The 56,361-nt window shown below is 73.4% G+C and carries 49 protein-coding genes and 4 pseudogenes (2 of these 53 only partly in view); 29 read left to right on the top strand and 24 right to left on the bottom strand.

Going from position 1 to position 56,361, the window contains the following annotated elements; all coding sequences use genetic code 11:
- Positions 1–347 carry the beginning of a dihydrodipicolinate synthase family protein gene (locus IH80_RS0111075; protein WP_078906431.1) on the bottom strand. Its footprint begins 637 nt before the window's first position, so 347 of the gene's 984 nt are visible here — the first part of the coding sequence; it begins with the start codon at positions 345–347; the stop codon falls past the left edge of the window.
- Between the two features lie 71 nt (positions 348–418).
- Here IH80_RS0111075 and IH80_RS0111070 point away from each other — a divergent pair, with 71 nt between their 5' ends.
- A complete protein-coding gene (locus tag IH80_RS0111070; RefSeq protein ID WP_030959667.1) occupies positions 419–1,384 on the top strand; it encodes a LysR substrate-binding domain-containing protein in 966 nt (321 codons plus the stop codon).
- 72 nt (positions 1,385–1,456) lie between these two features.
- Positions 1,457–2,542: an S-(hydroxymethyl)mycothiol dehydrogenase gene (locus IH80_RS0111065; protein WP_030959665.1), complete on the top strand. Its 1,086-nt coding sequence runs from the start codon at positions 1,457–1,459 to the stop codon at positions 2,540–2,542.
- A gap of 58 nt (positions 2,543–2,600) precedes the next feature.
- Here IH80_RS0111065 and IH80_RS0111060 read toward each other — a convergent pair whose 3' ends face one another.
- Both IH80_RS0111060 and IH80_RS0111055 read right to left on the bottom strand, forming a co-directional pair.
- On the bottom strand, positions 2,601–3,461 hold the full coding sequence (locus IH80_RS0111060; protein WP_199819240.1) for a carbohydrate-binding protein: 861 nt from the start codon (positions 3,459–3,461) through the stop codon (positions 2,601–2,603).
- A 39-nt stretch (positions 3,462–3,500) separates the two neighbouring features.
- The gene (locus IH80_RS0111055) at positions 3,501–4,466 is read right to left on the bottom strand and encodes a helix-turn-helix transcriptional regulator (RefSeq protein WP_030959661.1); all 966 of its coding nucleotides are present in this window, start codon (positions 4,464–4,466) and stop codon (positions 3,501–3,503) included.
- A gap of 242 nt (positions 4,467–4,708) precedes the next feature.
- Here IH80_RS0111055 and IH80_RS0111050 point away from each other — a divergent pair, with 242 nt between their 5' ends.
- The 4 genes from IH80_RS0111050 to IH80_RS0111035 all read left to right on the top strand — a co-directional run bounded on the left by IH80_RS0111050 (position 4,709) and on the right by IH80_RS0111035 (position 9,724).
- A complete protein-coding gene (locus IH80_RS0111050) occupies positions 4,709–6,019 on the top strand; it encodes an alpha/beta fold hydrolase (protein WP_030959660.1) in 1,311 nt (436 codons plus the stop codon).
- 120 nt (positions 6,020–6,139) lie between these two features.
- Entirely contained in the window at positions 6,140–7,894 is a 1,755-nt protein-coding gene (locus tag IH80_RS44665) for a DNRLRE domain-containing protein (RefSeq protein WP_158943393.1), read from the top strand.
- 133 nt (positions 7,895–8,027) lie between these two features.
- Positions 8,028–8,792 (top strand): PIG-L deacetylase family protein, encoded by a 765-nt coding sequence (locus IH80_RS0111040; protein ID WP_030959658.1) that lies wholly within the window; start codon positions 8,028–8,030, stop codon positions 8,790–8,792.
- Between the two features lie 98 nt (positions 8,793–8,890).
- On the top strand, positions 8,891–9,724 hold the full coding sequence (locus tag IH80_RS0111035) for an enoyl-CoA hydratase/isomerase family protein (RefSeq protein ID WP_030959656.1): 834 nt from the start codon (positions 8,891–8,893) through the stop codon (positions 9,722–9,724).
- A gap of 19 nt (positions 9,725–9,743) precedes the next feature.
- Here the strand turns inward: IH80_RS0111035 and IH80_RS0111030 are convergent, their stop codons facing one another.
- On the bottom strand, positions 9,744–10,655 hold the full coding sequence (locus IH80_RS0111030; protein ID WP_037879480.1) for an SDR family oxidoreductase: 912 nt from the start codon (positions 10,653–10,655) through the stop codon (positions 9,744–9,746).
- Positions 10,656–10,708: 53 nt separating this feature from the next.
- Positions 10,709–11,836 carry a hypothetical protein gene (locus tag IH80_RS0111025; protein ID WP_158943391.1) on the bottom strand — a complete coding sequence of 376 codons (1,128 nt, stop codon included), beginning with the start codon at positions 11,834–11,836 and terminating at the stop codon, positions 10,709–10,711.
- A gap of 212 nt (positions 11,837–12,048) precedes the next feature.
- On the opposite strand from IH80_RS0111025, the gene IH80_RS0111020 reads away from it, so the two are divergent.
- The 6 genes from IH80_RS0111020 (at position 12,049) to IH80_RS0110995 (ending at position 17,658) form a co-directional block, all read left to right on the top strand.
- Positions 12,049–13,023, top strand: coding sequence for an NADPH:quinone oxidoreductase family protein (locus IH80_RS0111020; protein ID WP_030959650.1), 975 nt, complete (start codon positions 12,049–12,051; stop codon positions 13,021–13,023).
- Positions 13,020–14,225, top strand: coding sequence for an acyl-CoA dehydrogenase family protein (locus tag IH80_RS0111015; RefSeq protein WP_030959649.1), 1,206 nt, complete (start codon positions 13,020–13,022; stop codon positions 14,223–14,225). The genes IH80_RS0111020 and IH80_RS0111015 overlap by 4 nt, the downstream gene beginning before the upstream one ends.
- Entirely contained in the window at positions 14,222–15,346 is a 1,125-nt protein-coding gene (locus IH80_RS0111010) for an acyl-CoA dehydrogenase family protein (RefSeq protein ID WP_030959648.1), read from the top strand. Before IH80_RS0111015 ends, IH80_RS0111010 begins: the two co-directional genes overlap by 4 nt.
- A gap of 450 nt (positions 15,347–15,796) precedes the next feature.
- Complete coding sequence (locus IH80_RS0111005; RefSeq protein WP_051809079.1) at positions 15,797–16,336, top strand: GNAT family N-acetyltransferase; 540 nt, start codon at positions 15,797–15,799, stop codon at positions 16,334–16,336.
- A 59-nt stretch (positions 16,337–16,395) separates the two neighbouring features.
- Positions 16,396–16,764 (top strand): tyrosinase family oxidase copper chaperone, encoded by a 369-nt coding sequence (locus tag IH80_RS0111000; RefSeq protein ID WP_030959645.1) that lies wholly within the window; start codon positions 16,396–16,398, stop codon positions 16,762–16,764.
- A 30-nt stretch (positions 16,765–16,794) separates the two neighbouring features.
- Entirely contained in the window at positions 16,795–17,658 is an 864-nt protein-coding gene (locus IH80_RS0110995) for a tyrosinase family protein (RefSeq protein WP_030959643.1), read from the top strand.
- A gap of 75 nt (positions 17,659–17,733) precedes the next feature.
- Here IH80_RS0110995 and IH80_RS45910 read toward each other — a convergent pair.
- From IH80_RS45910 to IH80_RS39150, 5 genes and pseudogenes are all read right to left on the bottom strand, one after another.
- Positions 17,734–18,660: pseudogene (locus IH80_RS45910) on the bottom strand (DUF6192 family protein); the annotation flags it as partial.
- 236 nt (positions 18,661–18,896) lie between these two features.
- Positions 18,897–20,699 carry a hypothetical protein gene (locus IH80_RS0110985; protein ID WP_030959641.1) on the bottom strand — a complete coding sequence of 601 codons (1,803 nt, stop codon included), beginning with the start codon at positions 20,697–20,699 and terminating at the stop codon, positions 18,897–18,899.
- 209 nt (positions 20,700–20,908) lie between these two features.
- Positions 20,909–21,319: pseudogene (locus IH80_RS42135) on the bottom strand (helix-turn-helix domain-containing protein); the annotation flags it as partial.
- A pseudogene (locus IH80_RS45905) lies at positions 21,316–21,827 on the bottom strand (hypothetical protein). The pseudogenes IH80_RS42135 and IH80_RS45905, both read right to left, overlap by 4 nt.
- Before the next feature lie 22 nt (positions 21,828–21,849).
- Positions 21,850–22,921: pseudogene (locus IH80_RS39150) on the bottom strand (MerR family transcriptional regulator).
- Between the two features lie 220 nt (positions 22,922–23,141).
- Between IH80_RS39150 and IH80_RS39145 the strand changes: the two are divergent.
- Positions 23,142–23,729, top strand: coding sequence for an NUDIX domain-containing protein (locus tag IH80_RS39145; RefSeq protein WP_078906429.1), 588 nt, complete (start codon positions 23,142–23,144; stop codon positions 23,727–23,729).
- Positions 23,730–23,736: 7 nt separating this feature from the next.
- Here IH80_RS39145 and IH80_RS0110965 read toward each other — a convergent pair whose 3' ends face one another.
- Entirely contained in the window at positions 23,737–25,056 is a 1,320-nt protein-coding gene (locus IH80_RS0110965) for a hypothetical protein (protein WP_030959638.1), read from the bottom strand.
- 375 nt (positions 25,057–25,431) lie between these two features.
- Here IH80_RS0110965 and IH80_RS0110960 point away from each other — a divergent pair, with 375 nt between their 5' ends.
- Both IH80_RS0110960 and IH80_RS0110955 read left to right on the top strand, forming a co-directional pair.
- Entirely contained in the window at positions 25,432–26,646 is a 1,215-nt protein-coding gene (locus IH80_RS0110960) for a hypothetical protein (protein ID WP_158943385.1), read from the top strand.
- Between the two features lie 170 nt (positions 26,647–26,816).
- Positions 26,817–27,080 (top strand): HIT family protein, encoded by a 264-nt coding sequence (locus tag IH80_RS0110955; RefSeq protein WP_037879477.1) that lies wholly within the window; start codon positions 26,817–26,819, stop codon positions 27,078–27,080.
- A gap of 183 nt (positions 27,081–27,263) precedes the next feature.
- Here the strand turns inward: IH80_RS0110955 and IH80_RS0110950 are convergent, their stop codons facing one another.
- The 3 genes from IH80_RS0110950 to IH80_RS0110940 all read right to left on the bottom strand — a co-directional run bounded on the left by IH80_RS0110950 (position 27,264) and on the right by IH80_RS0110940 (position 28,205).
- Positions 27,264–27,446 (bottom strand): hypothetical protein, encoded by a 183-nt coding sequence (locus tag IH80_RS0110950; RefSeq protein WP_051809077.1) that lies wholly within the window; start codon positions 27,444–27,446, stop codon positions 27,264–27,266.
- A gap of 59 nt (positions 27,447–27,505) precedes the next feature.
- Positions 27,506–27,790: a chaplin gene (locus IH80_RS0110945; RefSeq protein ID WP_030959631.1), complete on the bottom strand. Its 285-nt coding sequence runs from the start codon at positions 27,788–27,790 to the stop codon at positions 27,506–27,508.
- Positions 27,791–27,884: 94 nt separating this feature from the next.
- The gene (locus IH80_RS0110940) at positions 27,885–28,205 is read right to left on the bottom strand and encodes a hypothetical protein (protein WP_030959630.1); all 321 of its coding nucleotides are present in this window, start codon (positions 28,203–28,205) and stop codon (positions 27,885–27,887) included.
- A gap of 96 nt (positions 28,206–28,301) precedes the next feature.
- Between IH80_RS0110940 and IH80_RS0110935 the strand changes: the two genes are divergently transcribed.
- On the top strand, positions 28,302–29,783 hold the full coding sequence (locus IH80_RS0110935) for a carboxylesterase/lipase family protein (protein ID WP_051809075.1): 1,482 nt from the start codon (positions 28,302–28,304) through the stop codon (positions 29,781–29,783).
- Here the strand turns inward: IH80_RS0110935 and IH80_RS0110930 are convergent.
- Positions 29,761–31,026 (bottom strand): alpha/beta hydrolase, encoded by a 1,266-nt coding sequence (locus IH80_RS0110930; RefSeq protein WP_078906428.1) that lies wholly within the window; start codon positions 31,024–31,026, stop codon positions 29,761–29,763. The genes IH80_RS0110935 and IH80_RS0110930 overlap by 23 nt on opposite strands.
- A 265-nt stretch (positions 31,027–31,291) precedes the next feature.
- Between IH80_RS0110930 and IH80_RS0110925 the strand changes: the two genes are divergently transcribed.
- A complete protein-coding gene (locus tag IH80_RS0110925; protein ID WP_030959625.1) occupies positions 31,292–32,320 on the top strand; it encodes a TolB family protein in 1,029 nt (342 codons plus the stop codon).
- Positions 32,321–32,391: 71 nt separating this feature from the next.
- Here IH80_RS0110925 and IH80_RS0110920 read toward each other — a convergent pair whose 3' ends face one another.
- On the bottom strand, positions 32,392–33,078 hold the full coding sequence (locus IH80_RS0110920; protein ID WP_030820224.1) for a GNAT family N-acetyltransferase: 687 nt from the start codon (positions 33,076–33,078) through the stop codon (positions 32,392–32,394).
- A 515-nt stretch (positions 33,079–33,593) separates the two neighbouring features.
- Between IH80_RS0110920 and IH80_RS0110915 the strand changes: the two genes are divergently transcribed.
- A complete protein-coding gene (locus IH80_RS0110915) occupies positions 33,594–34,004 on the top strand; it encodes a VOC family protein (protein ID WP_030959623.1) in 411 nt (136 codons plus the stop codon).
- Between the two features lie 60 nt (positions 34,005–34,064).
- Complete coding sequence (locus IH80_RS0110910) at positions 34,065–34,739, top strand: (2Fe-2S)-binding protein (RefSeq protein WP_030959622.1); 675 nt, start codon at positions 34,065–34,067, stop codon at positions 34,737–34,739.
- Between the two features lie 1,320 nt (positions 34,740–36,059).
- Here the strand turns inward: IH80_RS0110910 and IH80_RS0110900 are convergent.
- Together IH80_RS0110900 and IH80_RS0110895 are read right to left on the bottom strand one after the other, a co-directional pair.
- On the bottom strand, positions 36,060–37,853 hold the full coding sequence (locus tag IH80_RS0110900) for a S8 family peptidase (protein ID WP_051809073.1): 1,794 nt from the start codon (positions 37,851–37,853) through the stop codon (positions 36,060–36,062).
- Between the two features lie 278 nt (positions 37,854–38,131).
- A complete protein-coding gene (locus tag IH80_RS0110895; RefSeq protein ID WP_078906427.1) occupies positions 38,132–39,538 on the bottom strand; it encodes a cation:dicarboxylate symporter family transporter in 1,407 nt (468 codons plus the stop codon).
- 105 nt (positions 39,539–39,643) lie between these two features.
- On the opposite strand from IH80_RS0110895, the gene IH80_RS46860 reads away from it, so the two are divergent.
- Together IH80_RS46860 and IH80_RS0110885 are read left to right on the top strand one after the other, a co-directional pair.
- Positions 39,644–41,272 (top strand): sensor histidine kinase, encoded by a 1,629-nt coding sequence (locus tag IH80_RS46860; RefSeq protein WP_030959616.1) that lies wholly within the window; start codon positions 39,644–39,646, stop codon positions 41,270–41,272.
- Positions 41,269–41,973, top strand: a complete 705-nt coding sequence (locus IH80_RS0110885; protein WP_030959614.1) for a response regulator — start codon at positions 41,269–41,271, stop codon at positions 41,971–41,973. Before IH80_RS46860 ends, IH80_RS0110885 begins: the two co-directional genes overlap by 4 nt.
- On the opposite strand, the gene melC2 is transcribed toward IH80_RS0110885, so the two are convergent.
- From melC2 to IH80_RS0110870, 3 genes are all read right to left on the bottom strand, one after another.
- The gene (gene melC2 / locus IH80_RS0110880) at positions 41,928–42,776 is read right to left on the bottom strand and encodes a tyrosinase MelC2 (protein ID WP_030959613.1); all 849 of its coding nucleotides are present in this window, start codon (positions 42,774–42,776) and stop codon (positions 41,928–41,930) included. The genes IH80_RS0110885 and melC2 overlap by 46 nt on opposite strands.
- The gene (melC1, locus tag IH80_RS0110875) at positions 42,773–43,162 is read right to left on the bottom strand and encodes an apotyrosinase chaperone MelC1 (RefSeq protein WP_030959612.1); all 390 of its coding nucleotides are present in this window, start codon (positions 43,160–43,162) and stop codon (positions 42,773–42,775) included. The genes melC2 and melC1 overlap by 4 nt, the downstream gene beginning before the upstream one ends.
- 220 nt (positions 43,163–43,382) lie before the next feature.
- A complete protein-coding gene (locus IH80_RS0110870) occupies positions 43,383–44,612 on the bottom strand; it encodes an erythromycin esterase family protein (protein ID WP_030959610.1) in 1,230 nt (409 codons plus the stop codon).
- Between the two features lie 58 nt (positions 44,613–44,670).
- On the opposite strand from IH80_RS0110870, the gene IH80_RS0110865 reads away from it, so the two are divergent.
- The 6 genes from IH80_RS0110865 to IH80_RS0110840 all read left to right on the top strand — a co-directional run bounded on the left by IH80_RS0110865 (position 44,671) and on the right by IH80_RS0110840 (position 50,754).
- Positions 44,671–45,399: a TioE family transcriptional regulator gene (locus IH80_RS0110865; protein ID WP_030959609.1), complete on the top strand. Its 729-nt coding sequence runs from the start codon at positions 44,671–44,673 to the stop codon at positions 45,397–45,399.
- A 95-nt stretch (positions 45,400–45,494) separates the two neighbouring features.
- Positions 45,495–46,187 carry an ArsR/SmtB family transcription factor gene (locus tag IH80_RS0110860; RefSeq protein WP_030959608.1) on the top strand — a complete coding sequence of 231 codons (693 nt, stop codon included), beginning with the start codon at positions 45,495–45,497 and terminating at the stop codon, positions 46,185–46,187.
- Between the two features lie 5 nt (positions 46,188–46,192).
- On the top strand, positions 46,193–47,533 hold the full coding sequence (locus IH80_RS0110855) for a hypothetical protein (RefSeq protein WP_051809104.1): 1,341 nt from the start codon (positions 46,193–46,195) through the stop codon (positions 47,531–47,533).
- Between the two features lie 26 nt (positions 47,534–47,559).
- Entirely contained in the window at positions 47,560–48,951 is a 1,392-nt protein-coding gene (locus IH80_RS0110850; RefSeq protein WP_030959605.1) for a glutamate decarboxylase, read from the top strand.
- Positions 48,952–48,960: 9 nt separating this feature from the next.
- Positions 48,961–49,758 (top strand): class I SAM-dependent methyltransferase, encoded by a 798-nt coding sequence (locus tag IH80_RS0110845; protein ID WP_030959603.1) that lies wholly within the window; start codon positions 48,961–48,963, stop codon positions 49,756–49,758.
- An 87-nt stretch (positions 49,759–49,845) separates the two neighbouring features.
- Entirely contained in the window at positions 49,846–50,754 is a 909-nt protein-coding gene (locus IH80_RS0110840; protein ID WP_030959602.1) for an NAD-dependent epimerase/dehydratase family protein, read from the top strand.
- 40 nt (positions 50,755–50,794) lie between these two features.
- Here IH80_RS0110840 and IH80_RS0110835 read toward each other — a convergent pair whose 3' ends face one another.
- Both IH80_RS0110835 and IH80_RS0110830 read right to left on the bottom strand, forming a co-directional pair.
- Positions 50,795–52,528, bottom strand: coding sequence for a sigma-70 family RNA polymerase sigma factor (locus IH80_RS0110835; protein ID WP_030959601.1), 1,734 nt, complete (start codon positions 52,526–52,528; stop codon positions 50,795–50,797).
- Between the two features lie 134 nt (positions 52,529–52,662).
- Complete coding sequence (locus IH80_RS0110830) at positions 52,663–53,451, bottom strand: IclR family transcriptional regulator (protein WP_158943383.1); 789 nt, start codon at positions 53,449–53,451, stop codon at positions 52,663–52,665.
- A gap of 107 nt (positions 53,452–53,558) precedes the next feature.
- On the opposite strand from IH80_RS0110830, the gene IH80_RS0110825 reads away from it, so the two are divergent.
- Positions 53,559–54,326 carry a bifunctional 4-hydroxy-2-oxoglutarate aldolase/2-dehydro-3-deoxy-phosphogluconate aldolase gene (locus IH80_RS0110825; protein WP_078906440.1) on the top strand — a complete coding sequence of 256 codons (768 nt, stop codon included), beginning with the start codon at positions 53,559–53,561 and terminating at the stop codon, positions 54,324–54,326.
- Positions 54,323–55,357 (top strand): PfkB family carbohydrate kinase, encoded by a 1,035-nt coding sequence (locus tag IH80_RS0110820; RefSeq protein ID WP_063757274.1) that lies wholly within the window; start codon positions 54,323–54,325, stop codon positions 55,355–55,357. Before IH80_RS0110825 ends, IH80_RS0110820 begins: the two co-directional genes overlap by 4 nt.
- Here IH80_RS0110820 and IH80_RS0110815 read toward each other — a convergent pair.
- On the bottom strand, positions 55,254–56,361 hold the 3' portion of the coding sequence (locus IH80_RS0110815; protein ID WP_063757273.1) for a serpin family protein. 227 nt of this gene lie beyond the right edge of the window; 1,108 of the gene's 1,335 nt are visible here — the last part of the coding sequence; its start codon lies beyond the right edge, outside the window — the gene reads right to left on this strand; the stop codon is at positions 55,254–55,256. The genes IH80_RS0110820 and IH80_RS0110815 overlap by 104 nt on opposite strands.

The raw sequence follows: 56,361 nt of genomic DNA, 5'->3' as shown, positions 1-56,361 counted from the left end.
TCCGCGGCCCGGGTGCCGGACGCCCCCGCGCCGACGGTCAGGACGGCGCCCCGCTCCTCGCAGACCCGGGCGCACACGTCGGTGACGAGGGCGCGCTCCGCCTCGTCGAGGCAGGCCGTCTCTGCGGTCGTGCCGAGGGCGACGATCCCGGTGGCGCCCGCGTCGAGCACCTCGTGGGCGAGCGCCTCCAGGGCCCCGGAGGCGATCTCCCCGGTGCGTGCGTACGGGGTGACGAGCGGTACGTGGATCCCGTGGAGCGGGAGCGCCCCCGCGGGGTCCTCCGCGGAGTTCCCCGCCGTGTCCTGTGCCGTCAAGGGTGCGATGTCCTGTGCCGTGTCCTGTGCCATGACGACGAGCCTCACGCACCCCGAGCACCGAATCCAGTTCACGTTTCTTACCCAACCCGTAAGCTGAGCCGATGCTCGATGTCCGACGCCTGCGCCTGCTGCGCGAACTCGCCCGCCGCGGCACGATCGCTGCCGTGGCCGAAGCCCTCTCCTTCAGCCCTTCGGCGGTGTCCCAGCAGCTCGGCGTGCTGGAGCGGGAGGCCGGTCTGCCCCTGCTGGAGCGCACCGGGCGGCGCGTCCGGCTCACCCCGGCCGGGGAGAACCTGGTCCGCCACGCGGAGGCTGTGCTGGAGCGGCTGGAGCAGGCGGACGCCGACCTCGCAGAGGCCCGGGGAGGCCTCTCCGGGGCCCTGCGGATCGGCGCCTTCCCCACCGCCACCCGCACGATCGTCCCGGCCGCGCTGGCGGCCCTGGCCCGGCGCCACCCGGGCCTGGAGCCGATGGTCTGCGAGACCGATCCGGCGGCGGTCGCCCACGCCCTGCGGGCCGGGGACCTCGACGTCGCACTCGTCCACGCCTACGACTTCGTACCCGCCGAGCGCGAGCCCGGACTGACCACCGAGCCCCTGTACGGCGAGGCGATGTACCTGGCCGAGCCCGCGCGGGGAGCGACCGCGACGGCCGGAACGTCCGGGGCGCCGGGCGCGGAGGCCTGCCCGCCGCCCGACCAGGGCGCGGCCCTGCGCGCGCACGCCGCATCGCCGTGGATCACCGCCACGCCCGGCACCCTCTGCCACACCATGACGGTGCGGGCCTGCCAGGCCGCCGGCTTCACGCCCCGGGTGCGCCACCGGATGGACGACTTCGCGGCCGTGCTCGCGCTGGTCGCGGCGGGCCAGGGCGTGGCCGTCGTGCCCCAGCTCGGTGCCACGGGGCCCGCCGACCCCGCCGTGCACCTCACCCGGCTCGTGATGCAGCGGCGCACCGGCCTGGCCTTCCGCAGCGGGGCCGGGGCCCACCCGGCCGTGGCCGCCTTCGGCGCGGCACTTCGCGCCGCCGTACCGCCGGATCTGGCCGGGTCGCGCGCCGAAGCGTGACACAACTCCCTTACCGGGCGCCGTCCGTGTACGTTCGTTGATCCAGACCGATCGAACAGAACGGGGTACGACGTGACGCATCGCGTACGAGGGGTCATCGCCCGGAGCAAGGGCGCACCGGTGGAGACGACGACGATCCTCGTGCCCGACCCGGGACCGGGCGAGGCTCTCGTCCGGGTGCAGGCCTGCGGGGTCTGCCACACCGACCTCCACTACCGCGAAGGCGGGATCAACGACGAGTTCCCCTTCCTGCTCGGCCACGAGGCGGCCGGAATCGTCGAGTCCGTCGGCCCGGACGTCACCTCCGTGGCCCCGGGCGATTTCGTCGTCCTCAACTGGCGTGCGGTGTGCGGGAACTGCCGGGCCTGCAAGCGCGGACGCCCCTGGTACTGCTTCGCCACGCACAACGCCACCCAGCCCATGACGCTGGAGGACGGTACTGCGCTCTCCCCGGCCCTCGGTATCGGCGCCTTCGCCGAGAAGACCCTGGTCGCTGCCGGTCAGTGCACCAAGGTGGACCCGGCCGCGGCTCCCGCCGCCGCCGGACTCCTCGGCTGCGGAGTGATGGCCGGCCTCGGTGCGGCCCTGAACACTGGCAATGTCGGACGGGGCGACTCCGTCGCCGTGATCGGCTGCGGAGGAGTGGGCAACGCGGCCGTGGCCGGAGCCAGGCTCGCGGGCGCCTCGAAGGTCATCGCGGTGGACCTGGACGACCGGAAGCTGGAATGGGCGCGCGGTCTCGGTGCCACGCACACCGTCAACGGCCGCACGGACGACGTGGTCAAGGCGATCCAGGGCCTCACCGGCGGCAACGGTGCCGATGTCGTCATCGACGCCGTGGGCCGCCCCGAGACCTACCAGCAGGCCTTCTACGCGCGCGACCTCGCCGGGACGGTGGTCCTGGTCGGAGTGCCGACCCCGGAGATGAAGCTCGAACTCCCCCTCCTGGACGTCTTCGGACGCGGCGGGGCCCTGAAGTCGTCCTGGTACGGCGACTGCCTGCCCGAACGGGACTTCCCCCTGCTGATCGACCTCTACCTGCAGGGCCGGCTCGACCTGGACGCCTTCGTCTCCGAGACCATCCCCCTCGACGGCGTCGAGGAGGCCTTCGCCCGGATGGAGCGCGGCGAGGTGCTCCGCTCGGTCGTCGCGTTCTGACGCGGCCCCGAAGGCCCCGGACCGGTCCGCCCGGTCCGGGGCCCCTACGGCCCGAGGGTCAGGCCGCCCGCCACAGCGCCGGTACGGACGGGGGCTCCCAGCCCCGCTGCGCCGTGTGCGGCTGGAGGCAGACGTAGCCGCGGCCGCCGTGCGCGACCCGCTCGCCCGCCCGGTAGGCGGTCCCCACCGACCAGGAGCCGCCCGACGGCGGCGTGCCGGTCGGGGTGGGGCCGGGGCCGGGATCCTGGGGGAGGTCCAGGACGAAGTCGAAGGCCGCCTCGCGCGCGCCACCGGCGTCCCGCACGCTCATCAGCAGCCGGGGGTCGAAGACCGCGTCGGTGTTGTTGCGCGGCTCGTTCGGGAAGTACAGCTGTGTCGTCAGCACAGGACGGCCCGGGGCCTGCACCTTGACGTGGATGTGCCGGGTGCGGCCGGGATAGAGCCCCGGGACGATCGTGGTGAGGGCGAAGGAGCCGCGCGAGTCGGTGTACTGGTGGCCCCGCAGCCGGTACCGGACGTTGTCGTAGGCCCCGTTCGCATCGGCCTGCCAGAAGTCCAGCAGGGCACCCGCGACCGGCAGGCAGGCCCGGCCGAAGACGTAGCCCGTCACCGTCAGCCGGATGCCGGGCATGCCGGGCTCCAGGAGGCTGGTGCGTTCGGGGGAGGCGGGCTTGAAGTAGGGGCCCTCGGTCTGCTCGGGGGTCGGGTGGTCACCGTCGTCGCACGCCGGGGTCAGCGGTACGGGTCCGGCGTCCGGGGTGAAGGTGCGGGCCAGGGCCGGGCCGCCGATGAGGGCGACGGGGACCGCCGCGGTGGCCGCGAGGGCCGCGCGCAGCACGGACTTGCGGGTGATGCGGCGGGGCCGCTCGGGGTCTGCGGGGCGTAACGCGTTGTCGCCGTCCCTGTCCGGGTCGCGCATGACTGCCTCCTTGATGGGCTGTTGGATCCGGCATCGAACCTAGGTGGACGCCCCGCCCGGATCGATGGACGGGAGACGGCTGCTGTGGTGCTTTCGGAACTCGCCCGGGGTGGTGCCCGTCTCCCGCCGGAAGAACCGGCAGAAGTAGGCGGGGTCGGTGAACCCGATGCGGGCGGCGACCTGTCGTACCGGCAGTTCGGTGTGCGCGAGCAGGCGCTGGGCCTGGTACGCACGGGCCTCGTTCAACAGCCGGCCGGGGCTGCGGCCGGTGGCCGCGCGGACGGTCCGGGTGAGGTGGCCCGGCGTCACCCCGAGCTGCTCGGCGCACTCGCGCACCGACCAGGCGACGGGTCGGGCGGCCAGCCGCACGAACGCCTCCGCCACGGTCGGGGCAGTGCGGGGAGCCGCGGGGCCGCGGAACCGGTCCGGTTCGCAGGGCCCGTCGGGGCGGCCGCTGCCGGCGGCCGGGAGCCGTGCCATGCGGACGACGAGTACGTGCAGCAGGGCGCGCAGCACGCTCTCGTGGCCGGGGGCCCGCTGCCGGCACTCGGCGGCCAGGTCGGCCATCAGCCGTCCCGTGCGCTCGTGTTCGGCCTCGCTCAGATCGAACCAGCAGGTCTTCCCGATCCGCCGCAGGAGCGCACGGTCGCCGGGATGGTCCACCAGGAAGTCCTCGGTGAACAGTGCGAGGGTGCCCTCGAGCCCGCGCTGGTCCTGCCAGTAGTGGACCTGCCCGGGCAGCACCACGGCCAGCTGGCGCGGCCGCACGGGGTGCCCGGCGAGATCGACGACGTGGGTGCCGGATCCCGCGACGATGTGGACGATCTCGTAGAAGGTGTGGCGGTGCGGGCGGTCGGACCGCGACAGCGGCCCCAGCGCGTCGAACGGCCCGGCGGCGAACGGCACGGTGCCCGGTCCGGCCAGCTCCAGGCGGTGAAGGGGCGGCTCCCCGGGGCGCGGCGGCGCCGGGCAGGGCGTCCCCGGTGCGACGGTGGTGTTCCGCATCGTTCCCCCAAGCAGGTCCAGACCAATCGGGCGATGTCACGATCCCTCGCCGGAGGCACTGCGAAACCCGGCCGGCGCAATTCGCCGGGTCCCGGCGGATCCTGCTGCCCGGAAGGCCCCCGGGCCCGGCAGCCGGGGCGCCCCGGTCCACCTCCTAGACTCGGGCGGACCGCCACGTCCGCCCGCGCCCCGCCCGGCCGCGGCGCGGGCCTTCCGTACCTCGCACCCCTGGGGGCCGTTCCGTGACCGTCGTCCACAGCTACCGTCAGCCCGGCACGGTCCTCACCGACCACCGGTTCTCCGTCCCCCTGGACCACGCCCACCCGGACGGCGAGCGGATCGAGCTGTACGGCCGCGAGGTCGTCGCCACCGGCAAGGACCCGGAGACCTTGCCCTGGCTGCTGTACCTGGAGGGCGGCCCCGGCTTCGGCGCCCGCCGCTTCGTCGGCCGGCAGGCCTGGCTGGAGCGCGCCCTCCAGGACTACCGGGTGCTGCTGCTGGACCAGCGCGGCACCGGCCGGTCCACCCCGGCGAACCGGCAGACGCTGCCCCTGCGCGGCACCCCCGCCCAGCAGGCCGCGTACCTCGCCCACTTCCGCGCCGACTCCATCGTGCGCGACGCGGAGGCGATCCGGCCCGGACTGACCGGCGGCGCGCCCTGGACCGTGCTCGGCCAGAGCTTCGGCGGTTTCTGCACGGTCCGGTACCTCTCCAGCGCGCCCGAGGGACTCACCGCCGCCCTCATCACCGGCGGACTCCCGTCGCTGACCGCCACCGCGGACGAGGTGTACCGGGCCGCCTATCCCCGCATCGAGCGCAAGAACCTGGCCCACTACGCCCGTTACCCCATGGACGTCGAGCGGGCCCGCCGGATCGCCGCCCGTCTCGCGGAGCGGCCGGCCGAACTCCCCGGCGGGCACGTCCTGACCGTCGAGGCCTTCCAGTCCCTCGGCCTCCTCCTCGGCGGCGGCGACGGCAGCCACCAGCTCCACTACCTGCTGGAGGACGCCTTCGTGCCGGCCCCCGGCGGACCGGCCCTCTCGGACGCCTTCCTGGAGGGCGCCCGCTCCCTCCTCTCCTTTGCCGGACACCCCCTCTACGCGCTGCTCCACGAGGCGATCTACGCCCAGGACCCGGCCGCGCCCACCGCATGGGCGGCCGACCGCGTCCGGGCGGAACACCCCCGCTTCGACGCAGGCAAGGGCCTCGCGGGCGACGAGCCCCTGTTCTTCACCGGCGAGACCATCCACCCCTGGCACTTCACCACCGACCCGGCCCTCGCCCCACTGCGCGAGACCGCCGGCCTCCTGGCCGCCCGCACCGGATGGCAGCAGCTCTACGACCCGGAGCGGCTGGCGGCCAACGAGGTGCCGGTGGCGGCCGCGGTCTACCACGACGACATGTACGTGGACGTGGCGGACTCCCTGCGCACGGCCCGTGCCATCCGCGGCCTGCGCACCTGGGTGACGGACGAGTTCGAGCACGACGGCCTGCGCGCGGGCGGTCCCCGCGTCCTGGACCGGCTGCTGGCCCTGGTGCGCGACGCGGCATGACTGACGTCCCCGCAGGTCACAGAGGCGATGACGGCCCCGAATAATCGTTCTCGCAGAAGTTGATCACGCGGTTAGGGTGGGCCCTCGACCCCGAGGAACCAACCCATGTGTGGAGCGTGCATGTCGAGAAGGATGTCGAGCGCCGTCTCGCTGGCCCTGGCCGGCGCACTGGCCGTGACCGGCGTGGCGGCGGTAGCGGCACCGGCCGCCGTCGCCGCGCCGGCCGTCAGCGCCGCGGGGACGGGGGAGACCCCCGTCGGCGCACAGGCCTGGACGCGCGTGGCCCAGAAGAACCCGAACCGGTCCTACTGGAACACCGCCGACGACCTCCGCGTCGGCAACGAGGGCGGCGCCCAGGGCCTCTCCCGCGCCTACCTGACCCTGGACACCACCGCGCTCAAGGGCGCCACCGTCTCCAGGGCGACCTTCCGGATCACCAACACGGGGTCCGCGTCCTGCACGGGCCGTCCGGTGGAGCTGTGGAGCGTGGGCGCCGTCTCGGCGCGGACCACGTGGAAGCTCCAGCCGGCCAAGGGCGTCCGGCTGGCGACGGTGACCGACGCCAAGGGCAGTGCGGGCTGCGCGGCGGGCGACCTCGAGTTCGACGCGACCGCGCTGGTGAAGGAGGCGGCGGCCGCGTCCCGGACCTCCGTCACCGTCGGTCTGTTCGCCTCCGACGAGTCCGACGCCTCGGCCTGGAAGCGCTTCGCCCCGGCGAGCGCGAAGCTGGAGACCACCGTCGGCCGCCCCGCCCCGCCGGTGATCAGCTCCCCGGAGTTCCCCGACGCCTCGAACGGGGTTCCCGCCGTGACCGGGAAGGCCCGTACTCCGGGCACGTTCACCTTCGGCACCGGCGGTGCCGAAAACATCGAGAAGATCGTGTACTGGTCGGTGTCCGACCCGCGGGAGGTCACCGTGGCGCCGGGTGCGGGCGTCGTGATCACGCCCACGGCATCCGGCCCCCACATGCTCTACGCGTACAGCGTCGACCGGGCCGGGCGGCGCTCGGACCAGGCCGTGTACCGCTTCTGGGCCCTCGGTAACGGCGGGATCCGCGACGCCGCCGGCGACCTGAACGGCGACGGCCTGCGCGACCTGTGGACCCTGGACCCCGACGGCAGGCTCCGCTTCTCGGCCGGCCGGGCCGACGGCACCTTCGCCGCGCCCGTCGACGGCGGGGCGTCCTTCGCCCCCGGCAGCCGGATCGCCGTCGGCGGCGACTGGGGCGAGGACGGATACAACGACCTGCTGGTGCTGGAAACCGTCCAAGGACTGGGAGCCAAGCAGATCCGGGTCCTCCCCAACAACGGCCTCGGCAGTGTCCGTCCGCACGACGCCATGGTCCTGAGCGCCATCGAGAGCGACCCGGTGCAGGGCAACGACCACTGGTCCGACGCCCAGGACATCGTCGACGCGGGCGACCTGGGCGGTGACGGCGAGCCCGATCTGCTGGTCAAGCAGGGCGCCAAGCTCTGGGCGTACACGGGCAGCCGCTCCGGCTACCTCGACATGAACGGCGCGCCGGTCCTGGTAGGCGAGGGCGGCTGGGACGCCGTCTCGGTCCTCGTCCCGGGCGACACCCACGGCGACGGCGCCACCGACCTGTGGGTGCGCGACGACGCCTCGGGCGACCTCTTCGCCGTGCGGGGAGCCAAGGACGCCTCCGGCCGCTTCGACCCCACGGGCTGGGCCACTGCGCAGCGCGTGAAGATCGGCTCCGGCCTCGGCCGGGCGGCCTACCCCACGCTGGTCTCGGCGGGCGATGTCGACCGCGACGGTCACGCCGACCTGGCCGCCGTCGGCGCCGACGGCAAGGCCGTCTGGTTCCGTGCGACGGCCACCGGGATCGACACGACACCGCGTCCCGTCGGCTGACCACACGTCAACCGGCCGGGCCCGCCGTCGTGTTCAGCGGGTCCGGTCCGGGGGCGCCGGGGCGGTGGGCTCCGCCGGAGTCCACGAGGGCCGCTGCCCGTCCCTGACGGCCTGTTCGCCTATTGTGCGACGCATGACCGAACAACGTGATCTGCAGTCCTCCTTGGAGCCCATGCCCACCGACTGGCGGCGCGCCCTCGCCGTCGTGGCCCACCCGGACGACCTGGAGTACGGGTGCGCGGCAGCCATCGCGGACTGGACGGACGGCGGCCGGGAGGTGGTCTACCTCCTGGCCACCCGCGGTGAGGCGGGCATCGACTCCGTCGCCCCCGACGCCTGCGCCGCGCTGCGCGAGGCCGAGCAGCGCGCGAGCGCCGCCGTGGTCGGGGTGTCCGCGGTGGAGTTCCTCGACCACCGCGACGGGGTCGTCGAATACGGTCTCGGCCTGCGCCGGGACATCGCGGCAGCCATCCGCCGGCACCGGCCCGAGCTGGTGATCACCCTCAACCACCGGGACACGTGGGGAGGGGAGCAGGGCGGTGGCTACTGGAACACCCCCGACCACAAGGCCGTCGGCCGGGCCACCCTGGACGCCGCCGCCGACGCCGGCAACCGGTGGATCTTCCCGGAGCTCATCTCCGAACAGGGGCTGGAGCCGTGGAACGGCGTCCGCTGGGTGGCGGTGGCCGGTACCAGCACGCCCACGCACGCGGCCGACGCCGGTCCCGGCCTGGAGCGTTCGGTGCTGTCCCTGCTGGAGCACAAGGCCTACATCGCTGCACTGACGGACCAGGACCCCGAGGAGTACGTCCGTACCTTCCTCACCGGCAACGCCGAGCGGGTCGCGCCGCGGTTCGGGGGCCGTCCGGCGGTCGCGTTCGAGGTCTTCCCCCGCTGACCGCTTCCCCGCGGACCCTCTTCCCCGCCGCCCCCTCCACCCCTAGTCTGACGATTCGTCAGATATTGGCGGCCGTCGGACCGGGGGTGCGGGACAAGGTGATCGACACCATCTCCACGGAGATCGCGGAGGGCGAGGAGCGGATCCGCCTGGAGGTCGCGGACGGCGTCGCGGTCCTCACCCTCTGCCGCCCGGACAAGCTCAACGGCTGGAGCTGGGAGTCCAGCCGCCAGCTCGGCCTGCTCGCGGACCGGATCCGCTTCGACCCCTCGGTGCGGGCCGTGCTGCTGCGGGCCGAGGGCCGGGCCTTCTGCGCGGGCATCGACGTGACCGCCCCGGGCGGCGCCATCACCGGCGGTACCGCCGCCGAACGCACCCGCAACTACTACGAGGGCATCCGCTGGATCCACGAGCGCTTCGCGGTCCTGGCCCGGCTGCCCCAGCCGGTGGTGGCCGCGGTCCAGGGCTACTGCCTGGGCTTCGGCTTCGAACTGGCGCTGATGGCCGACGTCCGGGTGGCGGCACGGGACGCCGTCTTCGCCCTGCCCGAAGCCCGGTTGGGTGTGGCCGTGGACGCGGGCGGCGACCTGCGCATCGCCCGCGAGGCGGGCGCGGGCTGGGCGAAGTTCCTGGCCCTGACGGGCCGCCGGATCGACGCGGCGACCGCCGAGCGGCTCAACCTGGTCCAACTGGTCGTCGAACCGGGCGAGATGGAGGGCGTCGCGCGCGCCCTGGCGGCGGAGATCGCCGCCAACGCCCCCCTCGCGGTCCAGGGCATCAAACGCGCGGTCGACGCCTACGCCGACGCCGCCCTCCCCGCGGCCCTCGACCGGGTGGCGATGACCGCGGCCCTCACCCTCGCCTCGGACGACGCCCGCGAGGGCTACACCGCCAGGGCGGAGCGCCGCCCGCCCCGCTTCACCGGAGGCTGACCCCCGGGCCCGTGGGTTCCTACGCGCCGCCCGGCCCTGCGGTGAAGGGTCCGCGCCCCAGTTGCTCCCGTACCGGGACCACCTCGGGGCCGACCACCGTCCGGCGCTGCCAGTTGGCCCCGTCGACGACCAGGGTGTGGCCGGTGACGAACCGGGCGTAGGGGGAGGCCAGGAAGGTCGCGGCCCAGCCCAGTTCGCGCGGCTCACCGACCCGCAGTGCCGGCTGGCGGGCGTGCTGCGCGCCGGGCGCGGCCCGCTCCAGGCCGCCGCGGATGTCCGCGGTCATGTCGGCGTGCGGGAACAGGCCCGGGACCAGGCCGTTGATCTGGATGCCGTACGGGCCCCACTCCACGGCGAGGGTCTCGACGAGGTTCTTGACCCCGGCCTTGGCGGCGGCGCTGTGGACGAAGCCCGGCCCGCCCGTCCAGGCGTACGAGGCGCCGATGTCGACGATCGACCCGGGCGTGCCCGCGGCGAGGTGGCGGCGGCCGAACTCGCGGGTCATGAACCACGTACCGGTCAGGGTGATGTCGACCACCGCCCGCCAGGCGTTCGGGGTCAGGTCCTCCGCCGGGGAGGGGAAGTTGGCGGCCGCGTTGTTGACCAGTACGTCCGGCAGCCCGAGGGCCGCCTGCGCCGCGTCGAAGACCTCCGCGACCCGCTCGGGGTCCCTGATGTCGCAGACGGCGGCGGCCACCCGGCCCGCGCCCGGCACCGCCGCCAGCTCGTCCTGCGCCGCCTCGAGGCGCTCCGGACGTCGGCCCGCGATCAGCAGGTCGGCTCCGAGCCGCGCGAACTCGGTGGCCACGGCCTTGCCCAGCCCGGTGCCGCCGCCGGTCACGAGGACCACCTGCCCCGCGTACGTACCGGGGGGCAGGGCGGCGGCACCGAGCGGCGGCGGCGCGGGAAGGCCGCGCAGAGGGTTCTCCATGCGCCCATCGATAGCGCGCGGACGCTCAGATCACCATCCTCGCGGGCCCCGGACTAACTGCCCGGGTTGTACGCCTGCCGGGTCGCGCAGGTCCAGATCACCGGCTTGAGCTCGCCCTTCGCGTTGACCGCCGCCCCGCCGACCCGGTCTGCGTCCGAGACCGCGTCGGCCATGCTCGCCTGCCCCGCAGCCAGCCGCGGCAGGGCCTTGACCGGACCGGAGCCGGCCCGCAGGAGCGCCTGGTCCGGCAGGGTCAGCATGTCCGGGTGGAACTTGGCCGTGCCGACGCTGAGGTTCGTGGTCGGGCTGATCGCCTCGAACGTGGCGTACGGGTGCGAGCTCAGGCCCCCGGCCGTGGTGCCGGGGCCGGTGAGCGGGGGCTCCCAGACCCACGTCTGGTACTCGTGCCACGGTCCGGCCCAGTCGTAGCCGACGATCCGGCCGCTCTCGTCGAGGTCCTGGACGTAGCTGTCGTTCACGGACGGCGCCAGCAGCCGGGCGGCGGAGCCGTCCCCCGGCCACAGCACCGGATGTGTGCCCTCCAGGTGGGCGCCGGTCTCGGGGACCTCGTAGTCCTGGGTGGCCATGCCGAGGATGTCGCCCCGGTTGTTGATGCCCGTGACCATCGTGATCCGGGTGCCCGGGCCGGCTTCGGCGGGGACGGGCAGTTCACGGACCTTCTGGCCGTCCTTCCAGACGGCCCCGGGCCCGCTGCCGGAGCGGGACACCACGTACCCGGCGTCGTTGACGTCGGCCTCGGAGTCGTAGCCGTAGCTGTCCGGGAGCGGCGTGATCGCCGCCGCGCCCACCTGGTAGGTGAACAGGGAGGGGCCGCCGGAGCCGTGGAGGACGCCCACCATCAGGCCGTGCGCGTTGACGGCGAGCACCTGCCCCGACTGGTTCGGGTCGCTCAGCGGGACGCGGTGCACGGTGGTGCCGGTCCAGTAGACGGGCTGGTGGCCCGAGACGCCGACGGCGAGGTCGCCCGCGCCGAAGTCGAAGACGCCCTGGCTCTGCCGCATGTCGCGCACGTACGACTCGTCCCCGATCGAGCCGAGTACCTGGATCTTCGGCGTGCACTTCGCGCCGGGCACCGCGTCGGCCGCCACGGCCGGCCCGGCCGCGGTGATCAGGCCCGCCAGAACGACGGCGGCTCCGGCCGCGGACATGCTTCTTCTCATGTGGTGGTCCCCCCTGGACAGGTGCTGTTCCCCGTTGAGTCATGACACGTGCACGCCACATCTTGCCTGATGGTGTGGCGAATGTGGCCTGAAATGACGGGTGTTGTTTCGAGCCGGGCGCCATCCGCGCCCGTCGCCGGTTCACAGGAGGGCAAGCGACCGCTTAGTATGCGCCCGGAGCGTGATTCCTCGACGGCGGCTGGAGGCCCCGGATGCAGGCATGGCGAGTACATACCCCCGGCGAGCCCAGCGAGGCCATGCGCCTCGAAGAGGTTCCCGAACCCGTCCCCGGCGAGGGGGAGGTGAGACTCAGGGTGCTCGCCGCGAACGTCAACTTCCCCGACGCGCTGCTCGTCCGCGGGCAGTACCAGATCACACCGCCGCTGCCCTTCACCCCCGGCGTCGAGATCTGTGGCGAGACCCAGGACGGCCGGCGCGTCATCGCCACCCCGAGCCTGCCGCACGGCGGTTTCGCCGAGTACGTCACCGCACCGGCCCGCGCCCTGCTGCCGGCTCCGGACACCCTCGACGATGCCGAGGCTGCCGCCCTCCACATCGGCTACCAGACCGGCTGGTTCGGCCTGCACCGCCGCGCCGGCCTCCGGGCCGGCGAGACCCTCCTCGTGCACGCCGCCGCCGGCGGGGTCGGCAGCGCCGCCGTCCAGCTGGGCAAGGCCGCCGGAGCCACCGTCATCGGGGTCGTCGGGGGCAAGGACAAGGCCCGCACAGCCGAGGAACTCGGCTGCGACCTGGTGATCGACCGCACCGCGGAGGAGATCGCCCCCCGCGTCAAGGAGTTCACCGGCGGACGCGGCGCCGACGTCGTCTACGACCCGGTCGGCGGGGACGCCTACACCGCCTCCGCGAAATGCGTCGCCTTCGAGGGCCGGATCGTCGTCGTCGGCTTCGCGAGCGGCACGATCCCCGCCCCCGCCCTCAACCACGCCCTCGTGAAGAACTACTCCGTGCTCGGCCTGCACTGGGGCCTGTACGCGGCCAAGGACCCCGCCGCCGTCCTCGCCTGCCACACCGAGCTCACCCGGCTCGCCGCCGAAGGCGCGGTCACACCGCTGGTCAGCGAACGCGTCCCGCTCGCGGCCGCCGCCGACGCCGTGCAGCGCCTCGCCGACGGCACCACCACCGGCCGCCTGGTCGTCGTACCGGGCCTGGACGGAGCCGCCCGATGAGCACCGGAGCCACCCCCACCACCCCCGAGGCACTGCGCGCCCGCACCCGGGAGCTGCTCGCCGCGCACCCGCCCGCCGGGACCGGCCGCACCGAGTTCCTCCGCGCCCGCTTCGACGCCGGACTCGCCTGGGTCCACTACCCCGAGGGCCTCGGCGGACTCGGCGCACCCCGCTCCCTCCAGGCCGTGGTCGACGCCGAACTGGAGGCCGCCGGCGCCCCCGACAACGACCCGCGCCGGATCGGCATCGGCCTCGGCATGGCCGCGCCCACGATCCTCGCGTACGGCACCGAGGAACAGAAGCAGCGCTTCCTGCGGCCCCTGTGGGTGGGGGAGGAGGTCTGGTGCCAGCTCTTCAGCGAGCCCGGCGCGGGATCCGACCTGGCCGCGCTCGCCACCCGCGCCGTCCTCGACGAGGGCGCGGGCGAGTGGACCGTCGACGGCCAGAAGGTGTGGACCTCCAGCGCCCACACCGCCCGCTGGGGCATCCTCGTGGCCCGCACCGACCCGGCACTGCCCAAGCACCAGGGCATCACCTACTTCCTCTGCGACATGCACGCCCCCGGCGTCGAGGTGCGCCCGCTGCGCCAGATCACCGGCGAGGCCGAGTTCAACGAGGTCTTCCTCACCGGCGTCCGCATCCCCGACACCCACCGCCTCGGCGCCGTCGGCGAGGGCTGGGCGGTCGCCCGTACCACCCTGATGAACGAACGCGTCTCGATCGGCGGCATGCGCATCCCGCGCGAGGGCGGCATGATCGCACCCGTCGCCGCGGCCTGGCGCGAGCGCCCCGGACTGCGCACCCACGCCCTCCACCAGCGGCTGCTGGAACTGTGGGTCGAGGCCGAGGTCGCCCGCCTCACCGGGGAACGGCTGCGCCAGCAGCTCGCCGCCGGCCAGCCCGGCCCCGAGGGCTCCGGCATGAAGCTGACCTTCGCCCGGCTCAACCAGGAGATCAGCGGACTGGAGGTCGAACTCCTCGGCGAGGAGGGCCTCCTGTACGAGGACTGGACCATGCGCCGCCCGGAACTGGTCGACTTCACCGGCCGCGACGCCGGCTACCGCTACCTGCGCGCCAAGGGCAACAGCATCGAGGGCGGCACGAGCGAAATCCTCTGCAACATCGTCGCCGAACGCGTCCTCGGCCTGCCCCCCGAGCCGCGCGACGACAAGGACCTCGCATGGAAGGACCTGTCCCGATGACGGCACCGACAGCGCCGGCGGCCCCGGCCGACCTCCTCTACTCCGAGGCCGAGGAGGAGCTGCGCGCCGCCGTACGCTCGCTCCTCGCCGACCGGTGCGACGCCAAGGGGATCCTCGCCCGGGCCGAGACCGGCCGGCCGCACGACCCGGCCCTGTGGCACACCCTCGCCGTCGAGATCGGCACGGCCGGGCTCCTCGTACCCGAGAAGCTCGGCGGACTGGGCGCGGGCCACCGTGAGGCGGCCGTGGTGCTGGAGGAGCTGGGCCGCGCCGTGGCGCCCGTCCCGTACCTCACGAGTGCCGTGCTCGCCACGGAGATCCTGCTCGGCTGCGACACCGCCGACGCGGCCCCGCTGCTGGCGGAGCTGGCCTCGGGGCGCACGGTCTGCGCCCCGGCCGTGCCGCTGACCCTCGCCCCCGGGGCCCGCCTGCCGGCCCCCGTGCGGGACTCCGGCGGGGGGATCCTGACCGGCAGGGTCACCGCCGTGGCGGACGCGGTGGCCGCCGACGTCCTGCTCGTCCTGGCCGACACCGGGCTGTACGCGGTCCGTGCCGGGGAAGCCGGCGTGACCCCGCTCGTTCCGCTGGACCTGACCCGCCCGCTCGCCACCGTCACCCTGGAGGCGGCCCCGGGCACCCGCCTCGCCGACCCGGCCACGGCCCGGGCGGCCGTCGCCGGAGCGCTGCTCTCCGCCGCGGGACTGCTCGCGTCCGAGCAGGTCGGGCTGGCCGAGTGGTGCCTGACCGAGACCGTCGGACACGTCAAGGGCCGCTACCAGTTCAACCGGCCCGTCGGCTCCTTCCAGGCCCTCAAGCACCGTCTGGCGCGGCTCTGGCTCGACGTGGCCTCCGCCCGGGCGGCGGCCAGGGCAGCGGCCGACGCCCTCGCCACCGGAGCCCCCGACGCGCCCCTCACGGTCGCCGTCGCCCAGGCCTACTGCTCGGGGGTGGCCGTTCGCGCCGCCGAGGAGTGCGTCCAGCTCCACGGAGGCATCGGCATGACGTGGGAACACCCCGCCCACCTCTACCTCAAGCGGGCCAAGGCCGACTCCCTCGCCCTCGGCACAGCGGGCCACCACCGCGGCCTGGTAGCCGACTTCGCGGAACTCCCCGCCCCCTAAGGCGCCTTGCCGGTCGTGCCGGGCCCGTGGCGCGGCGTCCGGGCCGCCGCGACCACGGGGCCGCCGCGACCACGGGGCCGCCGCGACCACGGGGCCGCGGCGGCCCGCGCGGTCCTCCCGTCGCCCGCCCCGGCCGGTCCGACAGGGGGCCGGCGAGGTCGTGCGCGACGTCCTGTGCGGCGAGTTCCCGTCCCCGCTGCTGCGCGAGGAGGGCTGCGCGACGGCCGCGCTCGCTGGCGCCTACGCCTCCCTCGCCCCGCGCGGGACCGTCGGCCCGGACACGGCCGCCCCGCCGTCTCCGCCGGCCTCGTCCTCCCCTGCGGCCGGCCGCGATCTTCCGCGACCCGCGCCCGCGCCCGCACCCGCACCCGCCCCCGCACCCGCACGCGCACGCGCACCCGCACCTGCCCCGCCTCCGGCGGGTCCCCGGCTGATCCCTATGCTCGCCGCATGACCACCATGATCACCCGGCTCTCCGCGGCCGGACTGCGCGCCCACCGCGACGAACTCGCCGCCCTCCTGCACGCCGTGGTCGCCGACGGCTCCTCGCTCGGCTTCCTCGCGGGCCTCGCCCCGGCGGACGCCGCCGCCTGGTGGGACTCCCTGCTGCCCGCCGTCGAGGACGGGTCCCTCGCCCTGTGGGTCTCCCGTACCGGCGCCGACGGCCCCCTCGACGGCACCGTCAGCTGGTACCGGCAGTCCAAGCCCAACGGCCGCCACCGCGCCGAGCTGCGCAAGCTCATGGTCCACCCGGACTCCCGGGGCCGCGGCACCGCCCGCGCCCTCCTCGCGCACGCCGAGAGCGAGGCCGCCCGCGCCGGAGTTCTGCTGCTGTTCCTGGACACCGAGACCGGCAGCGGCGCAGAGCGCGTCTACCGCTCCGCGGGCTGGACGGAGGCGGGCACCATCCCGGACTACGCCACCGACCCGGCGGGCCGGCTGCACCCCACCACCCTCTTCTACAAACGGCTCCCGGGCGTCCGCGGGTGACCTCGCCCGCCGCGCGGCGTTAGACCCGTAGCCGCCGGAGACCGAGCGAGGGAGACCGCATGTCCGCAGCAACCGCCGCCGCACCACTGACCCGACGCGCGCTCCTGCGCGCGGCGTTCACCGCGGCCGTGCTGGCCGGTACGGGTGCGGCCCTGGCCCCGGTACTGCGCGCCCGCCGGCCCCGGCAGACCCTCACCCCGGCGCCGCTCGCCGAGGAGGAGACGTACCGCGGCCGGCACATCGCCGTGGACGTCGCCGGGGTACGCATCGACGGCCGCCCGCTGCACGTCATGCGGCGGGCCGACGGCAGTTACCTGAGCGGGATCAACCACTTCCAGTCCTATCCGACCCCACTGGAACTGGCCCGGGCCGCCGTCGACGAACTGGGCACGGCCCAGCTGGCGTTCGCGGCCCCGCACCACGGCTGACACAGACACGGGAACGGGAGGACCCCCGCTTTGCACGTCCGGCAGAACCAGAAGAACCTCACCAGCGCCCAGAAGAAGCGGTTCACCGCAGCGGTACTGGAGCTGAAGCGCAGCGGTGCCTACGACGCCCTGGTGCGCACCCACGACAAGTACTTCGTGCCCGACCGCGACCGCAAGCTGCGCGTCGGGCACATGTCGCCGTCCTTCTTCCCGTGGCACCGGCTCTATCTGCTGGACTTCGAGAAGCAGTTGCGGCAGATCGACCCGGGCGTCTCCGTCCCGTACTGGGACTGGACCACCGACACCAGCCCGGTCTCCTCGCTCTGGGCGGACGACTTCCTCGGCGGCACCGGCCGCGCCACCGACCGCAAGGTGATGACCGGTCCGTTCGCCTACGACAAGGGCGACTGGACGGTGACCGTGGGCATCACGGAGTCCGCGTTCCTCACCCGCAACCTGGGCCGGCCTCAGAACCCGATCGCGCTGCCCACACCGGCCGAACTGCAGTGGGCGATCGACGATCCCGTCTACGACGTCTCGCCCTGGGACTCCACGGCCACGGCGGGCGGCTTCCGCAACAAGCTGGAGGGCTGGGCGGCCCCCAGGAGCGAACGCTGGCGCAACCACAACAAGGTCCACCAGTGGATCGGCGGCCACATGACCGGTGGTACGGCACCCAACGACCCGGCGTTCTGGCTGCACCACGCCTTCGTGGACCTGATCTGGGACCGCTGGCAGCAGAAGCACCCCCGCTCCGGCTACCTGCCGGCGGCGCCCCTGCCCCTCGGCGACCTTCAGCGCGGCCGGGTGATCGCCCTCGACGAGCCGATGCCGCCGTGGGGCGTCACCCCGCGCGAGGCCCTCGGCCACCAGGGCCAGTACCGCTACGAATGACCCGTCCTCCCGCCTGCCCGCCCGCGCGGGTGCCGGGAGCCGGGCACAGGGGAAGGGCCCCCGCCGCACGGCGGGGGCCCTTCGGATCCAGTCGAGCGTCGCCCGTACTCGGGCGACGTTCTCGTGAATGATCACCCTCTCGTCGTCGCTGAGCTGCCGGTCCCGCATCCCTGGAACGACCCGTCCGGAGGCCGCGACGAACGCGTGGCAAGCGGTGATCAGGTCCAGGAACTCCCCCGAGCGGTCGATCCGCTTCACCGCCGGCGCGACCGGACTCGTGCGCTCGAAGTCCTCGCGGGCCTGCCGGCCCCGCTCGACCAGAGCGTGATTGACCTGGTGACGGGCGGTGTCGTCCGACATGGCCCGGAAGGCGACGTCCGGGCGCCGCAGCAGGCCCGTGGTCACCGTCGCGGCGATGTGGTCGTCGCGGGTCAGCTCCTCGACCGCCCGGACCCGGTCTTCCTGCCGGACCTGGGCGACGACCGTGGGCCGCTTGAGCAGATCGCCAGTGACCACCGCAGCGATCTGCTCGTCCTCTACCAGCAGGTGGGCCGCACTGATCCGGTCCTCTTGGCGGACCTGGGCGACCACGGACGGACGTCGCAGCAGGTCACCCGTGACGACCGCGGCGACTTCCTCGTCCCTCGCGAGGGTGTGGATCGCGCTGACCTTCTCCTGCGGGGTGATCGGCCTCTCGCCCTGACGGCCGACCCTCCGCGACGCGTCGTCGGGAGTCCACCGGGCCTTCCCTCCCGGTGGGGTCAGGATCGCGGTGAACCGCTCCTCCTCGTTCGAGATGCCCGCCAGGATTCGGTGGACCGTGAAGGACACGCGGGCCTGCCGATGGTGTTTGGGCCACCGCGAAGCGACCCAACGGGCCCCGTTCACGGCTGAGTAGGACAAGCCGATGTCCTCGGCCAGGCGGAACAGCGAGTCCTTGACCGTGAACAACTCGAGGCGTTTGACGACGCGGGGTCGGGTGCGGATGCGCCGGTTGGGCATGAGATCGGCCAGGACGCGTCGGCCGCCCCCGCCGACCCGCCGGGCCGGGCCGGCCGGGCCGGGAGCCGAACACCGGTGGCCGGCCAGCAGGCGGTACCGGAACCCTTTCCGGGAGTGGGCGGAGAGCCGGCGCGCCGCCATGCTCGGATCCGGCCACGAGACCGCGCACGGCCCGCATCCGCAGCGGGTGCCCGGACACGCCCCGGGGAGCCCGGGCCGCAGCAGGCCCGGCCCCCTCACCCGTCGGCCTGGTGCCGCAGTCCGACAGCTCGGGCGTACTCCGGATTCCCGCCGGTGACCCGGGAGTACGTCTTCGGGTCGGCGGCGGCGATGCGTTCGAGCGCGGCAGCGGCCCGCTCGCCCGGCCGGCGCCCGTAGTCGGGCAGGCGCCAGGTGAGGCGGACCCACTGGCCGGCCTCGTCGCCGACCGGGTCGCGGCCGGCGCCGGGCCCGTACCAGAAGTCCACTTCGACGGTGTCCTCGTACGGGCCGGCCGGGCGGCACCAACTCCGCAGGATGCCCCAGCGGGCCAGCAGGCCGGGCCGCTCCCCGAGCCCGGCCTGGATGAGGCGGGCGGTGGTGCGCGCAGGCCGGCACCAGGTGTCGTCCGCCCGGGCACGGTCGACCTCGGCGTCGTAGGCCGCGGCGTCGAACCGGTGCTCGGGCAGCCTTGGTCCGATGCCGTCCTGATGGGGCCCGTGCCACACGACGTGGTCCCCGTCCCGTCGCACGGTCACGGACAGCGTTCCGCAGCACCCTTCGCCGCACTCCGCCGTCGACAGCGTGACGGTGCGCTCCTCGGGCGTCGCCCGCAGCAGGTCCTGGCCGAGGAGGTGCTCCGGCGACGGGCTGCGGCCCGCGGGGAACAGACGGGGCACCAGCGGGCGGCCGTCCAGCAGGATCCGGGCCTCCACGTGGCCACCGATCTCCGGATCGTGTTCGACCACGTGGATCCGCAGGCCGTTCGGGGTGGTGCGGTCGAGGGGCTCCCGTCGCATGCGCCGGATCCAGTCGGCCCGGTACCGGTCCCGGTGTCGATGGCCGCCGTCCGGCACCGCCGCCCAGGCCGGGGTGCCCAGCAGGCGCTCCAGCCGCTCCAGCAGTTCCTCCCGCAGCCCCGGGGGCCAGTCCAGGAGTACGGACGCACCGCTGGACAGGTCCAGGACGAGCGAGAGCAGGATCGCGTGGTGGTCGAGGGTGGGCGGGAGCCGGTCGGCCCGACGCACCAGCGCCCTGTAAACGGGGATGGCCGGCCCGTAGCCGAGGACCTCGGCGGGGGAGCTGGTCTCCAGCGCCATCCGGGTCAGCAGCCGGCCGCCCTGCGCCAGGACGAACGCATCGACGGACTCGTCCTGCAGCAGGTCGGCGAGGCGGACCGCCACGGCGATGTGGCGGGCCCGGGAGCTGCTCGTGCCGGGCCCCACGGGCAGGTTCAGCAGCCACCGACGGGCTGCCGGGTCCTCACGTGAGGCGAGCGCGTCGATCACCACGCCGTGATCCTGCGGATCCAGCAGGTCCATGAGCCGGATCAGCACCTCGGTGTCGCACCGTAGTGCCGAGAGGGCCGTGACGACGGGCCGGAGGAAGCCCTGCAGCAGGGCCAGTGTGATGAGCTGGGGCACGTCCTCCGGCCCGCCGAGGCGGCCGACCAGGTGGATTCCCGCCCCCAGCGCCGTCGGATCGGATGCCGTACGGACCAGCTGACGGCCCAGTGCGAGGGCTGCGGACTCGTTCGTCAGGGGCAGCCGCGCGAGGGGATGGTGCACGAGGTCCGGGCGCACACCCAGCTGGGGCAACCGCCGGTCCAGCGTTGCCGCTGCCCCGACCGGATCGGGGTCGTCCACAGCGGGACCGAGCAACTGGGCCAGGAGCCGGGTGGCTTCCCTGAAGCGCAGTGCGGAGCGTGGCCGCTCACCGGGTACGGGGTAGCCGTGGGCGGGAGCCTGTCCGTCCGGCTCGATGCCGTGGCGGAACAGGGCGTAGTCGTGGAGGGAGGTCGTCCGGGAGGTGAGCGCCGGGCGCTCTTCGCGGGCGCTCACCGGGTGGGGTGGGACTCGATTCCGTAGGTCATGTCCCGCAGCATGCCGCAGTGATCATCCGGCGTCCACCGAGAAAACGCCCCCCGCGGATACGGCCGTTGACCTGGAGAGCTGCCCCGGTACTCGCCGAAAGCGGTGGCGGCGGGTAGGGCCACACCGTGCCGACCTCCGGCACGTCACCCCAGGCCACGCTGACGATGCACCCGCCGTCGGGCGTGGATTTGCCGCGGCTGCCGGTTGCCCGCACCGTCGGGGTCGATGAATCGGCGTCGGTTGAGGCCGATCTCGGCCAGGTGCCTGCTCACAGTCCTTCGGCCGATCGGCGTGCCGGCCTGGGACAGCTCGAAGGCAATCCTGGCCGCGGACCACTTGTGGGTGCGGCGCAGTTCTTCTGTGAGGCCGAGGATCTCGGACGGTGTCGCGGTGGGCTGGTGGTGAGGTGCGGAGGAGCAGTCCTCAAGCCCGAGTTCGCCGTGTCGCCGGTATCGGTTGACCCACTTCGATGCACATGCCCGGGAGATCCCCATCTCGGCTGCAACGTGGGCGATGGGCCTCGTACGGCATCGCTCGACGAGGCGACGCCGTCCTTCCACCGTGAGGGGTGCATTCTTGTGCGTCACGCAGCGGAACCAGGCGCAGAGGCTCGCGCCGTGACTGGTCTCGCCCGTCGATAGCCTCAGCGACGTCTTGGATGGCGCCGCGAAGAAGGTCACCGTAGGGATCCTGAGGAAGGGCGGGGGTGTGCGTCTTGGCCGCGTTGATGTGCTCGGTGGCGGCTTCGAAGGATCCGAGCCGACGGTAGTTGTCGGCGAGGTTGAGGTGCAGGGAAGGGTAGAAACCAGCGATGTGGAGGCCGGCGTGGTGCTCCTGGACGCGCTGTTCGGTCACGGCGTCGGCGGCGTCCAGGGCCCGGATGTCCCAGGCGAGGGCCTGGGCGGGATCTTCGTGGAGATCTGCCAGGTAGTGGGCAAGCGAGCAGCGGTGCAGCGGGTCACCGGTGACACCGATCGCAGACCACAGGCCCAGCAGTTTCTGGCGGGCGGAGTCACTGTTACCTGCGCGGCCCTCGGCGACGGCGTGGCCTATTGCTTCCATGGTCGGGTCGGGGCTGGCGGGTGCGGTGGTCATGGAGTGTTCCTCATCGTTCTTCTCAGGCGGCGTGGTCGGGCTTGATGGGCATGGCCAGGGTGGTGAGATCGCCGCGGTCGGCGGATCGGATCGCGACGGGCTGGTCGTGTCCCCGTAGGTCGAGCAATACGTCGGGGCCGATCGCCGTGCTCACGGCGGGATAGAGCGTGGTCAGCTCGAACCAGATCCGGAGGGCCTGGCCCGACGCGGTGGCGGGGAGTGGGATATCGGGGTGCCCGTCGTCCGCTGACATGACGCTCACTCCGTGGTCAGCGACATGCAGCCCGATGCGCTCGCCGGGGTGCTCTTCCAGGGTTCGCAGGAGCAGATCCTTCGAGACCGTCGCACGCGTCGTGACCTCGCCCAGTGACGCGAGCATCAGCCGATAGTCGGGAAACTCCTCGGGCAGCAACCGACAGTGCCGGTCCTCGCGGTCGGCCACGCGGAACCAGATCCCGTTCGCGACCACTTCCAGTCGCACCAGCGGGCTGCGGCGGCTCGCCGCGACCGCAGCCCGCAGTTCGTCGCCATTGACCGTGCCGGCCCACATCTGACCAGGTGGTTCAGCCGGTACCAGGGTTCGAGTGGAGAGCCGGTATCGGTCCGTCGCGGTCAGGGTGACTGCCTCATGACCTGCCTCGATGCGCAGACCGGCGAGTGCCGGCATCCAGGGCTCATACGCGGCCGCGGTCAGGACTTGCTCGACCGCATCCGCCAGCACGGGCCCCTTCACCACCGCAATGGGAAGGCTTGGCGCATTGCCGAGCGCAGACTTGATGACAGCAGCCTTCTGCTGCATGGTCGCCGCATCCTCAACAATCCTGGCGACATGCTCATCGAGGAGCCGGGAAGCCTCGCCGGTCCTGGAACCAAGTACAGCCTCGACGGCAGCCAGGGGCATGTCGAGCTCGCGAAGCCGACGCACCGCGGTCGCCCGAGCCACCTGGTCAGTGCTGTAGTAGCGGTAGCCCGAGACCGGGTACGACCTCGGCAGGGGGCAGCAGCCCGGAGTCGGCATAGAACCGCAACGCGCTGGAGGTCAGACCGCTGCGTTGGGCGAAGGCCCCGATCGGCATCAGCTCATCATTTGGCACCGCGCCATCATCAAGCTTCAACCAACTCGAAGGTCAACACCGACGAGCAGCGACAACAACCTCATGGCCAGCAACACCCAGAGGTCGAAGCTGAGGCGCTTCGCGAGGCGGCTGGCGGCGCACGAGGCCAGGCCGGACCCCTGATCGGCCTGGCGATCAAGACCATCACCGGGACAGACGCCTGAGCCTGGCGAACACAACAACTACGGGAGCCCGCATCATGAGCGAGATCACTGAGACCGTCCCCGCCGTCTTACGCGGCTGGTCGGTGAGCTGGCCGGAGTACAAGCCGGCGGACGTCACGCCGGCCGAGCTGCGGCCCGAGGCCTTGGCCCGCCAGGTGCCCGGCTGGCGCCGAGGCCGCCGCGACGCCAGCGACGTACTGGACTGGGAGCAGCGCCGGTCCGTCGCGCTCGTGCCGTTCCAGCTCGACGCGCAGGGCTGGCCCCTGCACCCGCAGGGCCGGACCGGCCGCACCGGCAGGAACTTGGGGAAGTGGGGTGAGAACGCCGCCGCCGACCCCATCGTGGTCGCGGGCACCGGACGGGACCGCCGGCTCCTGCTGATCACCCGGGACGACATCCTCGAAGAGGCCATCCCCGGGGGGATGGTCGGCCCGGGCGAGACCGCCCCGCAGGCTCTGGTGCGGGAGCTGCGCGAGGAGACGGGCGTGGACCTGGCCGACCACCGCCCCGTGATCCTCGGCAAGGGCATCGTGGACGACTGGCGCAACACCGACCGCGCGTGGGGACTTAGCTTCCTCGGCCGCGCTCACAGCCACGCCGCGCCCGGCCCGCGATCGAAGTGATGGATCGTCAGAGGTGGTTCACCGTAGCTGCGCTATCCGCCCAGAGCCAGTTCACGGGTGAGTACTGCTTCTTCAGCGCGGTGCGCTCGCGCCCGTAACCCTTCAGCGCGGTCTCCACCGCCGCTGCCAGGTCGTCCAGCTCCTGTGGCACTGGCACGCTCAGCAGCAGGTGCTGCTTGCGGTGTGCGAGGAGCAGCTCCCCTGCGGGTGTGCACTCCAGCAGGGTGAAGTGGACGAGGGCCTTGAAGGGCTTCTCCGAAGTGGGCATCCGGACGCGCAGCGCCCCGTCGGCGCTCCACGCGTACAGGCCGTAGCGGTTGAGGTGGAAGGCACGGGCGCGGTGCGGGTCGGCGACCACGGTGAAGTCGAAGCCGGTGAACGGGCTGTCCTCGCGCAGGTGCAGGCCTCCAAGCCGGCCCTGCAACACCCCGCGGTCGTCGACGAGGGCGAAGCTGAACTCCTGCCCCCGGTTGGTCGAACGGTAGGTCTTCCCGAACACCGGGACGACGAACAGGCCGTCGCCGAGCGCGGCCGGGCGGGTCATCTTGGAATCGAGGTACCCGTAGAGACTGCCGCTGGTTCCGGTGAGCTCCGAGAGGGCCTCGGTCAACGAGGGCAAGGGCCGGTTGCCGCGCACCACCGGCTCGTCGGCGTAGCGCACATGAGCGAAGGAGCCGGTGTCGCTCTGGCGGTCGGTACGAGCGTCCAGGGTCGCGATGGCGCGGAGTACGGGCTTGCGACCCGGGCCGAGGGCCGTGCCGGGTTCGGAGACGGCGACGATGTTGGGGTGGGCGCCGGCCCAGTTGCTGAGCCCGTACTCGGAGGTCATGCACAGCAGGCGGCCCGCAGGGGTGACGGCGATCGACGCGGCAAACGGGTCCTCCCCGGGTCCGGGCTGCGACTCCAGGCCCCAGGGCATCGGCCAGGAGACGAGGACCTCGTCCAGGTCCGGGGAGAGGACGTGTGTGTTGCCGGGCCTGGAGCTGACGGCGACAGCGCCGTTCGGGAGGACGGCCAGAGTCGCGCCGTCGCCCCGCGGTATGGCCGAGGGGCCGCCGCCCGGAACCGGCTGTCCGAACACGGCGGTGGCGGTGGGCGTTCCGTCAGAGCCGTGGCGGGTGATCAGCTGGTAGTCGAAGTTCTGCTCGCCAGGATCGGCCGCGCCGGTCGCCTGCGGACGGTAGCGGCGCAGGCCGGACAGCGCGTAGGTGTCGCCAGCGGCGGTCGCCACCGCGTGATCGACCCTGAGCCCCCATCCGCCGACTTCGGGGTCGAGACGGTGGAGGTCCAGAAGGGACGCGGGTGCGGTGATCGGCAGCAGTGTCATACCGGCATCCTCTCCCCTGCCGCTGACATCACACTCAGTGAGCCCTCCACGGAAGGTGTGATGTCGCAGAAGACGCAGTTGGTGGGCATCGGACTCCTGGCTTCGTGCATGCGAATGGGCAGCGTTTTGACGCTGGTTCGGGAGGCAGGATGTCCTTGAGGCCGGGGCCGATTGTTCACAGGTTTCGGAGGCAGGCGGCCTTCGGCTGGCGGCTGGGTCTGACAGGGAGCCTGGTTCGCCGGGCCGTTCATGTACGGAAGTGTCGTGCCTATCACGGCTGGCCCGGGCTGATCCTCAGAGACGGCCTGCTCCCGGTCGGGGCCGGGCCGATATCGCGTGGCGGCCGCGCCCCCCGGTCGGGCAGGGTACCCGTTGATGAGCGATAACGACGTGATGCCCTATGCCCGCTTCGATTCGGTCGAGGGCCTGCTGCAACGGGGACGTGGCCTGGGCCCCGTACGCGCGCTGCGGAATCCCCTGGAGGCCGCGCCCTTCGTCTACGACGGGATCCGGCGGGACTGGCGGTGGGACGGCTTCGACGACCGCGCCTGCTACCTCGCCGGGCTGGTCCGGGACCTGGGAATGTCGCCGGCGCCGGTTGTGGAACTGCTGGCCGGGGACGAGGGTCAGTGCAGGCGGGCTGCCGAGGTGCTGGAACTGCTCGCCCTCGATGATTGCGACGAGGCGCGCGAGGCCCTGCGCAGCCACGTCCGGGAGGGCGCGCACTGGGTCTCCGTGCTGGAGTCCGTCTCACGCATCTGGCCCCTGGAGTGGTGGGAGGACCTGGGTGAAGCCGCGCGGGCGAGGATCAGAGGTGAGCCGGAGCCGCCGTGGTTCACCGAGCCGTGGACCCGCTTCGGGATCGAGGTCCAGCGACCCGATCCGGGCCCGACCCCTAACGATCTGACCGGCCTTACGGACGACGAGCTGCTCGACCTGCTGGCCGAGGCCGGCAGCAGGGTCGACGCCCTGCGCGAGCTGTCCCGCCGGGATCCGGTGGAGGGCCTGATCCCGCTCGTGCCCTCCCTCGTCACCCCGGACGGCCGCCATCCCCTTCCCCGGCTCAGGCAGGCTGTCGACCGCCTCGGCGCCCTGGCCGTTCCGGCCGCGCGCCGGTGGGTGGGCGACGAGCGGGAGTGGCTGGCCCGGCTCGGCTCTGACGTCCTCGCCGATCATCTCGGCTCCGAGGTGATCCCGGTGCTCGTGGCCGAACTCGCCGGCCAGTGGCGGAACCGCGCGTGGTGTGGCCCCGACGCCACGGCGAGGCGGCTGGCCCGCTTCGGGCCGGCGGCCGCCGGGGCGGTGGCGGACCTGCGCAGGTTCTGGCTGCGCACCCCGCACTCCTACGAGCGGGCCGCCTACCTGGAGGCACTGGCCGCCATCGACCCTGGCGGGCTGGACTACGCCCACACCGAGTCCCTCTGGGACTGCGAGGAACGGGCCCGGCTCCTGGGCATAGCCCACGCGCCGGACCACCCCGAAACCCTGGAGCGGATCACGGCGCTGCGCAACGACCCGATGGAGACCCCTGACGTACGGGCAGGCGCCGAAGCACGGCTGGCCGCCATGACCACCACGTGGTTGCCCTGACCCGATCCGGACAGTCAAGGGCCGGCGGTGCCTCCCGTTCTCGTGAACATCGACCACGGACCGATTCAGACGCCTTCCGAGACGGTGAACAACAGCCTTCACTACTCGTGAACAAAGCCAGTCTCCCTTGAACGAGTCCAGACCCTGCTGGCTCTGTTCACGGGAACGGGTTGGTCACCCCCGGACACCTCCTCGTCCTGCCGTACGAACATGTCACCGACGCCGGTGCCGTCCCGCTGCTCAGCGCCCTCACCATGGCCGCCGCCTCCGAACTCGTCGCCGAGCCGCCCAGCGCCAGCGTCTCCACCTCGCAGGGCCGGCCAGCCACACAGTCGATCAGCCATCTGCACCTGTATGTACTGCCCCGGCGTGCTGACGACGGCCTGGTGCTGCCCTGGAGTCCGCCTCTCGGTGCCCATGCCGACAAGGTGTGAGGCCGGCGCCGGTCCCGCACGCAGCGCAGCAGGGCTTCGGCCACGGCGGACGCGAAGACGGGACCCGGCGGGCGACCGGGGGCACCTGAGGGAGCATCGGCCGCGCCCAGCCTGCAAGAGAAGAGCCCCGGACCAGGAGTCCGGGGCTCTGCTGCGGCCGGCTGTTCGGCACCTGCGGGGGAGTCAGTCCGCCTCGACGTAGGCGACCAGGATCAACGTGCCCAAGGCGGTCGGCACGTACACGATCCGAACGCCGTCCTCGCGGTGCTCACGGATCGAACCGTGCTTCGAGGGGACGCCGCTCTCCGGATTCCTGGAGATGGCCACCAGAGCGGGGTCCAGCCGGAGGCGCTCGGCCTCCGTCATCCGCTCGATCTGCTCCTGCGCCAGTCGTAGAAGACGATGCGCGCGGGCCGAGCAGGTGATCAGTGGCCGTAGCCCGCACCCTCGGTGTGGTGGTCGCCGCCGCCCGACGCGTTGACGCAGGTGTTGCCGAACGCCGGGTTCAGCAGGCCGATGACGTTCACGGTGTTGCCGCAGACGTTGACCGGGACGTGCACCGGAACCTGGAGCAGGTTGCCCGACAGGACACCGGGGGAGCCGACCGCCGCACCGTGCGCTCCGGCATCGGCGACAGCCAGGCCCGCACCGGCGACCACGGCGCTACCGGTGACAGCGGTGATGGCGAATGCCTTCGCGATACGCGACATCAAGATCTCCTCGTGAGATGTGGGGCGCCACAGAATCCGTGGCATTTGACATGGCATACAACGCAGAGAGGGCCGCGGGGTCACGGCCCTGCGCCTACCCGGTGACCGGAAAACCGACGGAGGCGAAGGAGGGCCGCACCTGAGTGACCTCCCCGGCGCGCAACGTCCCCACGACCCGGCCCGTGCAGCGGGGGCCCTGGTGGAGGGTCGCCGTCCCCCGGGTCGCGTTGGTGACCGCACGGCCGCCGCCGCCCTCCGCGGCCACGCAGCCGCGCGGCGCGGGGAGCCCGTGGACCCGGTCGTCCTGGCCGACGTACTGGAAATCCGGCCCCGCTGCGTGGGCCGGACCGGTGACGCACGAGATGCCCGCCAGCAGGAGGACGGGCAGAGTGTGGTGGATACGCAGGATTCGCATGCCCGTCCAACGGGGACGGTTACCGGCCCGGTCACGCCTTGTCACCCGTTCGACGGCTGTGCGACCGTGCGGGACCGGCACCAGCAGGAGGACGGCATGAGCACAGAGGGAGTCGCCGGCGGGGGAGGCCGGCCGCGGGCCAGGACCGGGGCCGGCGAGGTCGAGGGCCGTACCGGCGCCGACGGGATATCCGTCTTCCTGGGCATCCCGTACGCGGCCCCGCCCGTCGGCGCCCTCCGCTTCGCGCCGCCCGCGCCACCGGCCGCCTGGGACGGCGTGCGCGAGGCCGTGGCCTTCGGCCCGACCGCGCCTAAGGTGCCCTACCCGCCCGCGTTCGCGGCCCTGCTGACCGACCCGGTCATCCCCGGCGACGGCTGCCTGAACGTGAACGTGTGGACCCCGGACCCGACCCCCGGGGCCGGGCTGCCGGTCATGGTGTGGATCCACGGCGGGGCGCACACCCGCGGCTCCTCGGCCGTGCCCGTCTACGACGGCGCCGCCTTCGCCCGCGACGGCGTGGTGCTCGTCTCCTTCAACTTCCGCCTCGGCGTCCTCGGGTACGGGCTCTTTCCCGACGCACCCGCCAACCGCGGCATGCTGGACCAGATCGCCGCCCTCGAATGGGTCCGCGACAACGTCGGGGCCTTCGGCGGAGACCCCGCCCGCGTCACCCTCTTCGGTGAATCCGCCGGGGCCATCAGCATCGGCGCCCTCCTGGCCGCCCCGCGCGCGGCCGGACTCTTCCACCGTGCGGCCCTGCAGAGCGGCGCCCCCGAGGCCCTGCCGCGCGCCAGGGTGCGTGCCATCGTCCGGCGGATGGCCTCGCTGCTGAAGGTCGAAGCCACCGCCGGCGCCTTCACCACCACCTCCCTGCCCGACCTGCTGGCCGCCCAGGCGGCCGTCCTGCGCAGATCGGGCCCCCTCCTCGGCGGCCCCGCCTTCGGCCTGGTCCTCGACCCGGACAGCCTGCCCGTCGACCCGCTCGACGCCCTGACCGCCGACACGGACCCGGCCTCCGACGAGATCCCGCTGCTGTTCGGATGGACCACCGAGGAGTACCGCCTCTGGCTCGCCCCGACCGGCGGGATGCGGCTCCTGGACCGGATGGGACCGGTGGCCGTGGCGCTGGCCCGCGCCCGCACCGGCAAGGACCGGGCCGCCGTCCAGGAGCTGCGCGACGCCCTGCCCGGGGCCGGTCCGGCCGAGCTCGCCGGGCAGCTCTTCACCGACCGGCTGCTGCGCGATCCGCTGCGCAGGCTCGCGGCGGCCCGGCGGACGGCGCCGAGCTTCCTGTACGAGTTCGCCTGGTGCTCGGGCGTTCCGGAGCTCGGCGCCTGCCACGCCCTGGAGCTGGGCTTCGTGTTCGACACGCTGTCCGTGCCCGAGGCCGCCTCGCTGGCCGGGCCGGCCGCCCCCCAGGCGCTGGCCGACGAGATGCACGCTGCGTGGGTGCGGTTCGCCACGACGGGCTCCCCGGGCTGGGCGCCCTGGAACGGCGACGGCCCGCCGAAGGTGTTCGGCGGGCCGGATCACGAGCGGACGGAGGCGCCGGCGGCTACTCGACCGGTCCTTCCATGACCTTGCTGATGTACTGGATCGGGCCCTCGCCCATGTTCGGGACGTAGGTCTTGGCGTTGTGCTGGCCGCCCGGGATCACCCGCAGGCTGGTGTGCACGGGCCCCTTGTTGCCGAAGGTGGCGACGAACTTCTGCACGTCGGGCAGGGTCTTCTTGTTGCTCTCGTTGTCGCCGACCTGGAAGGCGATGTAGACGTCCGGGCCCTTGGTGTCGATCAGCTGCTTGGCCAGCAGCTCCGGGTTGTTCTCGGCCTTCTCCTTGTCGTGGCCCTTCCACAGGGAGGAGTCCGGGACGATGTCCGGGCCGGAGGCGATCACGGCCTTGAACTTGTCCGGGTGCTTCAGCACGGCCTTCATACCGGCGAACCCGCCGGTGGAGGAGCCCATGAACGCCCAGCCGTCACGGGACTTCACCGTGCGGAAGTTGGCCTTCATCAGGTCCGGGACGTCCTCGGTCAGCCAGGTTCCCATCTTCGGCTGACCGGGGATGTCCGAGCCGTCCCAGTAGACGCCCTTGTCGTCCGGTCCGGGGTTGAGCACCGGCATGGCCAGCAGGAAGGGCTTGCTCTTCCCCTCCGCGTACCACTTGCTGATGCTGGTCTGGAGGCCGAGGTCGGTGCCCATCCAGTAGTTGCTCGGGTAGCCCGCGCCGCCCGGCAGGGCGATCATGACCGGGAAGCCGCTCTTGGCGAACTTCGGGTCGTTGTACTCCTTGGGGGCCCAGACCCAGACCTTGCCCTTGAAGCCGGACTTCTTGCCGTCCAGGGTGGTCACGGCCACGTGCGTGCCGTCGGGCAGCGTCATGGAGTTCTTGAACTCGGCGGCCGGCCCCGTCGGCATCAGCATCTTGGAGTTCGCCGGCTGCTGGGCGGCCCCCGGGCCGCCCTGACCGGAGCCCTTGCCGCCGTTCTGCCCGAAGGACACCGAGGAGCCCTTGTCGGTGAACGGGGGTATCTCGTAGTAGGCCATGACGCCGGCGGCTATGCCCGCGAGCGCCAGGACGGAGACGCCGGCGATCAGCCGGCGGCGGCCCCTGCGGCGCGGCCGCTCGGGCTCCTGCTGCTCCCAGTGTCCCTGCGGAGGCTGCCCCTGCTGCTGGGGGTGCCCGCCGTACTGCTCGCCGTACGGGGACGGTCCGTGCGGCTGCCCGTACGGACGGCCGTCCTGGTCGCCGTAGGGCGGCTGCGGGGTGTGCCCCTCCGGCCTGTAAGGCTGGTGCTGCTGCCCCTCGGGTGCGTACGACATGTGCGGTGGCTCTCCGGCTGGTGCTGCCCCCAGAGGGGCGGGTGGTCCGACGACTCGGTTCTTCCGTTCGGAAGATGAACGAAAGTACGTCCGGGTTCCGCACTTTCCCTTCTCTTGGGGTTCCCTAGGGCAGCCCATTGCCCGGTGGCGGCGCGGGTCCGGGAATCGCCGGTCCGGCGCCCCTCGTGCCTGGCCACCGCACATGCCGCTGGGTAGGGTGCCCCCGCCCCGCTCCCGGACCGCCCACCTCGCCCGGAGGCAGCCGATGACCCTGCAGCGCCGGATCCTGATCCTCGCCGTCACCCTCGCCGCGCTCACGGCCGTGGGCCTGCTCGCCGTCCTGCGGGCCTCCTCCGCGGCCGGAGAGAAGGACCGGGTCCGCGCCGACGGCCCGCGGACCGCCCGGGGCGACGTCTCGCTCGCCCCGGACGCCGGGGGCCGGCGGATCGTCTTCCGGAACATGGCCTGGGGCCCGCACCGGGACGAGCTCGCCGCCGTCCCGGCCGACGCGCCGGGGCGGGCGCGCACCGCGGCCGGGGTGAGCTGCCTGCGCTTCCACGCGGCCGGCGGCACCGGGATCTGTCTCCAGACCGACAGGAGCGGGGTCCAGGACGGCTACCGGGCCGTCGTCCTCGACGCGCACCTGAAGGAGGTCGCGGCCCGTCCGCTGGCGGGGATCCCCACCCGGGCCCGGGTGTCGCCCGGCGGCCACCTGGCCGCCTGGACGGTCTTCGTCGGCGGGGATTCGTACGCGGGGGCGAACTTCTCGACCCGGACCTCGGTGCTCGACCTGCGCACCGGCAGGTTCGACGCCTCGCTGGAGGACTTCACGGTCCACAAGGACGGCAGGCCGTACCGCAGCGCCGACGTGAACTTCTGGGGGGTCACCTTCGCCGCCGACGAGCGGACCTTCTACGCGAGCATGGCCACCGGCGGCCGGACCCACCTGGTCCGCGGCGACCTGGCCGGGCGCACCGTGACCACCCTGCGCGAGAACGTCGAGTGCCCGTCCCTGTCGCCCGACGGGGCCCGGGTGGTGTTCAAGAAGCGGGTGGCGGGTCTGCCGGCCGAGGCGCCCTGGCGGCTGCACGTCCTCGACCTGGCCTCCGGCACGGAGACCCCGCTCGCCGAGGAGCGCAGCGTCGACGACCAGGTGGTGTGGACGGACCGCGGGACGGTCGTCTACTCCCTGCCCGGGGACTTCGGCGCCGACCTGTACGCCGTGCCGGCCGACGGGAGCGGAGCCCCCGTCCGGCTCATGGACTCGGCCCTCGCCCCGGCCTTCCTCGGATGAGGGGGCCGGGACGAGGGCCGGGGCAGGACCGTTTTTCCGTTCTTCCGACTCCCCAGGGGGCTGGACGCCCCCTACGCCGGGATCAGGGTCTTGCGGCGGCGCTTGCGCTGAGCCCCCGCCGAAAGCCTCAGCTCGATGATCGACCGTACGGCCGGCCACTCCTCGTCGAGGATCGAGTAGAAGGCGGTGCTGCGGACGGCGCCGTCCAGCCCCCGCGAATGGGCCCGGCGGACCCCCTCGCAGGTGAAGCCGAGACGTTCCATCGCGGCCCGGGACCGGCCGTTGCGCGCGTCGGCGCGCAACGAGATGCGCCGGACACCCCAGGTCTCGAAGGCGTGGCGGAGCATGAGCAGCTTCGCCTCGGTGTTGATGCCGGTGCCCTGGGCGGTCGGGGACAGCCAGGTATTGCCGATCTCGGCGGCATCGGGGATCGCCGTCGCCGGATCGCCGAACGGGACGCCGGGCACGGCGGGCCACACCAGCGGCCCCTGCCAGTAGTCGAGTTCCAGGAACCGGGTCGAACCGACCACCCGCCCGTCAGTGGCTCTGACGATGGCGAACGGGAGCGATCGACCCGCAGCCTGATCGGCGAGGGCGCGGTCGATGTACTCGTGTGACGCCTGCACCCCGTGGGGTACGGGGGTGAAGGCGTAAGTCGTACGATCCTCGGCACCGGCCACGGCCAGGGCCTCGGTGTGGTGGGGTGCGAGGGGCTCGAGCCGCACGGTGCGGCCCGCGAGGTGTACGGGTACGGGCACGGAGCCTTCGGTCCTTCTGGGCGGTGGGGTGGTTGCACAGTCTGCGTCCATGACGTCGCCCCCCGTGCAAAACACGAGTGAAAGGCGACCGGCTGTCAGGTGAACGCGAGTGGCTCAATGTAGCCCCTCGAAGTCCTTCCATGAAGCCCCAATTTGGCAATGGTGTGATGCCGGTTTTCGCCGACTTGGATCCCCGCGGCGGAGCGCCCGTAATCCAGATCCCCGGACATCCCTTCCCCTGCACCGCGGGGGCCCCCCCGGACGGCCGCCCGCACGGCCTCCGTAGGCCTTCCGATCACTCCTGACCTGCGACGATGCGGTGAGATCCGCAGCAGGCCCGGGCAGCGTCCCGCCCGTCGGCCCCGCCGGTGATCCACGGCCCTCCCCGCGGGTCCGCGCCTCGAACGCATGGCCGTCGGTGGTGTGTCCACGGGCGGTCGGATCGCGAGCGGGACACGACTGCGCCACTCGGGTCGCCGTAGAGTCGGTGAAAGATCATGTCGAGGAGGGTGCTCATGCTGCGCGGATTTGCGACGATCAACTTCTGGGCCGACGACCTGGAGGCGGCGAAGGCCTGGTACACCGAGGTGCTGGGGATCGCGCCGTACTTCGAGCGGCCCGGGTACGCGGAGTTCCGGATCGGCGACTACCAGCACGAGATCGGCATCGTCGACCGCCGCTACGCCCCGCCGGGTGCCGCTAAGGAGCCGGGGGGCGCGGTGGCCTACTGGGCCGTCGACGACCTCCCGGGAGCCCACCGCAGGCTCCTCGAGCTGGGGGCGGAGGAGTACCAGCCGGTGACCGCGCACGGTGACGGCGGCTTCGTCACGGCGGCGGTCACCGACCCGTTCGGCAACGTGCTGGGGATCATGCGCAACCCGCACTACGTGGAGGTCCTGGAAGGGGCGACCCCGGATCCCGCCTGACCGGGGCCCGCACAGGCTGACGTGAGCACGTCCGGGCCCGGGCCTGAGATCATTCCGGGTATGGACGACGTACTGCGGCGACTGGCCGCCGTGGGGCCCTTCTTCGAGGTCCCGTACGGGCAGGAACCGCCCGGGCCGGGCTTCCGGCCCCTCACCGCCCTGTACGGCGAGCAGCTCGGGCCGTACGTGGCCGAGGTGGGACGCCGGATCGGCAGCGGACCGGGCCGGGTGGCCGCCTCGACCGCACAGTTCGGCATCGCCTCCCGGCTGTGGTCGATCGGGCTCGGGTGCGCGGCCCTGGACGGGCGGGTGCCGGACCTGGCCGCCGACCGGGTGTGGTGGCGACTGCCGGAGGGGGGTTCGCTCCAGCTCTGGCTGCCCGAGCCCGCGGCCCGCCCCGTCGCGGGGCTCGGGGAGTCGGTCCTGGGCAACCTGGCCGTGCTGGAGGCGGGCCTGCGGCAGCGGTACGGGGTCTCCCCGACGGTCCTGCGGGGGAACGCCGCGTCCGGCCTGGTCGGCGCACTGCGGGTGCTGACCGACCGGGTCCCGGGCGGAGCGGCGGTCGAGTCGGTGCGCGCCCTGCTGGCCGAGGACGGCGCGCTCGCGGGCACCGGCACGTTCGTCCAGGAGGTGGGACTCGGCGTGGCCTTCGTACGGCGCAGCTGCTGCCTGTACTACCGCGTCCCCGGCGGTGGCCTGTGCGGCGACTGCGTCCTGCGCACCCGGCGCAGCTGAGCGGACGCGCGGCCCCGTTCGGAGCAGGGCAGGGCGCGGCGCAGCGCCGTGGGCGGGGGTGCGCCGTAGCGTCCCCCGCATGACCGCAAGCACACCGCGCCGGCCCGCCTCCCTCAGCCGTCGTGCCGCCCTGACCGGGCTGGCCGCGGGAGCGGGGGCACTCGCCGTCGGCAGCGCAGCCCGCACCGCGGGGGCCGCCCCCGCACCGTCAGCGCCGTCCGCGACGGCCTCGGATCCGGCGCCTGGCGCGATGCGGCTCTTCCCCGATCCCGGCTTCAACTTCGCGGGCCTGCTCGCGCTCGGCGCCGCCGGCATGCGCGCCTCCGAGGTCGGCGAGGTGCTGACCGCGGTCAACACGATCAACGCGGCCGGTCTCTCCGAGCAGACGTACACCGACACCTTCCGGTCCTGGGGCGACCGGCTGGCCGCGCCCCCGGCGGCCGGGCGGGACGGCCGCGGGACGCCGTCGCAGACCCGCCGCTTCCGCTCGCTGCGCGCGGCCCAGTACTACGCCCAGGCGCTGTTCTACGTGCTCGGCACCGACCGGCCGGCGGACGAGGAGGCGGTCTACCGGGCGGGACGCGACGCCTGGGACACCTTCGCGCGCCTCTGCACGCCCGCCGCCGTCACGGCGACCGTCCCGTGGGGCAGGACCCGTCTCCCGCTCTGGTTCTTCCGCCCGGACGGTCCCGCCGAGCGGCGCCCCACCGTCATCCTCACCAACGGCAGTGACGGGCAGAACGTCGACATGTGGACCTACGGGGTGTCCGCGGCCCTCGACCGGGGCTGGAACGCGCTCGTCTACGACGGCCCCGGCCAGGGGCAGTTGCTGTTCGTGGAGGAGATCCCCTTCACCACCCGCTGGGAGACGGTGGTCCGTCCGATCGTCGACTGGCTGCTCCGGCGCGAGGACGTCGACGGCGACCGCATCGCCCTCACCGGCCTCAGCATGGGCGGCAACCTCGCCCCGCGTGCCGCCGCCTTCGAGCACCGGCTCGCCGCCGTCGCGGCGATGCCCGGCTGCCTCAGCCCCTGGCTGGGCTTCGACGAGGAGCTCCGCGCCATCGTCACGCCCGACAAGGCGGAGACCAACCGGGTGTGGAACGAGGAGGTCGTCCCGGAGCTGACCCCGCAACTGGCGTTCACCGTCAAGAAGCGTTTCGAGATCTTCGACCGGCAGGCGCTGCGCCAGGCGCGCGAGGGCAAGGTCCTCACGGACCTCTGGACACCGGCCCAGGTGGCCATCGGCCTCGACATCACGAAGGTGGTCGGGAGGATCAAGGCCCCGACGCTGGTCCTCGACTACGACTTCGAGCAGTTCTACCCGGGGCAGCCGCGGCAGATGTACGAACTGCTTCGCACGCGGCGGGAGTACGTGTCGCCGCCGGCGTTGTCGTTGACCCGGAGCTTCCAGGTGCCGTTGGCGACCTCGGAGGAGGCGTTGACGGTGTAGACCTGGTTGATGTTGTCGGTGCTGCCGCCGGAGCGGTTGTGGACCGTGTAGACGGAGCCGTCCGGCGCGATCAGGTCGACCTTGAGGTCACCGATGTAGGTGTGGACGACGTTCACGCCGACCTTGAGGGTGGCCGGGGCGTTGCCGGTCACCCCGCTGACGGTGAGCGGGCTCTCCACGGTGGTGTTGTCACCGATGGCGACGTCCGCGGTGTTCTCGAAGAACTTCCCGGGCGGCGGGGTGCTGCCGACCGCCTTGAGGGCGTCGACCTGGCCCTCGCCGAAGAACCCGTTCTTCGCCGTGGTGCCCTTGCAGCGGCTGTCCGACGGGCAGGCGACGTCGTTGGCCTGGGTGGCCAGCTTGTCGCGCAGCTGCGCCGGGGTGATGCCCGGGTTGGTGCTGACCAGCAGCGCCGCCACACCGGCGACGTGCGGCGAGGCCATCGAGGTGCCGCTCATGGAGCCGTACTTGCCGCCCGGCAGGGTGCTGTAGATGCCGGTGGCGTCTCCGCCGGGAGCCGTGACGTCGACGACGTTCAGGCCGTAGTTGGAGTACGAGGCCTTCGCGGTGGTGCCCATCGCCGAGACCGTGACCACGCCCGGGAGCTCGGTCGGGATGTCCAGGCAGGCGTTGGTGATGGTGCGGGTGACCGGCGTCGAGTCGTTGGGGCTCTCGGTGTCGGTCGTCTTGTTGGCCAGGTCGAGGTTGGAGTTGCCGGCCGCCGCGACCTGCAGCGAGCCCTTGCCCTCCGCGTACTCCTGGGCGCGCTTGACGCCCTCGATGATCGCGGCCTGGTCGGCGTTGTCCGGGCAGTTGAACTGCCACGGGTCCGTGTAGTAGCTGTTGTTGGTGACCTTGAAGCCGTGGTCACCGGCCCACATGAAGCCGCAGATGGTGTTCTCGGCGAAGAACAGCGAGGAGTTCGGCTCGGCGATGCGCACCGAGGAGATCTTCACGCCGGGGGCCACGCCGATGACGCCCTTGCCGTTCTTGGCGGCGGCGACCGTACCGGCCACGTGCGTGCCGTGGGTGCCGACGTCGCGCCAGGCGCCCGTACGGGTGTCCGGCTTGCCGTACGCGCAGGACGCCGAGTCCGCGGCGTTGAAGTTCGGGGCCAGGTCCTGGTGCTGGTCGTCCACACCGGTGTCCAGGATGCCGACCTTGACGGACGCGGAACCGGTGGTGACCGCCCAGGCCTGGTCGGCCTTGATCTGGGTCATGTCGGCGCGGACCGGCTCGCCCGAAGGCGTCGTGGACTGCGCCGGGTTGGCGGGCAGCGCCGGGTTGTAGGCGTCCGCCGGCACGTCGGAGGTGCGGGTGGCGCCGACCTGCTGGACCCCGCTGACGCCGCGCATGGTGGCGGCGAAGGAGGCGGACGCGGAGTGGGCGGTGATGACGCCGATCGCGTCGTAGTACTGGAAGACCGTTCCCCCGTTGGCGGTGACCGCGTTGCGGACCGCCGTGGTGTCACCGGGGGCGGTGATCACGAGGTAGGCGCGGGTGCCGGCAACCCAGGTCGCACTCTGGGAAGCAGGGGCCGCGGCCTGCGGCGCCGCCGCGGGAGCGGAGGCCGTGGAGCCGGACGGAGAGACCGGGGCGGTGCCGGCGAGCGCGGCGGGGGCCCCGAAGGCGAGTGCCGCGCCGAGCGTGGCGGCCAGCACGAGGGCACGTCGAGGTCGGCTGGATATGTGGGGTATCAATGCGTCCTCCGTTGACCCGGTGGTCAGGCCGGGTCGTACGAAACAAGTGGTGGACGCAAGATGTCATGCACGCGGCCGGTTACGGAAGTACCTTTTACAGCACGGGGGTTCGTTTATCGGTGGCCCAATACCGACTATGGGTGCAAGTGCGGAGAATGTGGCGGCCGGCCGGGCTGGGCACCGTGGGGGCGAGCCCTGCCCGGCCGGCCCCGTACGGGCGGACCGGCCGGAGGAGGGTGCTAGGCCGGTACGCCGTCCTTGGGGTTGTGCGCCGGGACCGGCACGCCGGCCGTGTCCGCACCGGTGGTCCCAGCGGTGGGCGCGGCCGTGTCCGCTTCGGCCGGCTCCGTCCCGTGTCCGTCGTCGACCAGCGTCTTCTCGTCGAACGGGACGCGTCCCGCGAGGACTTCCGCGGCCCGGTCGCGGTCGAACTCCTTCGTCCACGTCCCGATGAGCACCGTGGCGACCGCGTTGCCCGCGAAGTTCGTCAGGGCCCGGGCCTCGCTCATGAACCGGTCGATGCCCACGATGAGACCGACGCCGTCGACCAGTTCCGGCCGGTGCGACTGGAGGCCGCCGGCGAGGGTGGCCAGGCCCGCGCCGGTCACCCCGGCCGCACCCTTCGAGGCGATGACCATGAACAGGAGCAGCGAGATCTGCTCGCCCAGGGCCAGCGGCGTGCCCATCGCCTCGGCGACGAACAGCGAGGCCATCGTCAGGTAGATCGCGGTCCCGTCCAGGTTGAAGGAGTACCCGGTCGGCACCGTGATGCCGGTGACCGGCCGCGAGACGCCCAGGTGTTCCATCTTCGCGATCAGCCGCGGCAGCGCCGACTCCGACGAGGAGGTCGAGAGGATCAGCAGGAACTCCCGGCCCAGATAGCGCAGCAGGGCGAAGATGCTGACGCCCGTGCAGACGCGCAGCAGGGTGCCCAGCACCAGGAAGACGAAGAGCAGACAGGTGGTGTAGAAGCCGATCATGATGACGGCGAGGGACTTCAGCGCGTCGATGCCGGTCGCCCCGACCACCGCCGCGATCGCCCCGAAGGCACCCACGGGAGCCGCCCACATGATCATCGCGAGGACCCGGAACACCAGCTTCTGCACGTGTCCGATACCCCGCAGCACCGGTTCGCCCGCCGCACCCATGGCCTGCAGCGCGAACCCGCACAGCAGGGCCACCAGCAGCGTCTGGAGCACCTCACCGCCGGTGAAGGCGGAGACCATCGTGGTCGGGATGATCCCCAGCAGGAACTCCGGGGTGCTCTCGGCCCCGCCCGCCTTGGCCTGCGCCTCGCCCGCGCTGCGTGCCGCCTCGGTCAGCTGCAGCCCGCTGCCCGGCTCCAGGAGGTTGCCGACCAGCAGGCCGATGGCCAGCGCCACCGTGGACATGACCATGAAGTAGCCGAGGGCCAGCCCGCCCACGGCGCCCACCTTGGCGGCCTTGCGCACGGAGCCGATGCCCAGCACGATCGTGCAGAAGATCACGGGCGAGATCATCATCTTGATGAGGTTCACGAAGCCCGTGCCCAGCGGTTTGAGCTCCACGGCCACGCCGGGGGCGGCGAACCCGACCCCGATGCCGAGCAGCACCGCGGCGATCACCGCGATGTAGAGATAGTGCGTTCTGTCGCGCTTGGCGGCCACGATGCCTCCTGGTGGTGAAGTCGTCCGGGGAGACCATCACCCAGGGCTGTGACCCCGGTCACCCTTGCGTTCATTGAGTTCACGACCCGGTGCACACTGAGCGCCATGTTCCGCTTCCCCCGTCCGCCGCGCAGCCTCGCCGGCCAGCTCTTCGCCATGCAGGTCCTGCTGGTGGCCGTGGTCGTCGCCGGCTGCGCCGTCTTCGCCTATGCCACCGCCCGGGGCCAGGCCGAGGAGGCCGCCAGGCGCCAGGCCGGCGCGGTGGCGCGGGCCGTGGCCGACTCGCCCTCCGTGCGGGAGGCGGTACGGGGAGCGGCGCGCGGGAGCGATCCGTCGGTCGAGCTCCAGCCCTACGCGCAGAAGGTCCGCGTGGACTCCGGGGTCGACTTCGTGACGATCATGGCTCCGGACGGCAGGCGCTGGACCCATCCCGACCCCCGCCGGATCGGTGAGCCCTTCATGGGCAACACCGCCCCGGCCCTGCGCGGAGAGACCTTCAGCGAGACCTACACCGGCACCCTCGGCCCCTCCATCCGCGTGGTCACCCCGCTGGAGGACGGCGGCCGGATCGTGGGCCTGGTGAGCGCGGGGATCACCGTCCGCGCCATCAGCGACCGGCTCGGCGCGCAGCTCTCGGCCCTCATCTGGGTCGCGGGAGGCGCGCTCGCCCTCGGCGGTGCCGGCACGTACGTCGTCAACGCGCGGCTGCGCCGCCACACTCACGGCATGAACGCGGCCGAGCTCAGCGCGATGTACGACTACCACCAGGCGGCCCTGCACGGCGTGCGCGAGGGGCTGCTCATGCTCGACGGGCAGCGGCGGATCACCCTGATCAACGACGCGGGCCGCGAGCTGCTGGGCCTGCCGGCGGACGTCACCGGCACCGGGGCGGCGGACCTCGGGCTGCCGGCCCCCCTCACCGGCGTACTGCTGGCCGACCGGCCCCGGGTGGACGAGGTGCACCTGACGGCGGACAGGGTGCTCGTGGTCAACAGCTCGCCGGTCGCCGGCGGCGGCCGCCGCGGCACCGTGGTCACCCTGCGCGACCACACGGAACTGCAGGCGCTGACCGGTGAGCTGGACCACGAGCGGGGCTTCACCCAGGCGCTGCGCTCCCAGGCCCACGAGGCGGCCAACCGGCTGCACACCGTGGTCTCCCTCATCGAGCTCGGCCGCGCTCAGGAGGCGGTGGAGTTCGCCACCGCCGAGCTGGAACTGGCCCAGGCCCTCACCGACGAGGTGGTCACCGCCGTGGGCGAGCCGGTACTGGTCGCGCTGCTGCTGGGCAAGGCCGCCCAGGCGCACGAGCGGGGCATCGAACTCGTCGTCACCGCCGACAGCCGCAGTCTCGCCGACCTGGCAGGACTGCCGCCGGCCCGCGATCTCGTCACGGTCCTCGGCAACCTCATAGACAACGCCGTCGACGCGGTGACGGCCGTGCCGGGCGCGCGGATCGCGGTCACCCTGCGCCCCGAGCGCGAGGGGTTGCTGCTGCGGGTCGCCGACAACGGACCCGGACTGCCCGAGGGGGTGGACGTGTTCCGCCGGGGCTGGTCCGGCAAGGGGGAGGGCCGCGGCCTGGGCCTCGCACTCGTCCGGCAGGTCGCACAGCGCTACGGCGGCGCGGTGGCCGCCTCACAGGGACCCGGCGGCGGCGCGGAGTTCACCGTACGGCTGCCCGCGGCGCCCGAGCGGGCGGCGGAGCGGGCCCCGGCCGCAGGAGGCCCGCGATGAGCGGCGCCGAGGTGCGCGTGCTCGTGGTCGAGGACGACCAGGTCGCCGCCGACGCGCACGCGCTCTACGTCGACCGGGTGCCCGGCTTCACCGCCGTCGGCGCCGTCCACTCGCTGGCCGAGGCCACCCGGGTGCTGGAGCGCACCCGGGTCGACCTGCTGCTGCTCGACCTCGGCCTGCCCGACGGGCACGGCCTGCGGTTCGCACGCGGGCTGCGCGCTGCCGGGCATCCGGTCGACGTGATCGTGGTGACGTCCGCCCGGGACCTGGCCGTGGTCCGCGAGAGCGTTTCCCTCGGGGTGGTCCAGTACGTCCTGAAGCCCTTCGCCTTCCCGACCCTGCGCGAACGGCTGCTGCGCTACGCCGAGTTCCGCCAGGCGGCGGGCGAGGCGGCCGGCCAGGACGACGTGGACCGGGCGATGGCCGCCCTGCGCGCCCCCCGCCCGGCCGAGCTCCCCAAGGGGCTGAGCGCGCCGACCCTGGACCGGGTCGCCGCCCTGCTGCGGGCCGCGCCCGAAGGGCTGACCGCGGCGGGGGCGGCCGAAGCGGCCGGCATCTCCCGGATCACCGCCCGCCGTTACCTGGAGCACCTGGTGGACACCGGCCGCGCGGACCGGACCCCCCGGTACGGCCAGGTCGGCCGCCCCGAACTGCACTACCGGTGGCTGGCGGCGGCTGCCGGTTCGGTGTCGAAGGTGTAGAACTTGCGGTGGTCGAGCATGTCCGCCGGGGTCACGTCGTTCCACGGCCGCATGGTGTCGTTCAGGTCCACCACGTTCGTCGTGCCGGCGGCCGGCAGGTACGTGGACTGCGGGTGCTTGGCCTGCCAGTCCGCCCACAGCTTGTCGATGAAGGCGTGGTGCATCCAGAAGACCGGGTCGTTGGGGGAGACCCCGGTGGACATCTGCCCGCCGACCCATACGTGCACCCGGTTGTGCAGGTTGGCCCCGCGCCAGCCCTCCAGGTGGTTGCGGAAGCCGTTGGAGGAGCTGTTCCAGGGGGCCATGTCGTAGACCGGCATGGCCAGTACGGAGTCCACCTCGGCGCGGGTCGGCAGCTGCGCGACGCCCGCTCCGAGCGCGCGCCGCAGGTACGGGCGCCCGTCCACGCGCACGTCGATGTTCCAACGGCCGGTGGAGTAGGCGAAGGGGCCGTCGATGACCTGTCCGTCCCGGGCCCGCCCGCTGCCGCCCAGGAAGTCGGGGGCCCAGAGGGAGGCGCGGGTGGTGCGGTCGACGGTCCAGTCCCAGTAGGGGAGCGCGACGCTCGCGTCGACCTTCTGCAGCGCAGCCTCGAATTCCAGCAGGAAGCGGCGGTGCCACGGCAGGAAGGAGGGGGAGCGGTGGCCGACGCGGTCGCCCGAGTCGGTGTCGCTCATGATGAAGCCGTTGTGGGTGGTGACGAAGCGGTCGTAACTGCCGTTGCGCTTGAGCTCCAGCAGGGCCGAGGTGAAGGCGCGCTTCTCGTCGGCGGTCAGGGTGGCCTGGTTCTTGCGGACGGTCATGCCACACCTCCGAAGGGGACGAGGGGAGCGCCCTGGAGGTCGCGGACGGCGGCACGGGCGAGCAGCTTGGGCTCGGTGAAGGTCTCGTAGTGGTTGATCACGCTGATCCAGCTGCCGTCGGCGTTCTGCATGATGTGGAGTTCTCTGCCGTCTATGCGGACGGTGGGTTGACCGGGTGAGTGGTGGCCGCCGTGGTGGCCTCCTCCGCCCGTGGTGATCTGGATGCGACGGCCCTGGTAGACCTCGTCGACCGTGCCCGGGGGTGTGGGCGCGGCGGGGGTCGCGGCGGCGCTTGTGGCGACGCTCGTTGCTGCGGCGGTCAGGCCGAGGACGGTGAGTGCACCGGCAGTTGTCCCCAGAGCCTGACGGCGGGTGATCTTGTTCATGCCCGAAGAGGTATCAGCGCTCGCACGGGGCTTGACCGGTATCCGGACATCAGCGGATAAGTTGCCGGTAGAACAAGTTGGATGATCTTCCCGTTCGGGCCGGCTCCTGAGGTCCGAACGGGAAGATCTGCGGGTTTGAGTCTACTGGGCCGTAATTTCTTCTGGCGGGCGGGGGTCGTATGAACAGTGTCACACTGCAGAGTCGGCCGGAAGCAGAACGTCAGCTCGGCGGCCAGGTGGACGGGGTCCGACCCTGTGGGACGTCTTTGATGAACACGAGCCCGTCGGTCACCGCCAAGTGGGCCGGCTCGAACGGGAAGTAGCCGAACCAGGCGGACGCGCGGGGTGCGGTGAACGAGTCGGTGAGCGCGGCGCCGAGGCCCAGGGAGTCGACGACGCAGAGGTCGTCCGCAAGCGCGTACAGCAGTCCTTCCAGCGTGCCCGGCTGCGGGGCTTCGACACCCCGGTGCCGGATCGTGCCCAGGGTCGTGGCGAAGAAGGCGTACTCCTCGCCGAGGCGGGCGCTCGCGATCGACCCGGCGCTCCACCACTCCAGCGGCAGGCCGCCCATCCGCATCGAGCTCCTCGCCCGCTGGAGGTGGCTGTTGTGGGCGTGGACCAGGGTGGGGCCGCGTTCGGCGAGGGCGAGGAGGTTCTCGGCCATCATCAGGTCCCGCTGGCCGAGCAGCCGGGCCATGCGGCCGGGCGAGGCGTCGGCCATCCAGAAGTGGTAGCGCAGCAGACCGGTGGCGGTCCGCCCGTGCAGGCGGGCCAGCTCCCACTCCTCCCGCGAGGTCGCCGCGATCAGGTGCGGCGTCCGCGCGTCGAGCAGCGCCACGAGGTCGTCGGCGAGCAGCCGCAGTTCCCCGGCCTCGGCGGACCGGCCCGTCGAGGCGGACGGGTCCGTCATCGCGGCCGGTTCGCTCCACCGGTCGTCGGCGCCGAGCAGGCCGTCGAGGGCGTGCGCGGTGCAGGGGAGCAGGTCGTCGTCGACGTGGGGTGCGAGGTAGGCGTGGAGTGCAGTGAGGGCCTGCCGGGGGCTCGCGGCTCCGGTCATCTCCAGCGGGCCGTCGACCCCGGCGAAGCGGAGCCGGTCGGCCGCGGGCCGGCCCTCGTTGTACGCCCGCATCCAGCGCACGAGTTCACGGTTGGCCTCGGACGCGCCGAAGCCGTGGCTGAACCCGTGCTCCATGACCTCGTCGAGGCTGCCGCGGCCGGAGGTGACGTGGGCGTCGACGAGCAGCCCCATCAGGCAGTCGCTCTCGATCGCGATCGTCCGGTAGCCCTCCTCCTCGACGAGTTGCCGGAAGAGTTCGTTGCGCACGTCGAGCAGCGCGTCCTCGCCGTGGGTGGGTTCCCCCAGTGCGAGCACCCGCGGCCGGGCCGGGAGCAGGCCCATGACGGCGGCGGCCTCGACGGCATGGACGGCGTTCGTGATGTCAGTAGCCATGCCTTCAACGCTATCGTTGAAGCCCCGGTTGAAACTTTCGCGCGATATCGTGGGGTGGATGGGGCAAAACCTTAAAACCGGTAAGCGGCTGAGGCCGGTCGACCTGGCGCGCGGGCACGGCCTGTCCACCCAAGCCGTCAGGAACTACGAGGAGGCGGGCATCCTGCCGCCCGCCGACCGCACACCCCACGGCCACCGCACCTACACCCCGCTCCACGCGCACGCGCTGGACGCCTTCCTCGCCCTTGTGCCCGGCCACGGCCACCGGACGGCGGCGTCGATCATGCGGGCGGTGAACGAGGGTGCGGCCGAGGAGGCGTTCCGCCTCATCGACGAGAGCCACGCGCAGCTGCTCGAGGACCGGCGGACCCTCCGGGCCGTGGAGGACGCCCTCCGTGACCTGGCGCCCGTCCGGCAGACGCCCGCCTTCGCGTCCGCCCCCGGCGACCTGTTCATCGGGCCCCTCGCGGACCGGCTGGGAATCCGTCCCGCGACCCTGCGGGGGTGGGAACGGGCCGGACTCGTCCACCCGCGCCGCGACCCGGTGACCGGCTACCGCGTCTACGACGGGGCGGCTGCACGGGACGCGCACCTGACCCATCAGCTCAGGCGGGGCGGCTACCTGCTGGAACAGATCGCCCCGCTGCTCACGGAGGTCCGCGCCGCCGGCGGACTGGAACCCCTGGAGGCGGCCCTGCACACCTGGCGCGACCGCCTGTCCTCCCGCGGCCGCGCCCTGCTCACCGGCGCGGCCGGGCTGGAGGCGTACCTTCACGCCCGCAGGTGACGGCCCGGCGGCCGTCGCGCACCGCGCGAACTTTCCCAAAAAACTTCTGCAAAGATACTTTTGGAGAGCGTGCGGGCCGCCCTACCCTCCCCCTCATGTCCAGCGAAGATCAAAAGCGCGTACTCGATCCCGAACAGGACGCGGCGGCGCTCAAGGCCCTCACCCACCCCCTGCGCATCAGGCTGCTCGGGATGCTCCGGCAGGACGGCCCCGCAACCGCCAGCGAACTGGCGGTCAGGACGGGGGAGTCGTCCGCCTCCACCAGCTACCACCTGAGGGTCCTGGCGAAGTACGCGTTCGTCGCCGAGGCCGAGCACCGCGACGGGCGGGAGCGCCGCTGGCGGGCGGTGCACGCCCTGACCTCCTGGAGCAACCGGGCCATGGAGGCCACACCGGGCAGCCGCGCGTACGTCACCCTCTCCCGCAGGGTGCAGATCCAGCACCTGGAGGAGTCACTCGTCCGGCACGAGGCCGACATGGCCGACGGCCGGCTCGGCCGGGAATGGGTGGAGCCCTCCGGGATCAGCGACCGGATGCCCCGGCTCACCCCCGAGTCCCTCACCGAACTGTGGGAATCCTTCAGCGGGCGCCTGCGGGAACTGGCCGCGCGTGACGCGGGCGACCCGCGCGCGGTGCAGGTCGTAGTCCTCACCGCCGGCCTGCCGCTGGCGCTGCGCGAGACCGGGTCCGCCCCGGGCGGAGCCGCGGGGGATGCCGGGTCCGCCCCGGGCGGAGCCGCGGGGGATGCCGGGTCCGCCCCGGGCGGAGTCGCCGGGGACGCCTCGTGACCACGATGCCGGCCCCGTCCGCCGCACGCCGACGCTACGTCACCGTCTGCGTCCTGTTCTGGCTGCCGCTGGGGCTGACGATCGCCCCCCTGATCCTGCTGCTCACCGAGCGAGGCCTGACGCCGGCGGCCGTCGCCGGCTGCTTCGCCGCCCACTCCCTCACCGTCGTCGCGCTGGAACTGCCCACCGGAGGGCTGTCCGACGCCCTCGGGCGACGCGGCGTCCTGGCGGCCGCCGGCGTCGCCAATCTGGCCGCCCTCACCCTCGTGGGCCTGGGTACCGCCCCCTGGCAGCTCGGACTCGGCATGGTGCTGATGGGGGCGGGCCGCGCCCTGTCCAGCGGGCCGGCCGAGGCCTGGTACGTCGACACCGTGCAGGCGTCGGCCGGTCCCGGCGCCGAACTGCGCACCGGCCTGGCCCGCGGCTCCTCCGCGAAGTCCGCCGCGCTCGCCAGCGGCACCCTGCTGGGCGGCGCCCTGCCCTGGCTGCTCGGACTCGGGCCGGACCTCGGCGCCCGGCTGAGCGCGGCGACCTCCGGGCTGGTGCTGCCCCTCGCCGTCCCGCTGCTGCTGGGCGCGGCGGTCGAAATCGTCTTCGTCGCCCACGCCCTGGCCGCCCTGACCGAGCCGGCCCGGCCGCCGACCACCCTGCGCCGGGTGCTCCGGGGCATCCCGGCCACCGTGTCGGGCGGGCTGCGCCTCGGCGGGCGCGACCAGCTGGTCCGGCGGGTCCTCCTCGGCGCGGCGGGCGCCGGCAGCGCGCTGTCCGTGGTCGAACTGCTCACACCCGGCCGTACGGCGGCCCTGACGGGTGCTCCGGAGTCCGGCGCGGTGCTCTTCGCCCTGCTCGCCTGTGCCGGCTTCGCGTGTTCCGCCGTCGGCAGCCATCTCGCGCCCCGAACCGCCGCGTTGGCCGGCAGCGGGGAGCGCGCCGTCCTGGTGAGCCTCTGCGCCGGAGCGGGCGGCCTGTTCCTGCTGGCCGCCACCGCGGCGTCCACCGGGGCGGGCCCGGCGGTCCTCGCGGCCGCCGGCTTCGGGCTGGTCTACCTCGGCCTCGGTGCGGCGGGCCCGAACGAGGGCGAGCTGCTGCACCGCCGTGTCGAAGGATCGGGGCGGGCCACGGCCCTGTCCGTGCAGTCCCTCGCCCTGCAACTGTCGGCAGCCCTCACCGGTGCGATCGCGGGCCTCCTCCCGCCGGGCCCGCTGCCCTGGCTGCTCGGAGGGAGTGCCCTGCTGGCGGCGGCCCTGCTGTGGTCGGGCCGCGGCGGTCGGCGGCACCCGGCGGCTCCGCCCGCCGACGACCTGCGGGCCGCACCCCGCGCCGATGTCCATTCTGTCGATAGATAAGGCACTTCGTCACTTATAGTCCCGCTATGGCTCTGCATGAGACGAAGGACGTATCCCGCCAGGACGCCGATACGGACGTGTTCGCGTCCACGTTGAGCGGCCAGATCCTCCCCAAGTACCGGATTCCGGAGGACCACTCGCCCACCGAGGTCGTCTACGAGCTCCTCCGCAACGAGCTCCTGCTCGACGGCAACGCCGCCCAGAACCTCGCGACGTTCTGCACCACCTGGTCGGACGATGGCGTGCACCGCCTGATGAACGTCTGTCTCGACAAGAACATGATCGACAAGGACGAGTACCCGCAGACCGCCGAGATCGAGTCCCGGTGCGTCAACATCCTGGCCGACCTGTGGAACGCCCCCGCCGGCACCACCGCGACCGGATGCTCCACCACGGGCTCCAGCGAGGCCGCCATGCTCGGCGGCCTCGCCCTCAAATGGCGCTGGCGCGAACGCCGCCGCGCCGCGGGGCTCCCCACCGACCGCCCGAACCTGGTCTGCGGACCGGTCCAGATCTGCTGGGACAAGTTCGCCCGCTACTTCGACGTCGAGCTGCGCCAGGTCCCGCTGGAGCCCGGTGCCACCGGCCTGCAGCCCCACCAGCTCGCCCAGTACGTCGACGAGAACACCATCGGTGTCGTCGCCATCCTCGGTGTCACCTACACCTGCGACTACGAGCCCGTCGCCGAACTCGCCGCCGAACTCGACCGGATCCAGGCCGAGCACGGCTGGGACATCCCCATCCACGTCGACGGCGCGAGCGGCGGCTTCGTCGCGCCCTTCCTCCACCCCGACGTCGTGTGGGACTTCCGGCTGCCGCGCGTCGCCTCCGTCAACACCTCCGGTCACAAGTACGGACTCGCGCCCCTCGGCGTCGGCTGGATCATCTGGCGCTCCCCCGACATGCTCCCCGACGAACTCGTCTTCAAGGTGGACTATCTGGGCGGCGACATGCCGACCTTCGCCCTCAACTTCTCCCGCCCCGGCGGTGAGATCGTCGCCCAGTACTACCTGTTCCTGCGCCTCGGCCGGGGCGGCTACACCCGGGTCCAGCAGGCCTGCGCCGACACCGCCCAGTACCTGGCGGGGCAGATCGCCGACATGGGCCCCTTCACCCTCCTGTACGACGGCAAGGGCGCCCTGCCCGCCGTCTCCTACACGCTCACCGACCCGGACGCGTCCCCCTTCACCCTCTACGACCTCTCCGACCGGCTGCGGATGCGCGGCTGGCAGGTGCCCTCGTACCCGCTTCCCGCGGACCGCGACGACACCGTCATCCAGCGCGTCCTGGTCCGCCACGGCGTGACCCGCGACCAGATCGCCCTGCTCGTCGAGGACCTGCGCCGCGCCGTGGAACACCTGACGGCCTCGCCCCCGGCCGCACCGGCCGCCGCGCCCCGGTCCGGTTTCCACCACTAGCCGCACCGGATGGACGTGGGCGGCCCCGCCGACGTGTGGGCGCAGGGTGACGCCTACGAGAGGTACATGGGCCGGTGGAGCCGCCGGGTCGCCGAGGTGTTCGCGGCCCGGCTCGGCGGCCCGGCGGGCCTGCGCTGGCTGGACATCGGCTGCGGCACCGGGGCGCTGACCGCGGCCGTCGCCGCCCGGCACCGGCCGGACGTCGTGCTGGGACTGGACCGCTCCCCGGGCTTCCTGCGCGCGGCCCGGGCCGCCGCGCCCGAACCGGCACGCTTCGCCGTGGCCGACGCCTCGGCGCTGCCGCTGCGCGACGCGGCGTTCGACGCGGCCGTCAGCGGACTGTCCCTCAACTTCCTCGACCCGCCGCGGGCGGCGGCCGAGGCCGCCCGGGTGGTCCGGCCGGGCGGCGTCGTAGCGGCCTACGTGTGGGACTACGCCGACGGCATGACGCTCCTGCGCCGCTTCTGGGACGCGGCGACCGCCCTCGACCCGGCCGCCGCCGAGCTGGACGAGGGCAGGCGGTTCGCGCTGTGCCGGCCCGGTCCGCTGCGCTCGCTCTGGAGCGGAGCGGGGCTGGTGGACGTGACCGTCGCCGCCATCGAGGTGCCCACCGTCTTCAGCGGGTTCGAGGAGCTGTGGGAGCCCTTCCTCTCCGGCCAGGGACCGGCACCCGGCTACGTCGCCGCCCTCGGCCCCGCCGCCCGCGACCGGCTGCGCACCCGGCTCGCCGCGACCCTGCCCACCGGCCCCGACGGGTCGGTCCCCCTCACCGCCCGCGCCTGGACCGTCCGGGGGAGACGGCCGTGACACCCCCGCCCCCGGCCGGCCGCACGCCATGACGCAGGTCACATCGCAGGGGTGTCACGTTCCCCGTCGGCGGCCGGTCCCATGGGTATGACCGACACCAAGAACGTACTGCTGGCCGGGGCGAGCGGAGTTCTGGGACGCCACATCGCCGTCGCGCTCACCCGCGCCGGCCACGCCGTGACCGGCCTCGGTCGCGGGTCGGGCGCCGGCGTGCGGGCCGACCTCATGGACCGCGACGGGCTGTTGCGCGCGGTGGACGGCCTGCGGATCGACACGGTGGTGCACGCCGCGACCGCGCTGCGCGACGCACCGATGAGACACCGGGACATGGACGCCACCGACGACCTGCGGCTCATCGGAACCGGGCACCTGATGGAGGCCGCCCGCGAGCTCGGCGCCCGGCGCATCATCGCCGAGTCGATGGTCTTCGGATACGGCTACCGGGACTTCGGCCGGCACGTCGTCACCGAGGCCGCGGACCCGTTCGGCCCGGCCGGCGACCGTGCGGTGGACCGCCACGTCGAGGCCATGCGGGTCAAGGAACAGCTCGTCCTGGGTACCGAGGGCATCGAGGGGATCGCCCTGCGGTTCGGCCTGTTCTACGGAGCGGGCGGCACCGAGGCGCTCGTGGAACTGCTGCGCCGGCGCAAGCTCCCGGCGGTAGCCGATCACGGTCGGGTCCTGCCCTGGGTGGACCTGGCGGACGCCGGCCGGGCCGTGGCGCTCGCCGTCGACGGCGGCCGGGCCGGGGAGGCGTACAACATCGTCGACGACACGCCGATGGGTTTCGGCGCGCACGTCAGGACGGTCGCCGAGGCGTTCGCCACCCCGAAGCCGCTGAACGCGCCCACCTGGCTGATGCGCGCCTACCCGTACGCCCACCGGATGGTCACGACCAACATGCGGGTGTCCAACGCGAAGGCGAAGGCGGAGCTGGGCTGGACCCCCGGCCGGCCCGACTGCGTCGAAGGGCTGCGCGCACTCGCCCGTGGCTGAGGTGGCCGGGGAGCGGGCCCGGCCGCCCGGAGGACGCTTCCTACCTGGCGCCGAAGTTCTGGGTCCACCACGGGCCGCCCGCGCCCTGGTGGATACCGACGCCGATGTCCTTGAAGGAGCAGTTGAGGATGTTGGCCCGGTGGCCCGGGCTCTTCATCCAGGAGTCCATGACCGACTGCGCCGTCTGCTGGCCCCTCGCGATGTTCTCGCCGTACGTCGACCAGCGGTAGCCGGCCGCCGTCGTGCGCTGCCCCGGGTCCGTGCCGTCCGGGTTGGTGTGGTCGAAGAAGCTCCGCGCGGCCATGTCGTCGGAGTGCCCCTGCGCGGCCGCCCGCAGCTGCGGGTCCTCCTTGAGGGGGCCGCAGCCGGCCGCCGCCCGCTCGGTGTTGACCAGCGCCACCACCTGGCCGGCGATGCCCGGCGGCGCGGGCGCGGGCTTGGGCGCCGAGGGGCGCGGGCTCGGCGGGGTGCTCCGGCTCTGCGTGGGGCTCGGGCTGGCCGACGGGCTCGCCGAGGCCGAGGTGGAGGCGGAGGCGGACGGGGAGGGGGACGCGGAGGGCGAGGCGGAGGCCGACTGCGAGGGGACCCCGGCGGACTCCGTCGCCGAAAGCGCGGCCAGCGGCGCCGCACCCGTGTCGTCCTTGGCGTTGCCCGAACCGGGGAGCCCGCCCAGGTACACCAGGCCACCGCCCGCGACACAGGCGGCGACCACCGCGCCGCCGACCACCCGGCGGCGGCTCTGCCGGCGCTTGCGCAGTGCCCCCCGGCCGCCCCTGCCCGTGCTCGCCACCGGAGTGAGCTGGGTCGCCGCGTCGCCGAACCCGCCGTCGGCGCTCAATCCGCCCTCGGCACCGAACCCGCCCTCGGCGCCGAATCCGCCCTCGGCGCCGAATCCGCCCTCGGCACCGTTCGCGCCGTGCGGGTGAGCGGCGCCGTCCGCGAAGGCCGCGCCGTCCGCGAAGGCCACGGGGGCGAAGCCGGCCGTCCCGGCCGTGCGCATGCCCGCCAGCAGCGCCGCCGAGACCGGGACGAGGGCCAGACCGGCCAGCAGCCCCTCCGCCGGAACCAGCCCGCTCCACAGGCCGGAACACCGTACGCATTCACGCGCGTGACGGGCTATTCGCTTGCGCCACAGCGCCGACGGCTGCCCGTTCCAGCCCGCCAGCACGCCCCGCAGCTCCCCGCACGCCGGCTGGGAGTCCAGGGCGCGCTCCACCACCCGAGCCGACTCCAGCTGCGCCTTCATCCGCTGCACCCGGACCGCCGTGTGCTGGGGGGACAGCTCCAGCGCCGAGGCCACCTCCGCCCGGGTCAGCTCCCCGGCGCACTCCAGCCACCACAGCGACAGCAGCGCCCGGTCCTCGGGCTCCAGCCAGCGTGTCGCCCGGGCCGTCTCACGCCGCTGCCCGGCCAGGTTGAGGCGTACCACGGTCAGGTCGACGAAGTCCGCGCCCGGGTCGGCCACGTCCCAGGCCGACTCCAGGGTGCTCTCGCCGAAACCGCTCTGCCGGGCCTGCCAGTGCGCCCGCACCCGGTTCATCGCGATGGCCACCAGCCAGGACCGGAACGACTCGTCCGCGCGCAGGCCGCCCAGCCCGTCCAGGGCCCGCAGCATCGTGTCCTGCACCACGTCGTCCACGTCGCAGGAGCCGTTGAGGGCCCGCCCCACGATGTTGTAGACGAGCGGGAGGTGGGCGCCGACGAGCTCGTCCTGGGCGCGGGGATCGCCCGCGCGAGCCGCTGCCACCAGCGCTGCGGTGTGCTGAGTAGTCATGTGAATGTCCCTGTCCGTACCGGCGGTCGATGATGCCCGATACATGGGAGACCGTGCAGGGGGGCCTCGATAACAGTTAATCGGAAGAATTTTCCGGAGGTCTTTCCGAGGCCGCCATCGGGGTCAATCGGGCGTCACAGCAGGGGCGCCAGCGCGCGGGCGGCGGCGTGCAGGGCGGGCGCGTAGGACTCGATCTCCTCCCGGGGGACGAGGAAGGTCACGGTGGTGACACTGACCCCGCCCACCGGCCGGCCCGACGGGCCGAGCACCGCCGCGCCGATGCAGCGGATGGTGGGCTCGTTCTCCTCGTCGTCGAGCGCGTGGCCGCGGGAGCGGACCGCCTCCAAGTGGTCGTGCAACGCCTGCGCGGTGGTGAGGGTGTTCGGCGTCCGGCGCGGCAGTCCGGTGGCGGCGACGAATTCGGCGACCTCCCCCGCGGGCAGATGGGCCAGGACCGCCTTGCCGATCGCCGTCGTGTGCAGCGGCATGCGCATCCCGATCCGGGAAGCCGTCCGGAAAGGCTGGTCGCCCTCCAGTTTGCGGATGTAGGTGATCGTCTCCCCGCTGTGCAGGGCGAGGTGGACCGTCTGGCCGGTGGTCCGCCGCAGTTCGCCGAGGACGCGCCCGATCCCGGCCGGCTCCCCGCCGTCGACCAGGGCGGACAACGCGCGCAGGCGCGGTCCCACCGCGTACCGGCTCTCGGGCTCCTGACGCACGAACCCCTGGTCCACCAGCGAGGCCAGGATGCGGAAGGTGCTCGACTTGGGTACGGCGGCGGCCGCCGCGATGTCGGTCAGCCGGTGCGGGCCGCCGGGCACCGCCACCGCCTCCAGGACCCGCAGGGACTTCTCGGCCGCCGAACCGGCGGCCGACGACCGTCCCGTGCGCACGTCCTTGGGGGGTTCCCCGGCATTCGTCGGCACGGCAACTCCCGCTGTGTGTAAGGTCTGGACCACATCGTTCCGTCAAACGGTACGCAGTTCCACTACGTGGAACAAACGGGGAGGGTTCCATGTCCACCGTGTCCCCCATGTCCGGTACATCCGGCACGCCCGCCCATCCGTACGTGGTGCTGGCCGCCCAGCGTCTCCTTCCGGTGCTGCGCAACGCCGACGCCGACGCGGCCGCCCGCGCCGTCACCCAGCTGCTCGCCGCGGGCTGCCGCGCCGTGGAGCTGACCACTTCCACCCCCGGCTGGGCCGGGGCCGTCGCCCGCACGGCCGGGCTCGCGGACGTGCACGGGCGCCGCGCCCTGATCGGCGTGGGTACGGTGACCACCGCCGCGCAGGCCGCGGCCGCCCTGGACGCGGGCGCCGCCTTCCTGGTCTCCCCGTACCCGGCGCCCGAGGTCCGCGAGGTCGCCGGGCGGCGCGGAGCCGTCTTCATCGAGGGCGGGTTCACCCCCGCGGAGATCGCCTCGGCCGTCCGGGCCGCCGGAGCGGCCAAGGTCTTCCCGGCGCACGTGGGCGGCCCGCGGTTCGTCCGCTCGCTCCGGGCCGTCCTGCCCGACGCGGTGCTCGTCCCGACCGGCGGCATCCGGCCCGACGAGGTGCCGGCCTGGATCGCCGCCGGTGCCACCGCCGTCGGCATCGGCGACGGCCTCCCCGCCGACCCGGCCGCACTCGCCGCCCTCTTCGCCGATCCGGCCGACGGCCCCGGTCGAGGCGCCCCCGGGGAGCGGGGGCCCGCGATCGAGGCCGCGGTCGAGCCCGCGGTCCAGACCGCCGCCCAGACCGCGGTCGAGACCGTCTCCCCGACGGTCCTCCAGGCAGTCGCCGCGCCGGAGCAGCGGCCGTGACCGGGCGGCCGGCCACCGCCTACGACGTCCTCGTCCTCGGCGAGGTCCTGGTCGAGATCCACGCGGGCACCGCGCTGCGCGAAGCCGCCGACGGCACCCGGGCCCGCATCTCCTACTCCGGTGACGCCCTCAACGCGGCGGCGGCCGCCGCCGCGGCCGGAGCACGGACCGCCCTGCTGGCCGTGGTCGGCGACGACGAGCTCAGCGTTCCGCTGCTGCGGCGGGCGACCGACCTCGGCGTGGACGTCTCCCACGTCCGCCGCGCCCCGCGCCCCAACGGCGCCTACCTGCTCTCCGCCGACCCCGACGGCGACCGGGAGTTCGTCTACTGGCGCACCCGCAGCGCCGGATCGACCCTCGGCCCCCGGCACGTCGGCTCCTGGCGCGACCTGCTGACCCGCTGCGGGGCGCTCGTCACCAGCGGGATCACCGGCGCCCTGACACCGGGCAGCCGGGCCGCTGTCCTGGCCGCCGCCCGCCTCGTCCACACGGCGGGCGGGCACGTGACGTACGACCCCAACTTCCGCCCCCGGCTCACCGGCCGGGCCGAGGCCCGGGACCTCCTCGCCCGGATCGCGCCGCTGACCGGACTGCTCAAGACCTCCTGCCCGGCCGACGCGCAGGCCCTCGTCGACACCGCCGACCCGCGCACGGCCGCCGCCCGTCTGCGCGCGCTCGGGGCCCGGACGGTCGCCGTCACGGCGGGGGCAGGCCGGCTCCTGCTGGACGACGGCACGCGGGCGGAGTACCACCCGGTCCCGGTGAACCCCGCACCCGTCGACGCGACGGGCGCGGGCGACTGCTTCACGGGCACCGCCACCGCCCGGATCGTCCTCGGTGACACCCTCGCGGACGCCGTGGCCCACGCAAGCGCCGCAGCCTCCCTGTCGGTGTCCGGCCGCGGCGGCACCGGGCGGGTCCCCGCCTTCAGCGAGACGGCGGCGCTGGCGGCCGCACACCGGGGAAGAGCGGCGGCGCGAGCAGGCCGGCCGCTCCGGGCCGACCCTGCGCCGCGGCCTCCGGATCGGTGACCCAGCCCGCGGCGAGGACCAGTCCGGAGGCGCGGTGGACGGCCAGGAACCCGAACGGCCGGTCGAACCGGACCTCGGCCCGCCGGGCCAGGTGGCCGGGCTGCCGTGCGGCGCCGCCGGGCCGGGCGGCGATGGCGGTGACGGCCGCCGCCTCGAAGCCCGCGGCGTGGAAGCGGGCCATGGCCGACTGCCGCGCGGAGCCGATGGCCAGCGGCTCGGCGCTGATGCCCGGGAAGTGGCCGTAGCCGTCGTCGGTCGCGGTCAGGAGTCCGAACAGTGCCGCGTCCTCCAGCAGGTCGTGCTCCGCCGACAGGGAGAAGGCCACCGTGGACACGGACAGCTGCGGCTGCGGGCTGAAGGCGTGCACCGTTGCGATCGTCAGCCCGGGGCCGGGCGTCCCGTCCACGAGGGCGTCGCCACCCGCCAGCGGGCCGGTACCGGAAACGGCGGCGATACCGGTCGCCAGTACCTCGGCGGCGGGTGCCGCAGGGCCGCCGAGGAGCAGGTGCACGTCGAGGTCGGAGTCCTCCGCGCCGGTGACCTCCAGGACGGTGACCGGCCCGGCGGGCCCCCCGGCCACCCGGACCGGGTCCAGGGAGGACGTGGTGCGCGAGAGCTGCCGCACCCCGCGGCCCGCCCAGGGGCCGTCGGACACCCGGCCCGGGAACTCCCGGAACGGCTCCTCCCACTTCAGTGTCAGCGCGAGCGCCGAGGCGAGGACGAGGCGGGTGTCCGGCAGCAGGGTGACCGGCATGCGTTCGATCAGGCCTCCGGTCCGGTCCGACGCCCAGCCGTCCAGGGTCTTCGTGTCCCCGTCCAGGTCGCCGGTCAGCGTGCCCCGGGTGCCGGGCGGGAGCTTTGCCGACCAGCCGTCCGCCAGCGGCAGGTCGGCCCTGCTCCACAGGCCGGTCGCCGCGCTGAGCCCCCGTACGCCGGCCAGTGCGGTCAGCAGGTCCCGCGCGGCCCCGGCCGCGTCCTCGGCGGGTATCCCCAGAGCCTGCGTC

This window comes from Streptomyces sp. NRRL S-378 (assembly GCF_000720645.1).
Taxonomy (GTDB): domain Bacteria; phylum Actinomycetota; class Actinomycetes; order Streptomycetales; family Streptomycetaceae; genus Streptomyces.
This window is presented reverse-complemented; position numbering and strand designations above follow the sequence as displayed.

Excerpts from the sequence above, each read along its gene's own strand:
- IH80_RS0111070 (WP_030959667.1), top strand. The coding sequence starts at position 419 with ATGCTCGATGTCCGACGCCTGCGCCTGCTGCGCGAACTCGCCCGCCGC.
- IH80_RS0111060 (WP_199819240.1), bottom strand. The coding sequence starts at position 3,461 with ATGCGCGACCCGGACAGGGACGGCGACAACGCGTTACGCCCCGCAGAC.
- IH80_RS0111055 (WP_030959661.1), bottom strand. The coding sequence starts at position 4,466 with ATGCGGAACACCACCGTCGCACCGGGGACGCCCTGCCCGGCGCCGCCG.
- IH80_RS44665 (WP_158943393.1), top strand. The coding sequence starts at position 6,140 with ATGTCGAGAAGGATGTCGAGCGCCGTCTCGCTGGCCCTGGCCGGCGCA.
- IH80_RS0111040 (WP_030959658.1), top strand. The coding sequence starts at position 8,028 with ATGACCGAACAACGTGATCTGCAGTCCTCCTTGGAGCCCATGCCCACC.
- IH80_RS0111030 (WP_037879480.1), bottom strand. The coding sequence starts at position 10,655 with ATGGAGAACCCTCTGCGCGGCCTTCCCGCGCCGCCGCCGCTCGGTGCC.
- IH80_RS0111025 (WP_158943391.1), bottom strand. The coding sequence starts at position 11,836 with ATGAGAAGAAGCATGTCCGCGGCCGGAGCCGCCGTCGTTCTGGCGGGC.
- IH80_RS0111020 (WP_030959650.1), top strand. The coding sequence starts at position 12,049 with ATGCAGGCATGGCGAGTACATACCCCCGGCGAGCCCAGCGAGGCCATG.
- IH80_RS0111015 (WP_030959649.1), top strand. The coding sequence starts at position 13,020 with ATGAGCACCGGAGCCACCCCCACCACCCCCGAGGCACTGCGCGCCCGC.
- IH80_RS0111010 (WP_030959648.1), top strand. The coding sequence starts at position 14,222 with ATGACGGCACCGACAGCGCCGGCGGCCCCGGCCGACCTCCTCTACTCC.
- IH80_RS0111005 (WP_051809079.1), top strand. The coding sequence starts at position 15,797 with ATGACCACCATGATCACCCGGCTCTCCGCGGCCGGACTGCGCGCCCAC.
- IH80_RS0111000 (WP_030959645.1), top strand. The coding sequence starts at position 16,396 with ATGTCCGCAGCAACCGCCGCCGCACCACTGACCCGACGCGCGCTCCTG.
- IH80_RS39145 (WP_078906429.1), top strand. The coding sequence starts at position 23,142 with ATGAGCGAGATCACTGAGACCGTCCCCGCCGTCTTACGCGGCTGGTCG.
- IH80_RS0110965 (WP_030959638.1), bottom strand. The coding sequence starts at position 25,056 with ATGACACTGCTGCCGATCACCGCACCCGCGTCCCTTCTGGACCTCCAC.
- IH80_RS0110960 (WP_158943385.1), top strand. The coding sequence starts at position 25,432 with ATGAGCGATAACGACGTGATGCCCTATGCCCGCTTCGATTCGGTCGAG.
- IH80_RS0110950 (WP_051809077.1), bottom strand. The coding sequence starts at position 27,446 with ATGACGGAGGCCGAGCGCCTCCGGCTGGACCCCGCTCTGGTGGCCATC.
- IH80_RS0110945 (WP_030959631.1), bottom strand. The coding sequence starts at position 27,790 with ATGTCGCGTATCGCGAAGGCATTCGCCATCACCGCTGTCACCGGTAGC.
- IH80_RS0110940 (WP_030959630.1), bottom strand. The coding sequence starts at position 28,205 with ATGCGAATCCTGCGTATCCACCACACTCTGCCCGTCCTCCTGCTGGCG.
- IH80_RS0110935 (WP_051809075.1), top strand. The coding sequence starts at position 28,302 with ATGAGCACAGAGGGAGTCGCCGGCGGGGGAGGCCGGCCGCGGGCCAGG.
- IH80_RS0110930 (WP_078906428.1), bottom strand. The coding sequence starts at position 31,026 with ATGTCGTACGCACCCGAGGGGCAGCAGCACCAGCCTTACAGGCCGGAG.
- IH80_RS0110925 (WP_030959625.1), top strand. The coding sequence starts at position 31,292 with ATGACCCTGCAGCGCCGGATCCTGATCCTCGCCGTCACCCTCGCCGCG.
- IH80_RS0110915 (WP_030959623.1), top strand. The coding sequence starts at position 33,594 with ATGCTGCGCGGATTTGCGACGATCAACTTCTGGGCCGACGACCTGGAG.
- IH80_RS0110910 (WP_030959622.1), top strand. The coding sequence starts at position 34,065 with ATGGACGACGTACTGCGGCGACTGGCCGCCGTGGGGCCCTTCTTCGAG.
- IH80_RS46860 (WP_030959616.1), top strand. The coding sequence starts at position 39,644 with ATGTTCCGCTTCCCCCGTCCGCCGCGCAGCCTCGCCGGCCAGCTCTTC.
- IH80_RS0110885 (WP_030959614.1), top strand. The coding sequence starts at position 41,269 with ATGAGCGGCGCCGAGGTGCGCGTGCTCGTGGTCGAGGACGACCAGGTC.
- melC2 (WP_030959613.1), bottom strand. The coding sequence starts at position 42,776 with ATGACCGTCCGCAAGAACCAGGCCACCCTGACCGCCGACGAGAAGCGC.
- melC1 (WP_030959612.1), bottom strand. The coding sequence starts at position 43,162 with ATGAACAAGATCACCCGCCGTCAGGCTCTGGGGACAACTGCCGGTGCA.
- IH80_RS0110870 (WP_030959610.1), bottom strand. The coding sequence starts at position 44,612 with ATGGCTACTGACATCACGAACGCCGTCCATGCCGTCGAGGCCGCCGCC.
- IH80_RS0110865 (WP_030959609.1), top strand. The coding sequence starts at position 44,671 with ATGGGGCAAAACCTTAAAACCGGTAAGCGGCTGAGGCCGGTCGACCTG.
- IH80_RS0110860 (WP_030959608.1), top strand. The coding sequence starts at position 45,495 with ATGTCCAGCGAAGATCAAAAGCGCGTACTCGATCCCGAACAGGACGCG.
- IH80_RS0110855 (WP_051809104.1), top strand. The coding sequence starts at position 46,193 with ATGCCGGCCCCGTCCGCCGCACGCCGACGCTACGTCACCGTCTGCGTC.
- IH80_RS0110850 (WP_030959605.1), top strand. The coding sequence starts at position 47,560 with ATGGCTCTGCATGAGACGAAGGACGTATCCCGCCAGGACGCCGATACG.
- IH80_RS0110845 (WP_030959603.1), top strand. The coding sequence starts at position 48,961 with ATGGACGTGGGCGGCCCCGCCGACGTGTGGGCGCAGGGTGACGCCTAC.
- IH80_RS0110840 (WP_030959602.1), top strand. The coding sequence starts at position 49,846 with ATGACCGACACCAAGAACGTACTGCTGGCCGGGGCGAGCGGAGTTCTG.
- IH80_RS0110835 (WP_030959601.1), bottom strand. The coding sequence starts at position 52,528 with ATGACTACTCAGCACACCGCAGCGCTGGTGGCAGCGGCTCGCGCGGGC.
- IH80_RS0110825 (WP_078906440.1), top strand. The coding sequence starts at position 53,559 with ATGTCCGGTACATCCGGCACGCCCGCCCATCCGTACGTGGTGCTGGCC.